This window comes from Limosilactobacillus oris DSM 4864 (genome assembly GCF_001434465.1).
GTDB classification, from domain to species: domain Bacteria; phylum Bacillota; class Bacilli; order Lactobacillales; family Lactobacillaceae; genus Limosilactobacillus; species Limosilactobacillus oris.
In genome coordinates this window covers 1-57283 of sequence record NZ_AZGE01000008.1, presented here as the reverse complement: position 1 = coordinate 57283, position 57283 = coordinate 1, and the positions used below count along the sequence as shown (strand labels likewise).

Genomic DNA, 57283 nt, shown 5'->3' with positions numbered 1-57283 from the left:
TCAGCAATTTTAGCCGCCTCATTGATTAACTTAAACGGCCGTTCTTGACTACCATTACCATCGAACGCTGCGTTAGCATCAACATAAATTTTCATCTACGACAGCTCCCATCATCGTGCAAAATTGATATATAATACTTGTAAACGCTTACGAATATTATTTTAGGAGCCACGCCATTAATTTTCTTGTAGTTATGTATTAATTATTGTAAATATGTAAGGGGCGATTGGGTGAATCTCTTAACGCAATATCTCGCAACAGCTAATTTCGCATATAGTATTCTTAATAATGGACAACTCATTAAAAAAGATAAGGATAATTTTTTAGCTGGTACTTTTAATCCATTACTATTTATTCATAATCATGTTCCACGAAGGTTAATCACTCTCTATAAATTAAAGGAGCATAACCTAACGCTAGTAGTTCTTAAATCAAAAGAAACCTATTACCTTTTAGGGCCGCTAATAGTCAAGTCAGTCGATAGCAAAGCACTTGCTACTCCTTTTCTATTAAGTAACGGCCATTTTAAACAATTCTCCCAGGACCAGTTAATTACTATCATCAACTTATGTATTAACTTACTCGGTGCCTATGTTCGCCCTCGCAAAATCAGGTCAAGGTGTTTTCATCCAACTGATGTTAATCTGAGTCTTAAAGGAACAGCGTTTGTTTCTCTTAATGAAAACGGGGCTCATGTCAATTATGCCTTTGAAAAACAAGTTAATGACGCTCTCTTGGATAATAACCCAGCAGGAATCCATACTGCTTTAAAGTTGCTCTATAATTCTGGAAGAATCGGCATTTTAAGTGACAAAGGGACTTTACGGAATCTAATTGACTTTGGCATTATTGTTATTTCAACTAACATCCGAATTGCTCTCCGGAACGGAATGAATTTTGAATTAGCATATGGGCTGAATGATTACTATGTCCGTAGGTTAGAACAGCAAACCAGTGTCCACGCAGTTATTAAGTGTATTGAAGACAACCTGATCGACCTAAGCCAACAAATTAATCATAACGTCACGGCAGGCCAGCCACCGATAATCGTCCGAGCTGTTCGAATAATCTCCTCCACTCCTCAACGTAACTTATCCGTCAACCAGCTAGCTAGTCAACTAAACACTTCGCCTAACTACTTTTCTGCTTTTTTCAAGAAACAAATGGGAGTTACTTTCACCCAATTTAAGATGCTGGTTAAAATTAATGCGGCAATCGTTTTACTAGAATCAACTAATATGAGTATTGCTGAAATTGCGAGCTACCTCAATTTTAATGACCAGGCTTACCTTTCTAATCAGTTTAAAAAATATACCTCTTATTCGCCTAACCAGGTTCGCAATAACCCCATCTTGGTAGACAATTGGAGTTTATACCTATCTCAATTCCACCCACCACTAATCATTTAAAGCCAAAAAAGCACCCCTAAGCTAATGGCTTAGGAATGCTGGTTAATTAATTTGGTTAAAGCGGCCGGTTAGACGTTCAGGGTCTTCCCGTACTCGTCGTTGATGGTGTCAACAACGTCCTTAGCGGCCATGTCGTCTTGGACAATTGCGTCGCCATCCCGCAGGGTGTACTTGACGGAGTCGTCCAAGTTGCTCAAATCGACATCGTTGCCTTTAGCATCAACAAAATTGAACTTCGAACTCTGGAAGTTCTGAAGGGCATCTTCATTAATTTCCATGATTATGCTTCCTTTCACTCTCTATTATAGTCGTTTTTCAGAAAGTGAACGGGTTAATTTAAACTTTTTTCCTAGCGGACAACCCTGATTGAAATCTTGGGGAACACCAGTATAATTGGTGATGAGGAGGGGAAGAAAATGTCATTAATGCAAAACACTTCTAACATTAAAAAGACGAGCCAATCCGTTTACTTGATTACCCTGGTCCGGCGGAGCGCCGACCGGCCAATGTACTTAGACCACATGGTTTATGATTCAGCTGCCGCGGGGCAAAAGTTTATGACCAACCTCGCCGCCGCGTTTGAACGGGCTGGCTACCGCTTAAACAAGAACGACGCTGACCACTACCAACTCGACAACGGTCTGGACAAGATCACGTTAACCGGTAGCACCCAGAGCGTCTTTGAAGATTAATCCCCAACAGTTACAAAGCACCGCAAATTGTGGCTTTTCCACGATTTGCGGTGCTTTACTATTTTAAATTCTAATGGTTGTGAGCCGGTGTCTCATCATAATTAGGCAACTGGAAGGAAGAAGCGTCCACGTCTTCTGGATTACCTTCCCGGCCCGGCTTCATCTTTACCAGACCGAGCTTAATTGCCCCGACCGGACAAACGAGGGCACAGAGCTGGCAACCAACACACTTGCTCTGGTCAAAGGTTGGAAGCCGCTTGTCGTCATCCCACCCCATCGCCTGGTGGGCACCATCCTGACAGGAGATGAAGCAGCGACCACAGCCGATACACTTATCCCAGTCAATCTTCGGGTAGACCTTGTAGTCCCGGTCCAGCTGGTTGGTCGGCACGATATTCTTGTTGGCAATTCCGACCAAGTCCTTGAGGTGGTCAACGTGCTGTTCGTCCATGTAGTGCATTAAGCCGTTAGTCAAATCGTCAATGATCCGGTAACCATACTGCATGATGGCGGTGGTTACCTGGAGGGTGGAAGCACCAAGGAGAATAAACTCAGCGGCATCTTCCCAGGTTTCAATGCCCCCAATCCCGGAAACTGGCAGCTGTTCCAGCCCGGCAGCAGACCGAATCTGTTGCAGGAAGCGGAGAGCAATTGGCTTAACCGACTTCCCTGACAGTCCAGAGACGGCGGACTTACCGTTGATATTTGGCAGGGCCACCTTGTTGTCCAGGTCAACGTCGGTGATCGACTTGACGGTGTTAATGGAGGAAATTCCGTCCGCACCACCGGCCAGGCAGGCCTTGACCACTGGAATCATCGTGGTAATGTTCGGCGTCATCTTGGCTAAGACGGGCAGGTCGGTCCCCCGCTTGACCGCCGCACAGTTGCTCTTGCATAATTCAGGGTTGGTCCCAACATCAGACCCCATCGTGTGGGAGGTCATCTGTGGGCAGGAGAAGTTCAGTTCAATCATATCGGCCCCAGCTGCGGTAACCAGCTTTGCCAGGTCCGTCCAGTCCTGTGGCGTTTCACCCATGATGGAAGCAATCAGAACCTTGTTTGGGTACTCCTTCTTTAAGCGCCGCATCGCGTCCAGGTCTTGCGCCAGCGGGTGCTCGGCCAGCTGTTCCATGTTCTTGAAGGCGATAAAGGGCGTATCTTCCTTAGTGAGCTGGGCAAAACGCGGCGAAACTTCATCGACAACGAAGTGGTCAGGAGAAAGGGTCTTGTAGACGATCCCGCCCCAGCCAGCGTCATAGGCGTTCTTACACATTTCGTAGCAGTTGCCAACTGGTGAAGATGACAAGCAGAACGGGTTTTCAAAGTGGACCCCTAAAAAGTCAATTGACAAGTCTTTCTTAATCATTGTCTTGTCCCCCTAACACACGATCGATTTCTTCGGCAACTTCTTTCCCCTTTTGTACGGCAACAACCACGGTCTTATCACCGTCAACAATATCCCCCGTAGCGAAGACCTTAGGATCCTTCGTGTGGAACCGGGCTTCCCGGAATGGAATTTCATTGTGCTGAATGTCAATGTCCAGGCCGTCTGCGTCTACCTTTTGGCCGACCGCCAGGATAATCTTGTCGGCGGTAATGGTCATCTCACTGTCAATCTCACGGTGCTTGAAGGTCACTTTGTTTTCCCGGACCGCGGTCGGCACGTAGCCGTCCACGATTGTCACGCCTTCTTGTTGGGCGCCGGCCAACTCCTTCTTAGAAGCCTTGAACTCCTTAAATTCCTCGTAAACCATGTCGGTGACGTGGTCGACACCCAGCTTCTTGAGGGTCGTCACAACGTCCATCGCTACGTCACCACCACCGATGACCAGTACGTTATCTGGCAAATCGTCCAGGTGGCCCTGGCTTTCCTTGGCGCGGGCCAGGAAGGAAATTGCAGACTCCGTACAGATATTATGTTCAAACATCGGAATCGTCTTGGCGGCGCTAGCACCGATCGCCACGATCACCGCGTTGTAGTGCGTCTTGAGGTAGTCCATCGAAACGTCCTTGCCGACAGTCATGTTGTATTTGATATTGGCACCGAGGTCAACAATCCGTTGAACTTCATAGTCTACGATCGCTTCCGGCAGCCGGTATTCAGGAATCCCGTAAGTCAGATAGCCGCCCGCCTTAGCGTTCTTTTCGTAAATATCGACCGCGTAGCCCTTTTGCCGCAGGGTCGTGGCTGCCTGTAAACCAGCTGGACCGCTCCCAATGATGGCAACATTCATCCCGTTATCCTTGCCGGCATGAAGAATCTGCATCTTTTCCTTGCGTTCCATGTCGGTAACGTAGCGTTGAATCCCGCCAATGTCAATCGGGTGGTCAATTTTGGCACGGGTACAAGCTTTTTCACAGTAGCGTTCCGTTGGGCAGACCCGGGCACAGATTGCACCGAGGGCGTTGTTTTCCCGAATCGTTTCCGCAGCCCCCTTGACGTTGCGGAAACGGACACTGCGGATAAACTTGGCCGGGTTGGTGTGTGCCGGACAGGCCTGGGAGCACGGTGCATCCTCACATAATAGGCACCGGGCCGCTTCCTGCATGACGGTGGTCATCGTGTAGCCTTTCGCTTCCGTTTCGTATTTTGAAGTCATTGCGATTGCCTCCTCTGGGTCGTAGCTTCAGCATTGAGAAGTATTGAACAAGCATTATACTTTTATGTTAGCGGTGTCATATATCAATTACAATAGCATAATATAAATTCATTTTTATCAGTAAATGACCCCAGTCGGCATATAATTTAAGAATACAAGAATATTCAATATTGGAATAACAAGAACACCCTAGGATTCCTCCTAGGGTGTCCTTGTCATTCTTAACTTATGCCGTAACGCTGCCAAGCACCGGCTTTTTCTTACTACTTGACCGCCTTGGCAACAGCTTGCTGGCCCAGTAAGTTGATGAAGTTGAATGGCCGGTCGAAGTTCGGTTGGAACAACATATCAACCATCGCCATGAAGTCAATCGTGTTATGGTTTTGAATCATCACGGAAACCGCGTTCGCGTACATGGAAATGTCCAACTTGCTCATAAATTGGGCACCCAAAATCTGGTTGTTGCTCCGGTCCCAGACCACCGTCCCGATCACCGTGGCGTTGGTCGGCATAAATTCCGGCCGGTAGTGATCCTCAAAGGTCACAGCATCGGCATCAAAGCCCGCGGCCTTGGCACTTTCCAGGGTCATCCCAGTCGAGGACATCGCGTTGTCGTACAGCTGCAGGCCCGAGGTCGACTGGGTTCCCATGTAAGTCATGGTATTGCCGTAGAGGTTGGTACCGGCAATGATTCCCTGCCGGACCGCATTGGTCGCCAACGGAACGTAAGCTTCCTGGTTCGTCGGGTTGTAGTGAACCGCGACCGAATCACCTGCACCATAGACGTCCGGGTCCGAAGTCTGCATATAAGCGTTGGTCTTGATTGAGCCGTCCGCGTTGAATTCAAGCTGGTCCTTGAAGAGGCTGGTATTCGGGCGGAAGCCAATGCAGAGGATGGCAATGTCGGCGTCGTAGCTCCCCCGATCGGTCTTAACCACGACTCCCTGGTCCGCTGGTTCAAACCCGGCAACCAGTTCGCCAAGGGCCAGCGTCACCTGGTGGTCTTCAAAGTCCTTGGTGACAATGTCGGTGTACTTGGCATCGTAGTACTTGCTGAGCAGGCGGTCGTTGCCGTCGATCAGGGTTACCTGCTTGCCCTGTTTGCTGTACGCTTCAACCAGTTCAACCCCGATGTAGCCGCCGCCAATCACGACCACCTTTTGTGCATTTTGTGCGACCTCAAAGAGCTTTTGGGCGTGGTTGTAGTTTTTGCAGAGGTAAACATTCGGATCGTCAATTCCTGGCAGGTTCGGAATTACCGGCCAGGAACCGGTCGTTACCATCAGCTTGTCATAGTGGTCCTCAGTTTCTTCACCGCTGACCAGGTCTTTAACTTGCAGGGTCTTCTTTTGCAGGTCCACCGCGGTAACTTCATGCTGCATGTGAACGGCTGCACCAAGCTGGGACAGGGCTTCCGGGCTTGAGTAGAACATATCATCAATGTTTTTAGCAACCCCGCCCAAGTAGGTTGCAATGCCGCACGAGAGAAAGGAAACGTTGTCGTTCTTCTCGTAGATGGTCACCTCGGCATCCGGGTGCTGGCTGAGTACTTGACTGGCAGTAATGGTTCCCGCATGGGTACAACCAATAATTACGATCTTCATAGTCATCCTCCTATATCGTTCGATAAGTGTTTACTTCTAACACACCGTAATTATAGCAACCTATTACCCGTTGTCCAGAAGAATTTGTGAATTGGGTAACTACTACTGCATATTTATCGATTGATAAACACCGGTATCTATGCGTGCAGCCCCCTTTTTATAAATTTGACGTTATTACTAATTTATAGTAAGTGTTGAGCCACCCAGTTACTTAAACAGCAGTTACGTAGAAACGGTGCTGGCATTTATAGGTCTTTCCCCGATTGCTTTCCCCCCGCTAATCGCCAATAATAGGGGGGGTATTAAATCAATCGATAGGAGTGACTCCATTGAAGCAAGCAGCCATTAATAAGGGCCAGCTATGGGGCGTCGAGTTAAACCTCATCTCACTACTCTTTAGCAGCATCAGCCCGGTCCTGAATAAATTTTCATTAACCAGCCTTAGTCCGGTCATCGGGGGGATCTTTACCAGTTGTTTTGCAGCGGGCTTTGTTCTCATCGTCGTCTTGCTGAGCCATCGGCAGGTTTCGCTAACCACACTTAAAAATCCGTGGCTGTGGCTGCTCGGGGGTACCAACGCCGTCGGAATTATCCTCCAATACATAGCGCTCTCCCTCCTCAGCCCGATTACAGTCACCTTAATCGCCCGGATGTACCTTGTCTACGTCTTTGTCCTTTCCTACCTCTTCTTAAAGGAACGCATCGAGGGCTGGGACTACCTGGCGATTATTCTTTGTATTCTCGGTTCATTCTTGATTTCCGGCGGCCGAATCCAACTGAGCGATAATGGCTGGGGAATTATCTGCGCTTTCATTTACCCGCTGATGTATGCCGCCAACAACATCACTGCCAAGCACCTGGTCAAGGACGCCCAGCCCAGCAACGTCTTGTTTTATAACCACCTGACGTCTGCACTGCTGCTGGTGGGCTACGCACTGGCCTGCGGAACTTCTTTTAAGAATATCTCCGGCCAGGCCGTCGCCTTTAACTTTGCCGGAGCCTTCTTTAACGGTTTCATGTCCCTCTTACTCTTCTACACTAGCCTGCGCTTTATTTCCGCGGGTAAGGCTAACATTGTCCGGGCATTTGGGCCGGTCATTGTAATCATCTACTCGGCTTTCTTCTTCCCAGTTCAAATCACACCATCTCTGATTAGTGGGGCCCTGCTGGTGATCGGCGCCAGCACCATCGTCACTTTTACCAAGACCCGTGAACGGGCATAGGTATAAAAGAGCGTAGGACAACTAACCTGTAGGAAGGATGGCTACGCCGTGTATCAATCCTATTTGACTTGTGAGCAAGCTACTGCGCCGTTGTATTACTAGCTTTAAAATAGCAAGGAGCTGGAACATCAATTCTTTTACTCAGTTAAAACACGAATAGCGCGATACACAAATGAGGCCTAAAGCTCGGCAAAACCGAACTCTAGGCCTCTATTTGTACTCTCTAAAGACTAGCCGCGCGTCGAAAAACGAAGTCGGTAACGACTTCTGTTTCGCTTCCTTTTTATTGCCAAAAAATTAATAAGAAGTGTTAACCCGCCGCCGGTAAACAATGTAACGGCGGAAAATATACTGCCATGGCAGGGTCAGCGCGTGAACCAACCGGGTGTACGGGAAGTAACCGAAGATGGCAAAGCCACACAGGATGTGGACCTTGTAAATCAACGGGACGTTGGCCATCAACTGCCATTGCGGGTGAAGCGTAAAGAGACTCCGCACCCACGGACCAATCGTCAGCCGGTAATTATAGTCGATAAAGCCACCAGTAATCGTACAAGACAGACCCAGCGCGATCGTAATCAATAGCGCCCAGTCAATGATAATGTCATTAAGGTCACTGGTCTTAAAAACCCGCATCACCGTCATCCGCCGGTAGGTCAGAATGGCAATCCCGATAAAAGCCAGCAGTCCGGCTGGGATCCCCATCATTAGTGAACCGTAGAGGTGGTACATATGCTCAGTAATACCAAAGAAAGCCGTCCAGCTCTGCGGTACCAGCATCCCCAGGCAGTGGCCAAAGAAGGCCAGAATAATTCCAACGTGGAAGGTAATACTGCCGATCATCAACTTCTTCTTTTCGAAAATTTCACTCGACTTTGCCGTAATCGAACAGTGGAAATACTTAAAACGGACAAAGTTACCAATGATAAAGGATGCCAACATAACATACGGGTACACAACCCATAAAAAGATTGACCAACCATTATGCATCTGTTCTCACCTCTGCTTTCACGCAGGAACCAATAATGTTCCGCGTCACTTGAATTAATTTAATATACGGATTATCACTGTCAGCTGCCGCGTTGGCGAGGAGGTTGTAAGTACCGTCCTCAATCACACTTAACGCTAGCTGCAGATCTACCCGGCGCGGATCGTCCAGGTAGTCGCCGCAGGCCAAAAAGTCTAATAGCAATGGCAAGTAGTCGGACAGCTCACTAGTTGCCTCCGCCACCCCAAACATCTCGTAGAGCATTTTGAGTTTGGCCAAGACCGTTCCCCGTTCGCGAGAATCGGTCATCTTATAATACGACATATACAAGGTGTAGCGCCGGTTCATTTCGAATAGTTGAGCATAGTTAGTCTGTTGCTCCAAATAAGTGGGCGCGGCCAACTGATCAAACAACCCGAGTAATTGCTTCCGGGTTGCTTGCGCCAGCGCCCGGTCTGCTGCCAGCTGCTGGCGGGTCGTTGCTGAAAAGGTATCCGTTGTCGGGTAGTCAACCAGCCGTGACAAGATAGCAAATGTCGGCCGTAATTGCGCTAGTCGCTTAAAATCAATCACGCCAAATCCCCCCGTAGAAGCTGTCGGCATAGATCTCATTAGTAGACTTGCCAGCTTCGGCCTTCTGGAACATACTCCGGTGCTGCGGTGCTAAGGCACAGCCTTCACATTCGTTGTAACCCAAGCCGCCCTGCTCACTCTGAGCGTTTTCCAACTCAGCCTTTTGGCTCCGCGGAATCACAAAACGGTCCTCGTAACGCGCAATCGCGAGCAGACGGTAAAGGGACGTTGCCCGGGCCGCGGTCAAACCAACCCGGGTCAGCTTACTAGTGTCAAAGTCCTTACCGCTGGTCTTGGCCCGCATGTACAACCGCATCATGGCTAACTTATACAAGGCACTCTTGACCACCGGCACGTTACCGCCAGTCAGGAGGTTTGCCAGGTACTGAACTGGAATCCGCATCTGGTCGATTCCAGGGAAGATCATGTCTGGGTCCTTGATCGAGTTGCGTCCTTCAAAGTAGGACATCACTGGTGATAGCGGTGGAATGTACCAAACCATTGGCATCGTCCGGTACTCTGGGTGCAACGGAAAGGCAATCTTTTCCTTCACCGCTAGCTTGTAAATCGGCGACTTCTGGGCTGCCGCAATCATTTCCTCTGAAATTCCGTCCTTAAGTGCCTGCTTGACCACCTCTGGGTCGTTCGGGTCCAGGAATAAGCCCAGCTGGGCTTCATAAAGTTTGCTTTCGTCCGGGGTTGACGCAGCTTGTTCAACCCGGTCGGCATCATACAGCATGGCACCGATGTAACGAATCCGGCCAACACAGGTTTCAGCACAGACGGTCGGCTGCCCCTCTTCAATCCGCGGGTAACAGAACGTGCACTTCTCCGCCTTATGGGTCTTCCAGTTAAAGTAGACCTTCTTGTATGGACAGCCGGTCATGCAGAATCGCCAGCCCCGGCACCGTTCTTGGTCTACCAAGACGATTCCATCTTCATCCCGCTTGTACATCGCGCCAGACGGACAAGAAGCCACACAGGGGGCGTTAAGACAGTGTTCACATAGCCGGGGCAGGTACATCATGAAGGCCTGTTCAAAGTTCTTCTTGATATCGCCCTCGATCTTTTGCATGTTCGGGTCCTGCTGAACATACTCTGTCGAACCGGCGAGGTCGTCGTCCCAGTTTGGGCCCGTCGTTAGTTCCATGTTTTCACCCGTAATTTGGGACTTTGGCCGCGCCACGGGCTGGTGCTTGCGTTCAGGGCCAAAAAGGGTCTTATAATCGTAAGTCCATGGTTCGTAGTAGTTGTCCATCTCGGGCATGTCATTGTTATAAAAGATCTTTCCCAGGGCGATCTTGTTGAGCTTGTTTCCAGCCCGCAATTGGAGCTTCCCTTTGGCATTGAGCGTCCAGCCCCCGTGGTACTGGTCTTCATCTTCCCAGCGCTTCGGGAAGCCGACCCCCGGCTTAGTTTCAACATTATTAAACCACATATACTCAGCCCCGGGCCGGTTCGTCCAGGTATTCTTACAAGTTACCGAGCAGGTATGGCAGCCGATACACTTATCAAGGTTCAGTACCATCCCAATTTGTGCTTTAATCTTCACTCCAGTTCACCTTCTTTAACTTTCGTACGTTGACGTAGAGGTCCCGCTGGTTTCCAGTCGGACCATAGTAGTTCCAAGCATAACTCAGCTGGCCGTAGCCGCCAACCATGTGCGTTGGTTTTACGTGAATCTGCGTTGGCGCGTTGTGCGAACCACCACGGTTACCAGTAATTGTAGAGAGTGGTTCGTAGATTTCATTATCCTGGGCATGGTACATGTACATCGAGCCCTTCGGCATCCGGTGAGAAACAACGGCCCGGGCAGTCACGACCCCGTTTCGGTTATAGACTTCCAACCAGTCGTTATCCTTCACCTTCAGCTGGTCGGCATCTTCTGGGCTGATCCATACGGTCGGGCCACCCCGGAAGAGCGTCAGCATCTCAAGATTGTCATAGTACATCGTGTGGATATTCCACTTCCCGTGCGGGGTCATGTACTTTAAGGTAATTTCATCCTTGACTGGCTTAACGTCGGTATCCTCAGGTGCCAATACAATCGGTGGCAGTGATGGCTTGTAGGTTGCTAGACCTTCGCCGAATTCACGGAAGACCTCGTGGTCAACGTAGAACTGTTCCCGGCCGGTCAAAGTCCGGGTTGGCACCTTCCGCTCCGTCATCAGGGAGAATGGCGTATACCGGTCGCCACCGTGCTTAGCCGAGGTCCCAATCGGAGTCGGGTAAGCTTCCTGCGGCTGGGCCGTAATCTTCTTAAACGACATCACGTCATCCGCGTGGCCCCGGCCAATATCGGTCAGGTGCTCACCAGTCTGGGCTTCTTTCTTTGCCCAGGCCCGGTCCGCCAGCTTACCATTGGAAGCCGTCGACAGCCGTAAGATCGCGTCGCAAACCTTCTCGTCTTCGTCCAGCAGCGGACAGCCGGCACCGATACCTTCTGCCGCCACCCCGTTGAGGTCCTTCAAGTAGTCGTACTGGTCCTGAACTTCGTAGCCGTAGTTATTAACGACATTTGGTCCCAGGGTAATAAACTTCTCATAAACCTTGCTGTAATCACGCGGGATCAGCGTTAATGACGGCATCGTCTTGCCAGGGATTGGTTCAACCTCCCCCTTCTTCCAGTCCCTGATTTTGCCAAGGGGCTGGGCGATCTCTCCTGGAGTATCATGACCGAGCGGAGCACTCTTCAAATCATAGTGCACTCCCGGCAGGTACTTTGCGGCCATCTCAGAGAAGGTCTTGGCCAGCAGCTTAAACTGCTGCCAGTCGGACTTGGACTCCCACATCGGACTGATGGCATCGTTGAATGGGTGAATAAACGGGTGCATATCCGTCGATGAGAGGTCCTTCTTCTCGTACCAGGTTGCCGCTGGCAAGACCACGTCAGAGTACATCGGGGTCGATACCATCCGAAAATCCATATCGACAACCAAGTCGAGCTTCCCGGTAGCGGCCTGGTCATGCCAAACCATTTCAGTTGGCTTGCGGCGTGAGTTTGGCTTCGCCAGTAGACCGTTTTCCGCACCCAGCAGGTGCTTCATAAAGTATTCAGCTCCCTTACCGGATGAGGCAAAGAGGTTGGACCGCCACAAGAAGAAGGCTTTAGGCTGGTTCTCGTTGGCATCTGGGTCCTCAGCTGCGAAATGCAAGCTTCCCTTCTTCAATTCTTCTACCAACTTCGGCGTAATTTTCGCCAGGTCAGTGGTCCCGTAATCCTTGGCAAAGGACAGCGGGTTCCGGTTAAATTGCGGGTAAGATGGCAGCCAGCCGAGCCGGATTGCCAACTGGTTGTAATCGGCATTATGGAGATAAGTATGCTTGCTCTTCCATACCGGGGACTTTTGGGCCTGGTTATCAATTTCCTCGTACCGCCATTGGTCAGTGGCAAAGTAGTACCAGGTTGTTCCCTGCATCTGCCGGGCACCGCCCTTTTCCCAGTCGTTGGCAAAGGTGATGTTAGCCCAGCCCTCTTGCGGCCGCAGTTTTTCCTGACCAACATAGTGGGCCCAGCCGCCACCGGTCTTACCAACACAGCCGCAGAGCATCAGCATGTTGATAATCGTCCGGTAGTTCATGTCAGCGTTAAACCAGTGGTTGACCCCGCCACCCATGATGACCATGCTGGCGCCATCATGGTCGGCAGCGTTTTGGGCAAATTCACGGGCAATCTGGATTACCTGGTCAGCCTTGACTCCGGAGCGTTTTTCTTGCCAGGCAGGGGTAAAGAAGCTGGTGGCGTCATGAGCATCCTTGGCAGCCAATTCATCATCGCCGGTCCGGTTAATCCCCATTTGGGCCATCATCAAATCATAAACGGTCGTAACGTCGTGTTCACTGCCGTCCGCATAGGTTAGTTTGCGCACCGGAATGTGCCGGATAACCACGGCATTACCCTCGTTACTAAAGGCGGGGAAGTCAATTACCGCCTGGGTAGTCGTAGCATCCTGGTCGTTAACGGACAGGGCCGGGTCAATTTCGTTTCCCTCCTGATCCTTCAATTCCAGGTTCCACTTTTCCTTAGCGTCATATTCCTGCCCCATGGTCCCGTTAGGCACAACAATCTTTTGCTGACGGGTATCGTAAACCACCGTCTTCCATTCGGGGTTCACCACCGTATCGTCATGTACCAGGTCGCTGATCCGGACAAAGCGGCCCGCGGTGAAGTGGTTGCTATTGGCGGCACTCGGCCCTAATTCAACCAGGAACGGCAGGTCAGTAAATTGCTTGGAATACTTGATGAAGTGGTCCACCGGGTGCTTTTGGTAAAACTCGTCTAAGATCACATAGGTCATCGCCTGGGCAACGGCCGAGTCGCTTCCCGGATGCGGGGCGAGCCAGTCATCAGCGAACTTAACGTTTTCCGCGTAGTCTGGGCTAACGGCAACTACCTTAGCCCCCTTATACCGGGCTTCCGTCATAAAATGCGCATCCGGTGTCCGGGTTAGCGGGACGTTGGACCCCCACATAATGATGTAGGAGCTGTTGTACCACTCTGCTGACTCCGGTACGTCCGTCTGCTCACCCCAAACCTGCGGTGAAGCCGGTGGCAGGTCGGCATACCAGTCATAGAAGCTCATCTGCTCCCCACCAAGGAGGGCAATAAAGCGGGCTCCGGCACTAAAGCTCATCATCGACATTGCTGGAATTGGCGTGAAGCCGCCGATCCGGTCGGGTCCGTACTTCTTAATCGTGTACAGGCAGGCAGCGGAAATCAGTTCTAAGGCCTCGTTTCGGTGAACCCGAATTAGGCCGCCGTGACCACGAACCGACTTGTATTCCTTAGCTTTCGCTGGGTCTTCAACGATGCTGGCCCAGGCAGCCAAGGGGTTATCGTGTTCCTTTTTGGCCGCCGTCCATAATTTCCACAGTCGTCCCCGGATATACGGGTACTTAATCCGCACCGGGCTGTACTCATACCAGGAGAAACTAGCACCCCGCGGGCATCCCCGTGGTTCATACCCCGGCATATTGGCGCCACACTCCGGATAATCAGTTGCCTGGTGCTCCCAGGTGATAATTCCTTGTTTAACGTAGACGTTCCAGGAACATGACCCCGTACAGTTAACCCCGTGGGTTGTCCGCACGACCTTATCATGTGCCCAGCGTTGCCGATAAAGCTTTTCCCAACGTCGGTTATTTTCCTCGAGTTGCGTAAAGGTTCCATTAAATTTCTCAACCTTATTAAAGAACCGCGACTTCATCGTTGTCTTACCTCCCTTACTAAATTGGGCCCTTCCACTTAGACTTTGAAAGTAAGCCTTTTCCCTAATGTAAAGACTATCATCAATCCTGCTATACTACGACTAGGGAATTACCTATATTTTTACTTAAATGAGGTGTTAATTAGACATGAACCGTTATGACCGTCAAGAACGGGTCCGCCAGATCGGTCCCGCCGGCCAAGCGAAGATCAGCCAGGCCACCATCCTCATCATGGGCCTGGGCGCACTGGGAAGCTATGCCGCCAGCCAGTTGGTCCGGGCAGGGGTCAAACGGCTGATCCTCGTCGATCCCGATGTCGTCACGGTCAGCAACTTGCAGCGGCAGGCGCTGTACACAACCTTCGACGCCGCCAAGAAGCGTTTCAAGGTCCTAGCAGCCAAAGAGCACCTGCAAACAATTAACCCTACGGTGGCGGTCACAGCAATCCCGGCGCCGCTCACCACCGACGTCATCCAAAAACAGTCCTTTGACCTCTGTCTCGACTGCCTCGACAATTACACCGCCCGTGACCTGCTAAACCGGTTGGCAATCGCCCAGCACTTTGATTACCTCTTTGCTAGCTGTGCTGGGACCTACGGCAACGTTATGGCCGTGTCGCCGCATAAACACCCGTGCCTTAACTGTCTCTTTCCCAACCTCGACCAGCTAAAGCAAGCCGATTGTGACGTCATCGGGGTCAACACGGCCCTCATCCCGGTGATCGCTGGGCTCCAGGTTTCACTCGCCCTCCACTATCTGGTGGACCGGGCAAGTATCGACTTCAGCCGTCTCTACACCATCGATAACTGGGCACTGACCTGGAACCGGTTTAAGATCAAAAAGCGGTCGGACTGCCCTACCTGCCATACCCCAACTGACCAGCTCTTCACCAAGCTCGAACAAGAGCAGCCGGAGTTGAAAATGCTCTGCGGAGAGGGCGCTTTTTACACGACCTTAACTGCCCCGGTCGACCTGGTCAGCTGGCAGGAGTGGTTGAAGCAGCGCTCTCTGCTGGTCGGTACCAGCCCGCTGTTCATCCATTTTCAGTGGCAGGACCATCCCGTCAGCCTCTTTAGGACGGGCCGGCTCATCATGTACCAACTCGCTACGCCAGAGGCCGCTAACCACTTATTAACCAGCATCAAACAAGTTGCGAACGAAGTCAGCAAGGGAGGTCAACCATGACAACCGCCGCTATTTTAACCATCAGTGACAGTCGCCAACTAGCCACCGACCGATCGGGAGACCTAATCGCCGACCGCCTAACCAGCCATCAATTCACCATTCTAAAGCGCATTCTGGTCAAAGATGACCTGGTCGATATCCAGGCCGCCTTTCTCCAACTTGAGCAAGCCGGGCCGGACATTATTATTACCAACGGGGGAACCGGAGTCGCCCAGCGGGACACCACAATTCCTGCGATCCGCCCCCTCCTGGTCAAGGTCATCCCCGGCTTTGGCGAATATTTCCGCCAGATTTCGCTGGCGGAAATCGGCACGCGGGCACTCGCCTCCCAAGCACTTGCTGGTTTTAACTACCGTAACCAGCTTACTTACTGCCTGCCAGGGTCGACGAATGCGTGCCAAACGGCGCTCGACCGCCTTATCATCCCCGAATATCAGCACCTTTTATTTGAAAGCAGCAACCAACGAAAGGAAGTTCACCACCATGCTCACTAGAAGAACACCAATTTCAGTTGCCCAGGCCCAGGCCAAAGTTGCCGCGGTCCCGCTAACGGCCGCAACTGAGGTCATCCCGACCGCCCGGGCCAACCACCGGGTCCTCGCCACCGCTGTCCTTGCTCCTTACGATTACCCCCACTTTCGCCGGGCCGGTATGGATGGGTACGCAATCTTAGCCAACGATGACCATAACTTCCCGAAGGAATTTACGGTCCGGGGCGAAATTCAAGCCGGCGCTACTTGGACGGCCCCTCTCCGGCCAGGTGACGCCGTCCGGATTATGACCGGCGCCTTTGTTCCTGACGATGCCGGCAAGGTTATCCGGATTGAAAAAACTCGCCCGGTTACGGGTCAGGAAAACAAGGTCCGAATTTTGACTAGTGAAAGCAAAACCAACATTACGGAAAAGGGGACTGACGTCAAGAAGGGCAACGTCATCCTAGATAAGGACCAGGAGCTTAATCCCGGTGGTCTTGCAGTTCTGACCGCATTCGGCATCGATCAGGTTACCGTCTACCAACGGCCCCGGATTGCCATCATCGCTACCGGGACTGAACTATTGGCGGCCGGTGCCCCGATCACACCCGGCAAGATTTACAACAGTAATGGTCTAATGCTTCAACGGCTGATTGAAGAAAACGGGGGGATCGTCGACTTTACAGTCCAGCTCCCTGATGACAAAAATCGCATTAAGCAGGTCCTCAACGAGCAAATTGCCAGTCATGACATCGTCATCACCGACGGCGGTGTTTCAGTTGGCGACTTTGACTACCTTGGCGATACTGCCCGCAACGCTGACCAGCTACTCTTTAACAAGATTAAACAGCGTCCTGGCAGCGTCACCACTGCCTTTATCCAGGATCACACCTTTGTAATGGCCCTCTCCGGGAACCCGGGCGCCTGCTTTACCGGTTTCTACTTATATGTGGAGCCTTTAATCCGCCGCTACCAGCATCAACTGAGCCGGGTTAAGAAGGTCCGGGCCACCTTGGCAGCACCTTATAATAAAACGAACGGTTTTGACCGCTACCTCCGGTGTACCTACCAGGAAAATAACGGTCACTACCGGGTCTATCCTAATGGGATTAACCGGTCCGGCTCGCTAGCTAATCTGCAAACAACCACCTGCCTGGCCTTAATTCCCCATAGCACCACCCCGATGGAAGTTGGAACGGAGACAGACGCATGGCTATTACCTTTCAAATAGTTGGTCACAAGAATAGTGGTAAAACCTTAGTTACTACTAAACTGATCAGCGCCCTCACCGCCCAGGGTTGGCGGGTAGCGGCAATCAAACATGATGCCCATACGGGAGCCATGGACGTTCCCGGAACAGACAGTGACCTAATGAGCAGGGCCGGGGCTCATCAGGTGGTCCTAGAGTCTAGCCAAGGGCTCTTTTATCACCAGCAAGCGCCAGTTCCCCCGCTCTCGTTCTTAGTCAACCGGCTTCGCCAGAAGAATGATCTTGTAGTCATCGAGGGCCATAAAGCCGCCAACTACTCAAAACTGGTAATGTTGGCGCCTGACGAAACGTTAAAAACGGTCCCCCAGGCTGGAGTCGTCGCAACAGCTAGCCTGACCCCCAATCCCGCTGCCGAATTGGTTGGTCTCGAGCAAACCGTCAACTGGTGTCTTGACTATCTAATTCGCCGTCAAGAGGAGGGGCCGCAACCATGATTGGAATCGTCCTTGCCGGCGGTCAGTCGCTCCGCTTTGGTCGTGACAAGGCTACCTGTCAGCTACCGGGACAAAAGTACAGTAACGTCCTGCTCGCGGTCAATAAGCTAAGCGCTTGTGAACAGATTATTGTTTGCGCTAACCGAGCCAACCAGGGTAAAATTAAGAGCCAACTGGGCAGCGGCATCACCATCGTTTGTGACCTCGCTGAGTATGCCAACCACGGTCCGCTGGCTGCCATTGCGACCGCCACCAGTTTAAGGACCGGCGATGTCGACTACCAAATGCTACCGGTTGACTACCCTAATCTCACCCCAGCGACGGTCAACCGAATTGCTGCCCAGCCGAACACCGTTGCAGCGACCGTAGGCCACGCCCACTACACCATCGCCCATTTCAGATGCAGTCACCGGCAAGTCGTTAACTGGCTGGCACACGGTGACTGGCGGCTGCGGCACTTCATCATTGATTGCTGCCACTGCCAACCGTTATTATTCCCTGACAGCCACGAATTTATTAATCTCAACTATGACCAAGGAGAGCATATTCCATGAAGAGTAAAGAGCAAATTACCGAGCCGGATTTTCAGAAACTAGTCGCCCTCGTCCTAAACGACCTTGCCCTGCGACGAACCATGCTGGAAAATCGGGAGCAAGAAGTTAACCAGCAGCTTAGCTCACTCGAACGGGACGCTGAACTGGAACAACTGGATGATCAAATTCAGCAGCTCCAACGCGACTACGACCACTACCGGCAGTTTCAAGATCCCGCTTTCAAGTTCAATAGTCAAAGGTACTTTCAAGGACCATCAATGGGGTTGCCCCAGCAACCGTGAGGAGGTTTCACTATGGTTACAGAAGAACCAAGTACGATTTATGACTATCAAAAACTAGTTAATCGTGTTTACCACCACAGCGACTTTGAATTTGTTGGAATTGCTCTCCAGGCGGAATTGTATCCCTACCCAATCAAATGGTGTTTTGTCGCAGTTAACCGCAATGAACGCTTTCGTAAGATAACGCTCCGTCGCGGCTTTGGAATTGCCGGGCTGGTTTTACGAACAGGGAAGCCATTTTATAGCAACGACCTGCCTAAATATACCCTTTCCAGTGCTATGTACACCCCGATCGCTGGGGCCGAAGCACTTACTGCTGCCGCTGCAATTCCCCTTTCATCTAGCACGATGGGGGTTGTGACGGGGGTCCTGCTTGCCGGCTACCGTGACGGCAAGCGACAGGTTAGCCAGGAATCTGTAAAACAACTGCAGGGCTTTATTCATTAGTTAATGTTAAAACGGAGCTGTCAGGCTAACTTAGAACAATCACTGGCACGGACCAGTGGATTGTCCGTAAGCAAATTATTTTGCTCCGTAGCACTAGCCCCTAGACCTCTGAGACGGGGCACACGATATTGTTAAAACATTCAGAACTAAAAGGAGGGCCTGCGGCAAAATATGGCTTTGTCACGGGCCCTCAACGCTTTCCTCTGACTGGCGGATCAATTGCGCTTTCACTACTATTATTATAAGATAAAACTTGAATGTTTAGGGGGAGGAGATTTTCATGCTCGAAAGCATTAACTGGATTCGAGACTATTTTGACCAGTCCCCGGATGCCGTGATGATTTTTCAAAACGACGGACTGGTTTTGAGCAACCGCTTGGCCCAGCACCTGACTAATCAAATTGGGCTTAGTCCTGACTACATTCTCCAAATTGCTAAAAATGCTTGGCAGCAGCACGGCCATAATGACTGCGCGAATTGCCAGATAAAAAGCCGGATGGACTTTGTGGCGGTCCCAATCTCGTCCCGGAACCCTCAAGGACAAAAAATCCATTTTTCACTCGTGTATAAACCACTCGAAAGCAAGAAGGGCGTCTTCGCCCTGATCTTAGAAAATCGCGAACAGCAGCAGCGGCTGACGAAAATTGAAGAGCAACGCCAGCTAAACCAGTATGTAAACCGAGCTCACGAACGGGAACGGCAACGGATTTCCCAGGACCTCCACGATAGCATCGCTCAGGGGGTCTACTCCGCCATTATGGGGGTCCGGCGCTTACACCATGAAGATCTATCCACCCTCCAACGTGCCCAAATCAGCCAGGCAGTCGAAATCCAATTGCAGGAAACCCTGGCAGCGATTAAGGGGATGGCCCTTGACATCCGGCCCTCGGTTCTCGACAGTTTCGGCTTGATTCCGGCTGTTAAGGCCCTCGCCAAACGGTTGCAGGAAAATTCTGGAGTTACGATTAACGTAATTGGCAACGCCAGTACCGACCAGCTGACGACTGACGTCGAGAACGTTCTTTACCGGATCTGCCAGGAAGCCATTAACAATGCTCTGCGGCACGCATCGCCAAACGAAATTAATGTGATTATCACGGACCACCCCCGCTTCATCCAGCTCGAGGTTCTTGACGACGGGCGGGGCTTTGACCCCCAGCAGCACGGCTTTAATGGACATTCCCTCGGCCTGATGAACATGAATGAACGGGTCGAGGCCCTTAACGGCGCCTTCAGTATTCATTCCAAGCCTAATGCTGGAACAACCATCACGGTGAAATTTCCTTACCAGCAAACAAATTAATTGGAGCGATAATTATGTATAAAGTATTAGTGGCGGATGACCATGCCATCGTCCGTTCGGGGATTTCTTACCTGGTCAACCAGCAACCCGGTTTTACGGTGGTCGACGGTACGGCTAGCGGTACTGACACCTACCTGCGAATCGAACAGGGCGGGATCGATATATTAATCATGGACCTCAGTATGCCTCCTGGCGAAAGCGGCCTAATCACGACCAAGCGGATTCATGATAAATTTCCCAAGGTTAAGATCATCATCCTGTCCATGCACGAGGAACAGGAGTACATCAACCGGGCCATGTCCAACGGTGCTATGTCATACATTTTGAAGAGCTCATCTGATGGTGAGATTCTCACCGCCCTCAAACACGTTGTCAACGGGGAAAACTATCTCGATGCTAACATTCTTATCAGCAAGTCCGACCTCAAACAGATCAACGCCAGTGGTGCCGACGTAAACTTAAAGGGATATAGCGTCCTCTCCAAGCGGGAAAAAGAAGTCTTCCCACTGGTGGCCCTCGGTTATTCCAACAGAGAGATTTCCGAAAAGCTCTTTATCTCCACGAAGACCGTTGAGGCCCATAAGGCCAACATCTCCCGCAAGCTCCACCTCCATAGCCGGGTTGAGCTGGTTCGGTATGCTATTCACCACCACCTAATTGATTTTTAAGGATTCGGGGATTCCAAATTAGCGGAATCCCCGATTTTATTTTGCTCAGCTCTTTTCTATAATAAAGGAGAAGACTATTTACTCGGAGGGGATTAATCATGGCAAGCAACCTTAGTCAAGACGATGAACTACGGGGAATCCTCAGTGACGTTGCCCGGGGGCGGTTCTCGACCCGGCGGCAAATCAACCCCCAGTCAAACCTCTTTCAAACGACGGCCTATGCGGTCCAAGAAGGCTTAATCATGGGGGCCAAGCTTGATACCTCATTTTCCACCAGCCTGGCAGGCATGGACCTGACTAGTGCCCGACTGACCAGTGCTGGCAAAGCAAAACTCGCTGCTCTGATGCAAACAACAAGTACAAAGGATCATTAATCATGAATGCTGAAGACAAACTCAATCGCGAATACAATAACCAGGCCATCTATACGTCAGGCTTTTACGCGGACCCAGAAGACGACCTTGCCAACCGCAAGAAGCTCTTTGACGCCCTCAAGTCACTAACCGCTAACCAGACTGATACCAGTCCGTTTTCCCTGCAAATCATGGCGACCAACAGTGAAATCAACATCATGCCGCTGGGCTTGCTGGATCTCAACGAACTGAAGGAATATGAACGGGACCAGCGGAGCAAGCATGGGCTTAACCACGCTGATGATAGTCTCCCACTAGTCGTTCAGTACGCGCCCCATACCGAGGATGGCCAGGTCGAAAAGCAGCTGGTGGGTACCGTCCAGGAGTTATTTGGTAATTTTAACCAGCAAATCGAACTAGTTTGGCAAACGGTGCACGGGTTTTTGCAAAAGAACTTCCAAACCCTGACTACCGTTTGCGCTGACCTCATCGCCGATAGCAAGGACGTCAATCGGCAGTATCAAGCTACTTTTGGCAAAATGGCCGCCAGCGAGCGGGAAGAGCAGCTGGGTTTCACTCTGGACGATAGTGAACTCGACCAGTTCTGTCAGTATATGGCCGATATGCACGAAGTCCAAGCCATTGTTTTATCCGCTGGGGCCTTTGCTAACCACGAACTGCTCGGTGACAACTCCTTTACGGAGATGATGAGTGACAATGTCCGCCGCAGCACCGTCTTTTGGGTTCTTGATAATACCTTTTACGAAATTTTCTACTACTTTTTACTCCGCTACCAGGCGCGGCACGAAAAACTCGCCAAGTACCTCAGCCACCAACGGCAAACGCTAATCGTTAATATGCGCAATGATGCCTTTCAGCGGGCCCAGCGGCTCACCGAAACATCACAGCTCAAGGTCGACTTTAATAAGTACCTGACCGACATCTTTATTCCGGTCGCCGAACAGTTAACTGCCGAAATTAACAAGTTTAAGGACTGATTTGATGATTGATGAACGTCTCACCGGCGGACTAGCTGTCATCGTCAGCCAACTACCGCCGTTAATTCAGCGCCTCCTGGACCCTAACAGCGACCAGGCAGCGCGACACACCCGCTATCAGCTGTTTGCGGCTCTTAGTCAATTCACAGCTGAAGACTTGACGGTCGACCAGGTTACGGCTGCTCAGCTTCCAGAACTGTTGTCGCTGGGGGCCAGCACCTGTCCGCCAGCTTTTTTACCCAACCAGCTTACCGTGGGGACAGTAGCCCAACAAAAAGCCGGGGCCTTTGCTGCCAGTTACTTAATGGGACAATTTGTTAACCGCCTCGGCAAGGTCGGCAATCCACCCCAGGTAGTCGAAGAGCTAACTGTTGACGGTGGCGATTTTATGATTGCCCAGTTGCAGCGGCTGCAATTCAACTACAACCAGCACTTCCAAGTTGCTGATTACCTGCTAGACGTCAAGTCTCGAGCAGGTTTGCTCGCAGCAATCACTGCTAAACAAGCGGCAGTACTCGCGAATCTGGGGCCCGACTTGGTCAGCCTGGCCGGGCAGATTGGTCAAACCATTGGTAGCGCGGGAACGATGGTGAACGAACTTGCCACCCTATTTAAGCAGCCTACAACATTGACCACCGCGATCCTGACCGGGCAGTATCCCTTACCCCTTCTCTTTGCTATTGAGGACCACCCTGCCTGGTTCAAGAGCTTCTTCGGTCAGGACCATCGGCCAACTCCGGCGGCCTTTGATCAAGCCTACCAATTTACCATGACGGCCCGGCCAAAGGCAGCAGAGATCATCACGGAAATGCTCAGCCAGGCCCGGCTCGACATTAAGGTCCTGCCCGCCGGCAATGGCCGCAAACAGCTATTGACCCTAGTTAACCAACTGGCGAAGGCGGTGCAGTAATAAATTTGGCGGTTTAATCCGCGCGGGTCAGTATGCCCCATTCAAAAAGAGACTGGTTGAATTTCTTCTTCCAGTCTCTTTTAATAATACTTATTTAACGATGTGCACATCGCCATGAATGTAGTGCTTCCACAGGGCGAACCAGCAGATGACCCCCGTCAAGACGAGCAGGCCAATCCCCAGTTCGTAGCTGCCCGTCCACTGGTAGATGTAACCAATTACCAGCGGCGGGAAAAAGCCACCCAGGCCACCCATAGCACCAACGAAACCAGTGACAGCACCGGTATTACCCTTGGAGATGTATGGAACCATCTTGAAAACAACCCCGTTACCAATTCCGGCGGACAGACCGATCAGGACGATTCCGGCGATGAAGAGGCCTTGACTGTGGAAGCTCAACATAATCCACAGTCCAAAAACAATGATTGCAATAAAGGTCCACTGTAAAAGGCTCATTGGCCGCTTCTTATCTGCTAAGTAGCCACCCACTGGCCACCAGTGTGCAGACAAAGGCAAAGAGGGCGGAATAAAGGCCCGCCGTGACCGGGTTAAACTTAAACATTCCCGTCAGGAAAGTAGGCGTCAAATTAGTAAAGGACACAAAGAGACCAAAGGTCAGGAAGTAGAAGAGGGACAGGTACCAGGTCCCGCTATCCTTCGCTACGGATAGCGCCCCCGCAATTGTCTTGCTCTTGTCAACCGGCATTTCCTTACAAAAGATGGCAAACAGGAGTCCAAAAATGATCGTCAGGATAATCAAAAAGTAGTATACAGCATCAAAACCAGCCGTCTTAGAAATGTATGGCAGGGTCATCGCCGCGACGGCATTCCCCATGTTCCCCATCGAAACGATTCCCAGCGCCAGTCCCTGCTGCTCAGCGGGGAACCATACAGAGGCATAGGAAACCCCTACGGCAAAGGAGGTCCCGGACATCCCGACCAGCAGGGCCGCAAACAGGAGCATCCCAAAGGAATGAACGTGGGGAATCATCAGTAGTGGAATGAGAATGAAGGCCATCAAAATCAGGTAAACCTTCTTCCCACCATAGCGGTCAGATAAAATCCCCACTGGGATCCGCATAATCGAACCCAGCAAGACCGGCGTCGCTAACAGAAGTGTCCGCTCAGCCACGGACAAATGAAACATCTGAGCCACTTGTGACGCCAACGGGGCAAAGTTTGACCAGGACATGAAACAAACAATCATTGCCAAGGTTGAAAGAATAAGTGCTGTATACGCATTGGCACGGCTGCCATGAGCAACATTTTTAACATTAGACATATAATCAGTCCTCCTCCAAAAGTAAACTTGCAAAACGGTTAGTGGTTAGCCGCCACTAACCGGCGGAATAATTGCAACTTCATCTGTGGGCGTCAACGTTACCGTCGCCGCATCCACAAATTCCTGGTTAACCGCCAGTCGCGAGTTATTCAGGGTCGGCCCAAGCGTCGGGTCCTGCTTGGCCACTTGATCAAAGAGGTCAGCCACCTTCACTGGTGAAGACACCCTGACCGTCACGGTCGGTCCTAACCGATCCTGGAGAAATGCGAATAATTTAACCGTTATTTCCATCAGTTTCCCCACCTTACCTTATCAGTATCGTACTCCTTTTTCCAAATTGGTACCGTCTGCTTTAAAGTATCAATCACGTACTGGCACCATTTAAACGCCTCCGCGCGGTGTGGGGCGGCCACCCCGACAAAGACGGCGATGTCAGTCAGTGCTAACTGACCAGTCCGGTGGACAACCACGACCCGGCCCCCCTGCGCTTCAATCGGCTGGGCAATCTTTTCTAATTGCCGTTCCGCCATCCCATGGTAGGCAGTGTAGTCAATTCGCTTTGTTTCAATACTGCCCGTCCATTGGCGAATCGTACCAACGAACATATCAATGCCGCCAAACTGGGGATCGACCAGTTTTTGGTACAAGGGCGCGACCTCAATCGGCGCATCGCTGATCCGTAAATAGTACAAACTCAATCACCCGCTTTCAACACTCCCATTATGCCAAAAAAACGGGCAACTTAGAATCGGTTAATTCCCTAATAATCGTCCCGGATTCCCGGTGCTATACTACAATAAGTAACGAAAGGATGAAGACGAATATGCGGGAATTAATATTATACTCAACCCTGTTTGGACATAACCTTGAACTCAGCCAACTAATTGCTGAGCACTGCCCGCAAATGACCCGATGCGGACTAGCTGAAACCAGTGCTGCCGCCTTGGCTAACTGCAACCGTCTGGTTCTCTGTCCGTGCACGTATGGCGACGGTTACTTAACACCGCTGGAAGAACAGTTTTTCCACCAGGTCCAGGGAATGCCCCTCCCGCACTTATCCTACTTGGTGGTCGGAGCCGGTGATCTGGATTATGGTCACGCCGCTTTTGCCCGAGCCGTCTTAATTTTTGACCGGGCCCTGCATGACCAGGGGGCCCGGCGGCTGGGAGCACCCATCAGAGTTGACTATGAAGAAACTGCCAGTGGAGCTCGGCAGGCGGTCGCCCAACTCAAGCGAGCAAGGAAGGAGCCCGAGCATGGCTAAGCGTTCACCACGGTTAATTTTACTCAGCACCATAATCCTGGTCCCCCTCCTAGCGGTAATTGCCCTCGGGTGTGGGCGGATCAGCCTTAGCCCGGTTGAAATCTGGACCGGTTTGACCCAACCGTCCCGCAACCCGGCGATTACCAATATTCTCTACACGATCCGGCTGCCCCGAATCTTCGGCGCTTTGCTAATCGGGGCCGGCCTAGCAGCGGCTGGGAGTGCCTTTCAAAGTGTCTTTCAAAATCCGCTCGTCTCCCCAGATATCCTCGGGGTCTCTTACGGGGCGGCAGTCGGTGCAGCAATCGCCATCCTGGCCGGCGGTGGGATCTGGCCGACTCAACTAGGGGCTTTTGCCGGCGGCATTATCGCCGTCGTCATCACCCTGTTTGTCGCCCGGATCCTGGGGCAGCGGGGAATGCTGATCCTGGTGCTTTCTGGAATCGTCATCTCCGGCTTCATGCAGGCCATCCTCGGGCTGTTAAAATACATTGCCGACCCCGACTCTCAGTTGCAAAGCATCGTCTACTGGCAGCTCGGCAGCCTTGCCAAGGTTGACCTGCCCAGCATTGCGGCCACTCTGCCAGCGCTACTGATTGGGGGTATTACCTTGGGCTTGCTCCGCTGGCACCTGACCGTCCTCTCGCTCGGCGACCACCTGGCAACCAGCACAGGACTCAACGTCCGGCTGGAGCGCCTGCTAGTCATCGTCGCGGGTACCCTGCTCACGGCGGCGACCGTCTGCCTTAGCGGGAACATCGGCTGGGTCGGCCTGGTTATCCCCCATATGGCCCGGCGGCTCGTTGGCACTGATGAACGGTATGCCCTGCCCCTCTCTGCACTAGTGGGAGCCCTCTTCTTACTCCTTATCGATACCCTAGCCCGAACCATCTCTGCTGGGGAAATTCCCCTTAGCATCCTCACCGGTTTTGTCGGCGCTCCCCTGTTTATTTACCTCCTCGTCAGAAAGAAGGCCCAGTATCCATGAACCTGCTCAGTGTTAACCAACTTAGTTTTGCCTATCCGGGCCAAGTCCCCATCTTTAAGCGTGTTTCGTTTAACATTCGGGCCGGCGAAATTTTAACCCTGCTCGGCCCGAATGGAGTGGGAAAATCAACCCTATTGCGTTGCCTGCTCGGCTTAGTCCCCCCTGCTAGCGGGAATATCACCCTCGCTTCAACACCCCTCGACCGGTTAAGCCGCCAGGAGATCGCCCACCACCTGGCCTATGTTCCTCAGGATTACCATGCCGCATCCACACTGTCCGTTCAGGACTACCTCTTAACTGCGCGGGCCGCCTACCTCAGGCCCTTTCAAACCCCTGGTCCCACGGAGATAGCCCTCGTCCAGCACTATCTCCAGCGTTTCCGGCTGGCTGACCTGGCCACGATCCCTTTTGTCAGCTTATCTGGTGGGCAACAACAACTGATTGCCATCATTCACGGACTTGTGCAGCAACCTCGGGTTCTGGTTCTAGACGAACCAATGGCGGCCCTCGACCTTGGCCGGCAGGCGGAGCTGATTACCCTCTTCAAAAAAATAGCGGCCAAGGGGATGGCAATTATCCTTACCACCCACCTCCCAGATCACGCCTTTATGCTTGGCGGGCAAGTCGGCCTCTTCACGAATGACCAGCAGGTTGTCGTCGGCAGTCAGGATGCCCTGCTGACCCAGGAAAAATTAACAGCTGTTTATCAGACGCCACTTAGCGTTGTCTACCTGCCAAAACTGGGCCGGTATTCTTGCCAGCTGGCCTTATCAACAAACAAAAGCACGGATTAGGAAAACCGGTGAAGGATTCTTAATCCGTGCTTTAATTAGGGCTTAATTTTCGCCCGCTAAAATCTGTTGGGCTTGGTGTTTCGATAATTGATAGTGGTAATAGCGGGCGTAGAAGTCCTGTGTCTGCTTAACCATGTCAATTCCCTTCATCTGGGCCGGGTGCAGCTTCTGCGCCGCCCACAACACCTGCAGTGCTTCTTCTGCACTGTAACGATCCCAAGGGAACGTACCTTGAGGATTCCCATAAACCCGGCCTTGCTTAACCGCCGTTAGCTGACGGAGCTGCGGGTCCCTCTTTAAAGCACGCCGGGCCGCCTGGTTAGAGCTGCTGCCAACAATGATCACGTCCGGATTAGCCTTGACTAGTTCTTCCGCCGTCACGGTAACCTGGTTGCCCCGCCTGGTGATCGCGTTCTGCCCGCCCGCGATCTTAATCCACTGGTCAACGATTGTGTGTCGGCCATCAACCTTTGTCAAGTCAGCAGAATTGACAAAGTGAACCACCGTTGGGCGCTGCTGGATCCCTTCTAAACGGCGGTTGACCAGCTTGATGTTGCTATCTAGTTCCTGGTTATACTGTCGAGCAAGTTGGGGTGCCCGGCCGCCAAGAATCGTGGCCGTTAGGGTTACGGACCGTTTCAGACCGGCAAAATCAGTGTACATTGCGTTCACGGTTGGCAGTTTAGCCTGTCGGGCCGTTTTAACCTGGGCCGGATCCGCGGCGATTACCACATCCGGCTTCGTCTTTAGCAGTTCCTCAACTTGAATCTGGTTACCAGCAAAGGGCGCCGTCACCTTTTTGATCCCCGGGTCAACGGTTGTAAACCAGGATTGTTTCTTAATTAATGGGGTTGTGGCCACCAGCTTTTTTTGCCCGTCTAATAGCAAAACGACCTGGTTATTGGCGTGCCACAGGTCAGCCAGCCGTCGGACATGGCGTGGAATACGAACCGTCTGCCCGTCCATATCCTTAACCGTCCGGGTCGAACTTGCCTTGACAGCGGGACTAGCCAGCAAAAGGGCGAGCGCTGCTAGCAGGACCCCCCAGCATCTTTTTTTCATCACATTCAACTCCTTCTCCTTTATCATACTATTTTGCGCGTTAAAAGATAATCAGGGTTTTCATCAATATCCCTAATTCTATTTGCCGCCGGTCTTTCTTATAATGGGGCTAGAATGGAGGACGATCATGAAACCACACCAGTATGACTTTAAGGAAGCAGCCTACCACCGTCTCAAACAGGATCAGGCTTTTCAAAACGTTTTTGATTTCCCCGACTTCGTTGAAATGCGGCCGGTCATCCGGGAGGCTGTCCAAACGATCGCCCGGCAAGGCGTTGACCACCCTGTACTGCCGGTCCAAGTAGAGCGGCTGACTATCGAACTTGAGCGCCAATTAGAACGGGAAACTCGTAAGTACCAATCCCAGGGTGGGGTCTATCCCAATCAAAAAAATGAATTGGGTAACTTGACCCGTCTTTATACCCGACTGCTCCAGGCAATCAGCCAGCGTCCTATCATTGACCAGGAAATCGAAGACATTATTTACGCCGTCAACCAGACCCGACTGAGCCTCAGCAAACTGCCGCCCCTGGTCGGGAGTGGAAAGCTGTACGAAGATGGCCACGACCGGGAATTAAGGCCGCATACCTTCTACTACCTGATTGCTCAGCACCTGGTCCGCCCCTACTTAATCGATCAGGCAGGTGCCATGGTTCCCCAAAACGTCAATAAGGAGGGCCGCCAACTAGTCGCCCGACTAACCGTCTATGCCTACCGGGACTGGGATGCCTACCTGACCCACCAGTACGATGAGCAGCATAACATTAAAAACCGGCGCGGATTGACCAGCCGGGAATATTACAACCAGCTTGAAACCAATGAGCTGAAATACGTCGACCACGCCTATGCCGACGTCCTTGCGGATTGCTTTACCGACTTCACCCACCTGGTTGTTCCCAACTACCTGGACCACGTCGACATTATGACGACCAACCTCGACGAACTGTTTAGCCATGCTCCCCTCCTCCGGATCAAGTTTGGGCAGCTCGTAGACCAGCACTTCCTAGTCGATGATCAGGGCCGCGAACACATCCTAGACGCCCCGGTCAAAGACATTCGTCAAAAGTACCAATACTACCGTGAACACTTTAGTTAGGAGAATGAAAAATGCATCCTGAAATCCGCCCCGAGATGAAACTGGGAATGAAGGAATTTGAAAATACCATGTTCATGCTGACAACTGCGCCGACCGAACTCAATATTGACCGCTTCGCTATCCAAGGCGACCTGTACCCCCAGCGGTTAGATGACGTGGCTTGGGCGCTGCCGGCCTACCTCGCAAGCGACTTCAGTCTCTTCTTCGTTTTTGCTCCCAATGTTGGCGGCCGTTGGGCCATTTCTTGTTCCCAGGCAACGGTCACTGCTGACCGGCAGGTAACCGCAATGAGTGAAACCGTACCGACGGGGATGGGATTAAACGCGGTCAACGAATTAAGTCCCAGCGGCGCGGTCGAACTAGTGGCCTACCTCAAAACGTTAGAGGTTAACCACCTGGGCTATTTTGACGAGCACATCGCTGAACACTTTCGGCCTTGAAACCGGCTTCCACAATGAACAAAAACTGCTTAAAAAATATCTGGCCTAACTAGCAAAGCCGGACGGTGAATCTGCAATTGATCCATCGTCCGGCTCTTCATATTAAGGCGTTCCATAGTTTCTTCCCAAACTCGCCTATTTTTAATTAACAGCGCCCTCCGGTAAACAATTGGCTGCCCCCATCGCTTACTGCCCTTCAAAGAACTGGTAAAGGTATTCCCGATAAGCAAAGGCCATGATCACATTGCGCAGCATTTGCTTTTGCTTGGTCTGCTCATGCCCCACCCGTTCTAACTGGTCCTGCTGGCCAAAGACGTACCGGGAAACGTTGCCCAGCTCCTCAGCAAAGTAATTATAGGCCACCCTGGTCTGGTAGCTTTCGCGCTGGATTTGAATCGCCTTGTACAAGTTGCTCTGCTCCAGGACGTTTTTTGCGACCACAATAAACAGCAGCTGGGCAATCTGCTCGCGCCGGTACAGTTTCTTCTGCGGCCGGGTCACCAACTGGTGCTTAACGTAATTGCTAACCATCGAGCTGGTGACCTTGACGCTCGGAAAGGGCGCCACGCATTTTTGCAGGTAGGTCACGACCTGGTTCAAGTAGAGCCCCATGTCTGGCAGCTCCTGGTACGGCGGCAGGTTAAATTTTTCATTGACTTCGTCTGCACTCATTCGGCTATTCCTCCTGGGTCCCATTTTACCGATTCGCCAGTTTCGGTGTCAACAGCGCTCTTAACGATAAGTTTTTTAAAAACCGTTGACAAGTTTCGCTAAAATGGCTATGCTGTTAAAAATAATTACCAATGGGAGATCAACAAGATGATAGTTAAAATTATTACGGACTCTGGTGCCAATTCGTTTGAACCGCTGATTGGCGGAGTTCCGCACCGCAGCGTTCCCCTGACCCTAATCGTCAACGGCCAGTCATGGTCAGACGACCCCCAATTAGACCTGGCCAACTTCCAGCAAGCGCTTAAAAACACCAAGACGGCCACATCCTCGGCCTGCCCAAGCGTGGGGGCCTGGCTCCAGTCCTTTGCCGGCGCAGACCAGGTATACGTCCTGACTATTACCAGTGCCCTGTCCGGCAGCTACAACTCCGCCGTGCAGGCCGCAAAGCTATACCTGGCGGACCACCCCGAAACCAAGATTCACGTCTTCGACACCAAGTCGGCCGGTCCCCAGGTCAGGCTGCTCGCTTCCCAGCTGGCAATTCTCATCAACCACCAGTACCCCTTTGACGAAATTATCCAGCTCATGAACCAGCAGATCCAGCAGACCGACCTGCTCTTCGTCCTCGCGGAACTCGACAACCTCGCCAATAACGGCCGGGTGAGTCCGGCAATTGCCAAGCTGACCCACCTGCTCAACCTCTATGTCTACGGCACCGCCAGTGATGTGGGGGCATTTAAGCTGCTCGGCAAACTGCGGGGCGGCAAACGAATGCTGCATAAGATCGTTACGGTCATGGAAAAGCAGGGCTACATCGGCGGCCGGGTCTTCATTGACCACGTTGACTGCCGGGAAAAAGCGGCGCGCTTAGCGAGTGCGATTAGCGCCCGCTACCCCAACGCCATCATTAACATCACAGCCTGCGGGGCCCTGTGTTCCTACTACGCGGAAAGCGGCGGTTTAATGATCGGCTTTGAAAAATAGTCCGGTAATACGCAAACGAGGAGGCTGGGAGAAAACGTTTTTTCTCACCAGCCTCTTGCTAGTTCTTAACTATTACTAAGATAACGTGGAAAACCTACAGGCTAACTTCGTGTCGTAACCACAAGGCTATTTGCCTACGAACGATCGCCGGCCCGTTCCGTGCCAACTATCGTTCTAGGTTAGCCACACGCCTTGTCGAGGAGGTTATTTCCCACTCTCTCGTTTCATTGATAACCGTCACGGACCAGCAAGGCGGTTAATTCCGGCCCTGGTCAGCCAGCCGAAAGACGTACTGGTACTTTCGCCCGTGGCTGTTCCAATACCAATCATAGCCGACCTCTTGAACCGCGGTACCCGGTTGGCCCTGGGTCAGCCAGCAGACTGAAATCGCCCGCTGGTTATCAGACGAACCACTAGCAATCACGATGTGGCGGCTCTCCCATGGATTATTGATGTGCCCCCAGATGACAATATCACCATACTGGGGGATGTACTCATTATCACCCTGGTAGATCAGCCGGTAGCCGTTCTGCAACAGGTACGGCGTAATGTTGCTCGTGGCGTAAACGTACGCGGGTGCCGTCGCCCCGGCCGCTTGCAGGGCGGCCGTCATCGAACCGGAACAATCCGCGGTCCCGTCACTGCCGTTGCGGGCGCCGCGCTGGGAATAGGTTAGCCTTCCTTCGTGTTCCACAAACCAGTTGATGATTCGGGCTGAGAACTGACCGTTCGTCATCCGGCCGTCCGCACCAAAGTAGACCCCATCTACCCACCGGTTTGTCACTGGCTGGCGGGTTGTCGGGTCAAAGTAGTAGGTGTTTCCCGCAAAGCGCTGAATCCCCCGTGGGTCGGCCACCGCCGCTGGAATATAGAACGGGGCGGCGTACCAGTCGGTATAGTGACCATTTCCGCCCTGGTCATCGCTGTAACGATGGATCAGCTGGATCGTTTGCCCATACATATTAGCCGGAATCGCAAACGACGCGGCAAAACCGGCCTGGTCATTTCCCAGGATTGCCGGGAAGCTGGCTGTGACGTCAGGGCGCGCAGTCAGGTCGGTCAGCCGCCAGCGCTTCAGCTCACTCCCGTTTTGCCCAAGTGCAATCAGGTACTGGTAGGGTTTGCCGGCGGTTTGGTCACTAATGTGCCAACCAGCAAGCTGCAATGTAGTCGGTGTAACAACCAGCTGATCGAGGTAGCCAGCACTGTTTGAATAAATCGGACTGGCTTGGTCAGAAGCGTTGCCGTTCCCCGCCGGGTCATCGGTAAAGCGGACCAGCACCTGCATTTGCTGGCCGACCTTGGCCGGGTCAAAGTGAACAACGGTGTTGAAGCCACTATTCAGGCTGTTAAAGGTCTGCGGGTAAAGGCGGGCAATATCAGGCCGGGCCGTTAAGGTCAGCTGACTCCGGCCAATCTCGCGGCCATCGCTAAGCACGATCACGTAGGCATATGGTCTTGCCGGTGCGCTGCTATCAACGGCCCAGCCAGCAAGCCGCAGGCCCGCAGCCGTCATTTGAAGCTGGTCAAAGTAAAAACTGCGCCGATTTGCTAGCGGCAAGCTGAGCCACTCATCGGTGTACTGGCCGTCCCCGCCGTTGCCGTTCGGGTCAGCCGACGTTGAATAGCGGCTGACTACTGAATACTGGTGCTGGGGGTCCAGGTGCCAGTTTGTCAAGTCAAAACTACCGCTAAAGCCAGACCGGGCCGCCGTCGCAATTGCCGGAAAGGCCCGGCCAACGTCGGGCCGTGCGACTGGCTGGCTCATCGTTACGGCCACCTGGCGGCCAGCCGTATTATCAAACAGGATCAGGTTGTGGTTGCTTTCAAAGCGGGTAATATCATTGGCGTGCCAACCGGTCACCTTGAGCTGGTGACCGTTGGACCAGTCAAAACCATCCAGGTGCGCCAGATTTTCCGTGGGGCCGGCAAGCGGTGGAAACCAGTAATCAACGTAGTCACTGTTGCCGTCCGCACTGCCGCTGTAACGGCTAATCAACTGCAGCTGATGGTTAAAATTGAGCCGGTTGGCCTGAAAGCCGGCCCGAAAGCCCGCGTTAGCCGCGTTGTTAATCAGTGGAAACGCGCGGGCAACGTCAGGACGCGAGGTTGGTAACTTCAATTCGCCCAACTTCCTGATTATTCGCGGTCCGGTCAAGCAGAATTAAGTAGTGGTGACCGCGGCCACTGGCCTGATTAGCGGCGTGCCAGCCGCTGGCCACCAGCTGGCCACCGACCACGCTGATGTTATCAAGGTTCGCAACGTTCTCCTGCCCCAGGCGGACTGGCGGAAACCAGTAGTCAACGTAGTCACTGTTGCCGTCCGCCGATGAGGTATAGCGGCTAATGATGGTTAACTCGGCACCGCAGCTCACCACCCCGGCCGGTAACGTCAACCGGTCGGCAAAGCCGGAATTCCCCGCATTAACGATTCCTGAAAAAGCCCGCGCAACGTCGGGACGAGCAACGTTATCGACCTTAATCCGCCCCAATTCACGGTTGTGGTCACTGGAATCCAGCACGATGAGGTAATGATTGGGCTTGTCCGCCGCCAGGTTGGTTGCGTGCCAGCCGGTAATGGTCAGCTGGTTAGCACTCAGCTGAACCTGATCCAAGTGCGCCGCGTTGCTTGAATCGATTTTAACGGGCGCAAACCAGTAGTCGACCGGGTTGCCGTTGCCCGCCAGATCATCGGTATAGCGGCTCACCACTTGGATGGCGTCACCATGCGCAATCGCGGCCGGGGTCAGCGCCAACTGGGCCTGAAAGCCCGCGGTAGCTGCTCCATATACATCGTGGACCCGTGCCACATCTGGGCGGGCAACGGGGGTCTGCACTTGAACCCGGCTGAGTTCCCGCTGGGCTGTTTGGTCATAGGCAATCAGCCAGTGGTTCGGCCGGTTCACCGCCGCGTTAGTTGCGTGCCAGCCGCTGACGTTCAGCTGACCCTGCTGGGTTAACTGAACCGAATCCAGGGCCGCGTAGTTGCCCTGATCCGCTTTATTATAACTGCTGTTTACAGTTTGCGGGGCAGGCTGGGCAACCACGCTAGTCTGCGTGGTCGCCTGCCAGGCCGACGTTACCGTGTCAGCAGAGGTCGTTGTGCTGCTCCCAATTTGAATTCCGAGCGCGAGGGCAAAGAGCGTTGCCGCGACCCAGAGTTTCCCCCGTTTATACATTTTTTTATGTTCCTTCACTTTATTCTCCCCCTTAACCAATGATCGACCGGGTTACCTGGGCCAACTGTTCAATTACCACCCGCGCGTTTGTCAGTGGCTTGCCTTCCGTGTAAATCGCAATCGTGTACTTGTTCGGAATGTAGCCAATGCTGCTGACGTTCCAGGCATATGGATTGTCGATATAGTTCCAGCCGTCCTTGATGTAGAAGTTGCTGCTGCCAGCAGAAATCCCCCAGTTTTGGGCTGGCGACACGGTATTCATCAGGTACTTAATGTAGTTGCGGGAACCGTCGTTCAGGTAGTCCGAGTGCGGCTTTAAGAAAATTTCGTTGAGTACTTTCAACTGGTCGGCGGCCGTCGTTACCGTCCAGCCCCAGTGCTCGCCGGTGTAGGAAGAGTTCATCCCCAACGCACGGAAGATGGCATTAATCCCGCCGTTACCGCCGAGGTAATTAGCAGTAATCGTTGAGGTGGCATTGTTGTCGCTATAACGAATCATCCGTTGCGCCAGGTCCTGCTGGTAGCCGTTGAGGTTGCCGCCGGTATTGTGCATCAGGAGCGATAAAATGCTGACCTTAACCGAGCTGGCCGTAATAAATTGGTGTCCCGGTGCGTTAGTCCACGAGATCACCTGACCCGTGGACGGCAGCTGAATGGCGATGTCGACCGGGGCACCAAAGTTATTGATAATTTGGCTCCAAGCCGCAACTAACCGCTGGGCGTAACTGTTGACATCCACTGGTCCCGACCAGTAGTCGGTATACTGACGGTTGCCGGCCGCATCGGTGCTATAGCGGTGAATAATCCGAACGACATGGTGCTGCATCTGGTCAGGGATTGTGAACCCGATCTGGAAACCAGAGTGGTCGCTATTGTAAATCGCCGGAAAGGCCCGGCCAACGTCAGCCCGCTCCCGGCTCGCATCGGGAACACTAACCCGGTACAATTCCTGCCCGCTTTGGGCATCGAGGAAGATGAGGTACTGGTACTTTTGGTTTACGGACGTGTTAGCAGCGTGCCAGCCGCTGACGTACATCCCGCTCCCATTGACATTGATCGTATCAAAGTTGCCGACGTTAGCAGCGTAGCCCTGGCTCCACTGGTCACTGGCGTTCCCGTTGCCAGCTTGATCGTCGGTAAAGCGCAGGATCACTTGCAGGTTGCCAGTCACCATTGCAGGGTCCAAATTAACCACGTCGTCAAAGCCGCTGTACAGGCTCCCGAAGGTCGTCCGGTAGAGTTTTTGAATATCGGGCCGCGCGCGGAGGGTCAGCTGTTTTCTGGCCACCTCCTTGCCATCGTTCATTACGATTGCGTAGGCGTATTGCCGGTCACTGTGTTTTGCGTCGACCATCCACCCGGCGACGTGGAGGCCGTCACTGGTCATCTTAATATTATCCAGCCAGGAAGCCCGCTGGTCGAGCGTCACCGGTGCAAACCAGTAGTCGGTATACTGACCGCCGCTACCATTTCCGGCACTGCTGGTGGAGTAGCGGCTCACCACTGAATAGCTGTGGCCCGCTGGCAGGGAAGCGGCCGCGAGGTCAAAGCTCCCGGTAAATCCAGCACGGGCGGCCGTCACAACGTTCGGTAGGCTTCTCGCCACGTCCGGACGGTTGGCGGTAACCGCGGTCGTAACGGTAACCTGACGCTGAGCGGTGTTATCAAAGAGGATTAGAAAGTGATTGTTTTCCAAGCGAGAAATATCATTGGCGTGCCAGCCGACCACTTTCAGCTGGTGCCCGTCGGATAGGTCAAAGCCATCCAGGTAGCCCTGGTTCGTTTCGTTGCCGCAAATCGGGTTAAACCAGTAGTCAACGTAGTCGCTGTTGCCATCCGCGCTGCCGCTGTACCGGCTAATCGCCTGCAGCTGGTGGCTGAAATTCATGTTTGTCGTGCTAAGCTGGACCGAAAATCCGGCCTGGCCCGCATTGCTGACCAACGGGTAGACCTTCGCAACGTCGGGCCGGGCAACTGCCGCGTTGACCTTAACCCGGCCAACCTCTTGCCCAGTCGTCCGGTCAAGCACGATTACCCAATGGTACGGCCGGCTAGCGGCCGCATTGGTTGCGTGCCAGCCGCTTAGCTGCAATTGCCCCTTAACAACACTGACCCCGTCAAGGCTGGCGGCGTTTTGTTGGCCCAAAGCAAGCGGGCTGAACCAGTAATCAAGGTAATCGCTATTGCCATCCGCACTGCCGGAGTAGCGGCTGATGACCGTCAGGGTATCCCCGCGGGCAATCACGTCGTTGGGCAAGGCAATTTGGGCGCGGAATCCGGACCGGTCCGCGTTCATAATCCCGGGATAGACCCGCCCTAAGTCTGGGCGTGCACAAGGCGCAACCTTGATTCGCGTAAGTTCCCGGTTATGGTCGCTGCTGTCGAGAACAATGATATAATGGTTGGCCTTGTTGGCCGCCTGATTGCTGGCGTGCCAGCCGGTTAGCGTTAACTGGCCATCGCTCAGCGTCACCTGATCCAGCCAGGCAACGTTTTGCCGGTCCAGCGCAAAGGGACTGAACCAGTAATCAACGTAGTCCTGGTTGCCGGCCGCATCGCGACTAAACCGGCTGATAATAGAAATCGAGTCGCCGCGGGCAATCGGGTCAGCGCCCAGGGTCAGCTGACCTTGGAAACCGGACTGCCCGGCATTATAAACATCGTGCACCCGGGCAACATCCGGGCGGCTAGCGGGCGTGGTAACCTGAACCCGGCTAAGCTCGGTGTGAGTCGTCTGGTCGTAAGCAATCAGCCAGTGGGTAGGCCGGTCAAGGGAGGCGTTCGTAGCGTGCCAGCCGCTAACTTCTACCCCCCCCCAGATTGTTCAGCTTTACACTATCTAGGTTTGCGTAGTTACCCTGGTCCTGGTGGTCATAACTAACAGCCGGGGCGGTTGGCTGATCAGTAGCGGACGTGCTTAGTTTGCTAGTGGTCGCCCCAGCAGGCGCCTGGTCCACGACGGCGGTCACCAGCGGCTGCTGAACGCCCGTATCGGCGGCAGCACTGTCGTTGTCAGCCGCGATTCCCCACGCCAGTGCCAGGATGGTCGCGGTTAACCACAATTTTCCCTTCTTAATATAGTTTTTTGTGCTCTTTAGTCATTTAGTAATCCCCCAATTTTAAATTTTCTCGTCAATTCTACTATACGAGCTTGGTTTGCGGCACCGTTTTCATTAATCTGCTGATTGTTTCAGTTAACGACCGAAAGCGGCCTCCCGAGGTTGACGTTAACCGTCTTCGGGAGGCCGCTTTGCAGGTCCTCTAATTTAAATTAGTAGTTTCAAGTCTGCCTAGCCCAACGTTGGAATGTCCAGCTCACTCAGCTGCTCAACGATGGCGTTCTTTTGCTCCTCGGTCAGGTCATCGAGGAAGGCCGTCCCAATAACGATATCCAATGGATCGACCCGGGCCGACTTGATTTCTGCCGTCACCGCAGGGGTTAATTGCTGGTGCCGCTGGACTTCATCAATTACCGATACTCGCTGGTCGCGCTCGGCCATCGTCAGGCCGCGGCGGACAAACAATCGCAGGCCCGGAACTAACTCCCGCAGTGCGGCCCGCCACTGCTCCCGGTCCGCCGGATTCGTCCAGGTATAGCCCTGAGCGGCCAGCTCCCGTTCCAAGGCTGCCTGGTTGTCGTCAAATGACTGAATAAACTGGTGATTAAACAGGCGGCGCACCCGGGAGGTCCACTGCAAAGCATCTGCTCGCGGCACGTGTGCGTTTTGTTCAAGGCTCTGCTGGTACTTCTGAACCGCCAGGACATCTTCCTGGTAGCCAGAAAGCCGGTACTTCAGCAGCTGGTCCTTATTCGGCAGATAAAAGGGCAGGCCCAGCTGGTCAGTCAGCAGGTTTTGCTGCAATTCCTGACGGTAAATCGCCGGATGGATAATTGATACATCGCCACCGACCTCGTCAATGATGAAGGCCGGGTCCTGGTCACCACGATGGGCCTCAAACCAGTCCGCCATGCGGTGGGGACCGGCCGGCAGCTGGGGATTCTGCTTCAGGATCATCCGGTAGGCCTGGTCGCAGGAAATCAGTCCGTAAAGGTTGGCAAAGGCCGCGCAGTAACTGGCAAGCAGCTGCTCCGTGTCCGCATCAAAAATGGGCAGGCTCAGCTGGTCCGGCCTGAAGAAATTAGCAAAGTCCAAATTGTCCAGAATGCTGCTCTCCTCCAGTTCCGGGTCCATGAGCTGGTAGGTCAGTGCTTCCTTATTTTCCTTCAGCTCCGCAGCGCTTAGCAGGCCCTGGTCATGGATATACTGGAAGAACTTCTTTAAGGCCGTCCGCACCTGGCGCATTTCATTAAAGGTCGCCCCGTGGGCCAGCGGTGTCTCCAAGTCAGTGGCGGTCGAGCCATAGATGGTCCCGAGCTGGTAGGCAACAATGCTGTTGAGGAAGAATTCCAGCCGCTCCTGGTGGCGGTGCATGGTCTTGGCGCTTAGCCCGTCTGGGTTGGCCGTAACGAAGGCATCAATTAACAGCTGGTTTAATTCACCAATCCGCGCCACGTTTTTTTCGTAATCCGTTTCGGGAATTTTACTGCGGTGGTCCTCAATGTAGCGGAGCTGGTTGGTCGCGTTTTGCAAGCGGCGGTCCGCACCCGCCGGCTGGGCGGCTGGCGTTGTGCTCTCTTGCCATGCCGGCAAATCGGTAAAGATCACCGTCTTGGTCAGGGAATTATCTTCAGTGACCGCACGCTTTAACTGCTGCGCCAGGCTCGCCAGTGTTTGCCGGTCCCGACTGCCAACCAGCGGCTTGTTATCCCGGATTGCCTGGGTTAGGTTGCCGACCACCCCGCGGTTGATCGTCCGGTTAATTTCCCATGGTCCCGCCTGCCTCAGGTACTGGCGAATCTGCTGGTTCGTCAACCCCAAGCGGTGGAGCTGGTTGCTTAGCTGCTCCTCAAAGAGCTCCTGCAGGCGCGGGTAGTCATGCGCATAAACGTTTGGCAGGACCACCAGCAGGTCCGCAGCATCATTAATGAAGGCAACCTGCCGGTGGTGCTGGACGGAAAAGTAGGTCACGTGCCAGGAATACAGCGGGTTGGCAAGGGCCGCGGCCTTAGCTGCCGCCGGATCCTTGACCGGTGGGTAATTGCGAAAGACCGACTGGGCCTTAGCGGTGACGTTAATATACATAAAGTGATGTTCCCCCTCATTTAATCGTACTGGTACCGTTTTCGTTTATACCAGAATAAAGCATTGGGCCGCTTTCGGCAAGCCGACGCTGGTGTCCATTTTCCCTAAAGCCCCACCAGGTACTGCCCGTCTTGGAGCAGGAATTCCTTAAATAGCGGGAAGGCAAACTTAACCTGGCCGAAACCAGCCGTGGTGATGATCTGACTATCGATTAACCGCCGCCGGTACACTCCAATGTAGCCAGGCTTTTTATCCAATACCCTACCCAGGTAGGTCGTAGAAACCGGATAGTCTGGCGCCTTCGCCATCGCAATGACAAACTGCTGGTCGACCGTCGACAGCTCTTCCAGCATCTTGCTATACGCGTTGCGGCTTAACTGCGCCTGGTATTCAGGCAGCACCTCATCAACCGTCTGCTCGGTAATGTGTTCGGCTGGTGCCCGCCAGAGCAGGAAGCCCAGCAGCTGAAAGGCATAGGCATAACCATCGGCCAGCAACGCAGCCCGCCGGACAGTTGCGGGCGCAATCTGCGGGTCCCGCTTGCTAAGCTCCCGCTGGTACTGGGCACGGATGTCAAAGTAATTTAACGGCAACAGGTCCACGCGGCCGCTCCGCAGGAGGAAGGTCAAAACATGGTTGTTTTGCAGCTCCTGAACATTCTTGGGGAGTCCGGTCATGATAATGCTGATCGGCAGGCCCTGACTAATCATTACCTGGTAAACCGATGCCAGCTCCACCATCCCCGGTGTATCCTGCGCCTCGTCAATCATTACCAACACGTGCTGGCCCTCCCGTTTGAGGATTTGCAGCATTTGCATCAATAAATACTGGTAGTTCGACGTCTGCCCGTTGCTGAGGTCAAATTTGACCCCAACTCCAGCAATATTAATATCGACACCAGCAATTCCGTTAAACAGCTTTTGCACCTTGCTCGTCGCCTGCTGGTAAAGCAGTTCCGTCAGCCGGCTCACCATGTTGTCACCAATGATGAGGTGAATTGCTAGCCAGTGCGGATCCTCCGCTAGACGATTACCAACCGCGTTCATAAAAACCGTTTTGCCGACCCCTCGCACCCCGTAAACCAGGGTGGTCCGGTAAGGAGTATTCATTGCTTTAATGTCACCAACGAGGGTTTCTAAGGTCTGCTCACGGTCCAATAGTACCGTTGGCTGCATCCCAAAACTCGGGTTAAAAGGATTGTTCATTCGGCCCGCCTCCGTTTTATATCCGTTTATATTTACCATTTCATTTTATATCTGTTTATATCTTCCCGCAAGTTTTATATCTCTTTAGATCTTCATTGAATAAAAAACGCCAGCAGATTGTTCCCGTCGTGTATCTTGACCTTTTTCCCGCTGCTTGGCATGATTATTCCGGGAGGTGAATAATGATGAAAATTGCCGTTAGCAGTGACAACCACCTGGACGTCAACCGGGTGCCCGTTGACACTGCCCTGGATTTACAGGCTGACTGGCTACGCCGACGGTCGGTTGACTACTACCTCTTTGCGGGGGACCTCTTCAACGACTACCTTAAGACCCGCGACTACTTTGCCCGCTTGCAAGCCCGGGTGCCGCAAACCAAAATCTACTACATCCTGGGCAACCACGACCTGCTCAACCACGTGACTGCCGACCAGGCTGAACACACCGCTGATCCACGCTACCTGCACAACCGCGCCGTGGACCTGCCCGGCAGCGACTGGCGCCTGATTGGCAACAACGGCTGGTATGACTACTCCTTCTCTTCTTATTACCAGCAGCCGGCCGCCGTGGAGGCCTGGAAGAAGGTCTACTGGCTCGACGGCTCGATCGACCAGCACGAAACCGACCAGGCACGAATGGACCGGGTCCTCCAGCAAACCAGGGTCCTGCTCGACCAAGCCCAGCGCGACCACAAGCGGGGCCTCTTTCTCACCCACTTCGTCCCCTGCCAGCACCTGCTTGCACCGAAGCCGGTGGGAATCAACAAGACGGCCCGGATGGAACGCTTCTACCAGATGATTAACGCCATGCTCGGCAGCAACCGCCTGGGCCGGCTTCTGGAAAGCTACCCCAACGTCAAAACGGTCTTCTACGGGCACGTCCACGGGGTTCATCCCCCGCTGACCCGCAACGGCCTGACCTACTTTAACCAGGCGGTCGGGGTCCATAAGAAGCGCCATGACGAGTGGCAGGCCCCCACCTTCGCCGCCCAGTGGAAACGAACGGTCCGGGTGATCGAGCTTTAGGACATTTTGCGACCCGGGATGTTTTCGACTATTATATATTTAGCAATTATCTGACGCAGGGGGAGTTTTGATGGATCTTAAAAACGCAATTCATGAATGCTGGAGCAAAATCGACGAGGGGCACGTGGCAACCTATATTCCCGCCCTCGCTAACGTCAACCCGTACCAGCTGGGGGTCTGCCTCTTTGACGTCACCACCGACCGCAAGGAACAGGCCGGAGCGTCCCAAGTCCGTTTCGCCATTGAAAGCGTGTCGAAGGTGATCGCACTGCTCTACGCGATTGACCAGCTGGGCCTGGAAGCGGTCAGCTCCCAAGTTGGGACCCGGCAGACCGGCTTCCCCTTTGACACCATCCTGAACATGGAAATCACGGGAGAAAGCCGCCCGCTTAACCCCTTTGTCAATAGCGGGGCGATCCTGATCTCCTCACTGATTGAAGGGCGGGACGGCCAGTCGCCATTCGAGCGGATTCTGGCCTTTAGCCGGGAAATCTGCAACGACCCGGGGATTACGCTGGACCATGAAATTTACCGTTCGGAGCTGGCCACCGGGGACCGTAACCGGTCGCTAGCCTACTACCTTAAGGCCCGGGGAAGCCTCAACAACGACGTCACGACCAGCCTCGACACCTACTTCCGCCAGTGCTCGATGATGGTCACCTGCGAAAGCCTCGCTAACCTGGGGGCCGTGCTGGCAAACGACGGGGTAGCCCCGTGGAATGGTGAACGGCTTATTTCAAGCCAGGCCGCAACCTATACCAAGTCGGTAATGATGACCACCGGTCTGTACACCGAATCGGGGACTTACTCGGTCCAAATCGGCGTGCCAACGAAGAGCGGTGTCGGTGGCGGCCTCGTTGCTGCGGCCCCGAGCCACTGTGGGATCGGCATTTTCAGCCCGGCCCTCAACCCGGTCGGCAACAGTGTCGCCGGCTTGGCCCTGCTGGAAATGATTAGCAGGGAACTGAAACTGGATATTTTTAAGTATTAAGAATAACTGAAAAGCCATTGGCAAACGGTTCGTACCGCCACCAATGGCTTTTTCTAGTTGCGATTAAATTAGGAATCTACCACAATTCTTTTCCCACGGCTCCCATAGACTGCCATCCCTTTAAATCTGTGGGCATCTGATATTTACCATGCCAATTCTCGAACAGCTCTTCAATGGTTGCCGGGACCTTCTCAGTTGGTTTTGCCATTATAATGCCTCCTGCCTATTTTTTCCGAATAAACAAACAGGCGACCGCGGCAACCAAGGCACTGATAACCAGGCCGAGGAAGGCCGCTGAGTAGGAACCGGCAAACTGGACGAGCCAGCCGATCAGCAGCGGCCCGATGAAGCCGCCCAGCTGGCCGCCAAAGTTGACAATCCCGATCGACGAGCCATAGGTCTGCTCGCTCAAGATCTGGGCGGTAAAGCTGAAAATCCCGGTAAAGGCCAGGGACTTCACAAAGTAAATCAGCACGTCAAAAATGACCACCGCGACCAGCGACGAGGACTTAAACAGGCCGAACATGAAGGCCAGGGTCAAAAAGGACGCAATGCTGATCATCCAGCGCTCCCGCCCCTTGAACCAGTGGACCATCACGAAGCCGGAAATCAGGGCGGCAATTCCGCCTGAAATCACCGGCAGCGGCACCAGCCAGGTCAGGTTCTTGAGGTTAATCCCCCGCGCCTGCAGGAAGTAGACCGGCATCCAGGTCTCCAGCCCCTTGGTGATGATGTTCAGCGCCAAGCCGATGACCACGAACACCCAGACCCGCGAGTCGATGTTGCGCCACTCGATCTTCGGCCGCTGGGCTCCGCTCGTCGCCGCCTGTTTGATCGGCCGTTCCACCAGGTAGTAGGCGACCAGCACAACCAGGCCGATCACGCCAAGCCAAACGAAGGCGTTTCGCCAGCCGGCACTGGCGATAATCGGCACGATCAGCAGGGGTGCCACTGCCGCCCCGGCGTAATTCGATGAAATCAAGGCCGAAGTGGCCTGCAACTTTTCACTCTTATCATAATTCTCAGAAATCCGCTTCAACGCGGCCGAAGGGTACGGCCCCTCCGCAATTCCAAATAGGAAACGAATGGCAATCAGGGCGACCAGCGACCAGGCCCAGCCAGTTACCATCGTCAATAGCGACCAGGCCAGCAGTGAAATGATAATCAGTCGTTTACTGCCAAAACGGTCGGTCAAGTAGCCGCCCGGAATCTGCATCAGCGTGTAGCCGAGGAAGAAGGCGCTGGCCGTGGTCCCTAGCGCGGCCGCCCCCACGTGAAAGTCCTTGCCGATGTAGGCCAGCGAAATGTTCATGACGGTCCGGTCGGCAAACAGCAACATGTAACCAAGGTACAGCAGCGCAAACGTCCCCCAGCGCTTGGCAACTGCGTGTTTATCTACGTTATTCAATTTGTAATCTCCACCTCATTGTAACTGGTATTTTCCAGTTCCCCATTATACACGGACTAACCGCGGCCGCAAGCTGACTAGGAGCGGTTCAGCCCCCACCGCCCTACTTAATATGGCTGCTCGTGAAGTGCTCAAAGTGGTCAGCAAACTCAGTTGGGATAAAGGGCTGCTGGTAGATGTACTTGAATAACGCTTGGTACTGTGCGTAAAGCTTCTGTTCCGCCTGGTTCGGCGCCGGTACGTAGTAGTGTTTGCCCACCAGGTCCTTTGGAAGGTACTCCTGCCGGGCAATCTTGTGCGGCAGGTCAAACATGTTCTGCATTACCCCCGCGCCCCGCAACTTGGCCGCTCCCTGGTAGTGGGAGTCCTGCAAATACTTCGGCATCGGGTGGTTGGTCGGGTGCTCGGCGTCCTTGGCCGCCTGGTAGTAAGCCTGCATGGCCGAATCAGACCGGGGTGCCACCGCCAGCAGGATGGTTGCCATCGCTACATGGGTCGAGGCCCGGGGCAGGCCGATTTCCAGGGCGGTATTCGCCAGGGTAATTACCTGGGTCGCCCGGGCCGGGTCCGCTAAGCCCACGTCCAGGGCCGCGGAGTCCTTGAGCCGCCGCACTACCGACTCCAGGTCCCCGGATTTCAGGATGACTGCCAGGTAGTAGAGGGCCGCGTCGGCATCAGAACCTTCGATCGAATCCTGAAAGGCTGACAGGTAATCGTAGTGCTTAGTTGCGTCCTTATCAAAGGCAAAGTGCTGGTTGCGGGCAAAGTCCTCGATCTCCTTCATTGTCAGTTCCTTCGGGTGCATCGCGTGCAGGGTGTCTAGGATATTCAGCGAAACCCGGACATCCCCGTTGCCGCTGTTGGCAATCGCGTGGGCCTGCTCTGCCGTCAGCGTGAAGCCCAGGTGTTCTGTGGCGGCCCGGACCAGCACCGGTTCAATTTCCTTGGCGCTGATCGGGTAAAACTCAAAGATTTGGCTGCGGGAACGAATGGCCGGCTGGATTGCCATGATCGGGTTTTCGGTTGTCGTCCCAACTAAGAGGATGTGCCCATTCTCCAGGTAGGGAAGCAGGTAGTCCTGGAGGGGCTTGGTCAGCCGGTGAATTTCATCGAGCAGGAGGACGAAACTCTCGTCCGGGTGGGCGTCAACGAGCTTTTGCAGCTGGCTTTTGTTTTGAATCGACGCGTTAAATTTTTCAAAGGGCAACTGGAGGGTCTGCGACATCACGTAGGCCAGGGTCGTCTTCCCCGAGCCCGGCGGTCCCCACAATAGCAGGCTGACCGACAGGTGTTCCGTAATAATCTGGTACAGTGGCCGTCCCGGGGCCAGCAGGTGCTCCTGACCGACCATCTGCTCTAGCGTTGTCGGCCGCATTAAGTCGGCCAATGGTTGCTTAAATGCCATCTTAACCTCCCCTTCCGATTCCGCAAAGCTTTATACTTACTAATAATAAGATAAGTTGCAGGCAATTGCCACTGATAACCCCCTGGTAATCCCCGTTATTTCATCGTTTCCCGTGTCAGCAGGTAGTGGCGGATGTTGCGAATGCACTTGTTAAACTCGACCCACTCGGCAAAAGTCATGTCGACATTCATCACCTGGTAGCGGTCGGGCGGCGTAATAATTGCCAACGTTTGCCCGCGATGAAGCAGGTGGTACCCGTCGCCCTCTTGTAACAACTGAAACTTCCGGCCCGCAAGCCATGCTGTTAACTCTTGATACGTTTCTGGATTCATTTTCTCACCTCCTCTTTATAATACAGCATCGCAATCCGCACACAAGCAAAGGAGGACAAAAGAAGGTGGTTGACGAAATCGCACGTTGATTTCATCAACCACCCTTATTATGGCTTTCTTATCTATTATCCGGGGCATTAACCGCGTTTCTTATTCAAGCCCGCCAGGCCAAACATTCCCAGCAGACTAGCGGCACCCAGGCCCGCCAGTGCGAGGCTGTCGTTACTACCAGTCTGTGGCAAGCGCTTAGCGGATGCGGCTACCTGGCCGTCCGCGTTCACAGCAACAGTGCTCCCGTTCCGTACCGCTTGACCATTAACAACCATCCAGCCAGCTAATACGTTGCCGTTGGCGTCAACTACCTGACCGTTGACAACCTTGGCGCCGGCTGGTAATTGGCCATTAGTCTGATTACCAGTTGTTGGCTGATTCTCATTATTGTGGTCATCAGTTGGCGTCTCGATGGAAACCACTGGTTGTTCAAGCGTACTGTCTTTATCGCCAATCGTGTAAGTAACACCATCCATGGCTAGCTTGTAGCCAGCAGGAACCTTAATTTGGTCGGTACTGATGACATCGCCCGGTTTGCCGGTGAAGGTTTGGCTACCAACTTCTTTGTTAATTTCCCTACCATCAGCTGCATAGCCAATAGTTTCAAAGTAGTGGACCGTCAAAGTATGGTTGGCTTCTGTCGGCGTCGTTGGATCAGTCGATGGCGTCTGCTTAGCAGCAACTACTAAGACACCCGGCACGTTGAAGGCCTTGGACTTGGTCCCATCTGGGAAGTCCAAGATAACCTCTTCATCATAAGTTCCAGCTGTTTGAGCATCTTTTTGAACCTTAGCAGGGTCTGCCCATTCCACCTTGGTACCTTCTGGGTAGACACCATTCGTTTGTGCCAGGACCATGAACATCGCGGCAGAGGCAGTACCGTTATCGGTATTCTTAATGTAGGCACCGGCGGCCAGCGTTGGGGCCGGAATGGTGGTGTCACCAGCAGTAACGTTAACCTTGACCACCAGACTCGGGTCGAGGTTCGTGTACTTTTCGTTGTCCGGCTGCGCTTGCGGCTTTTGGAGCTCTGCTAGCTGTTGATTATCCTGGGCTAGTTTGGCCTGGGCAGCCGCAAGCGTCTGGTTAGTCTTTTCGATGGCGCCCTTCAAGCCGGTAACCTGGCCCTGCAGGTCCGTTACCCGGCCCTTCGCATCACTGACCCGCTGAGCCGTCTTGGCGCTGGCACTGGCCTTCACCGCCACTAAGGATTGTTCAGCAGCCGCCAACTCTGCCTGGGCCTGGGTAAGCTGGTCATCAGCACCATTCTTGGACCGCTGAGCGTTCGTGACGTCGGTGTTCGCCTGGTCCAGCTTGTCCTGAGCCGCCTTAATTGCGGCGGTATTGTCCTGCTTAGTCTCCTTGATGACCGTCTTGTCAAACGGGTGGGCCGGGGTACCTACCAGCTCATCGACATCATCGTAGGTCGGGATAAAGTGAATCATCATCCCGTTCGTGGCGTCCCCACTGACCGACATTCCCAGGTAGGACTGCGTCGCTGGGTCGCTTTCATTATTCAGGTCCGTGTCATTCAATAAACCGAGCAGCGTCCGCGCGTGACCCCAGTCCGGCGTATCGTGGAAGATCATGTCATCAATGGCACTAAAGATGGCAGCCTTCAAGTCGTCCATGTTATTAATACTGGTATCAAGACCTTCAACCGCTTCCCGGAAGGCACGGGCATTGGCAACTTCTACTTTGTTTAAGCCCGGGTAGTCGTGCCCGCTGTAAACCTTGTCCGCATTATACTGGTCGGCCACCGCTTGCGCTAAGTCAACGGAACCCTGGCTGACAACGAACGGCTGGGCACCGATTTTTTCCCGCAGGGGGTTGAGCAGGTCGATAACGAACTGGCTGATTTCAATCCTTTGCTGGTTCGTCAGGTGGGCGGGATCAACCGCTTCCTGCTTGTCCTGCGCGCTATGAACGTACTTAAACTTCATGTAGTTTTGACCGGCCATGTTGTCCCACGCATCGCGGACATCCATATTGCCATCAGCCAGGGCGTCCTGGAGCTTGTGGTAGTTTTCCCGGGTGTAGCCATCAGGCAGCTGGAAGCCAGTTTGCTGGGTGCCGCCGCTCTGTGCCCGGCTCAGTTCATCACTAGCCTGCTGTTGCCGGGTTTGTGCGTCTGATAAGGCCGCAGCTGCCTGCTTAGCACCGTCCTGCGCCGTGGAAACCTTCTGCTGGGCCTTGTTAACGGCAGTCGTGGCGGCCTGAACGTCAGGGTCGTTTTGGGTTGCCTGATCCTGTTCAGCAAGGGCCTTTTGGTAGTCCGCCTGGGCAGTATCCAGCTGCTTTTGGGTGTCCGTCAGTTTCCCCTGCTGGGTTGCCAGCTGGGACTGGGCGTCATTAATCGTGGCCTGCTGCTGTTTGGCGTCGGACTGCAAGGCAGCGATTTGACTGTCCTTGTCACTTGCCTGCTGTCCGACCGGTTGACTGGTCGTATCCGCGTGGGCCGTCGTAGTAGTCATCGTAGCACCAGCAGCAACTGCCAGTACCGTTGCCGTCAGCCATAGCTTACCAGACTTGTACAGTTTCTTGTGTTCTTTCATTATTTTTCAATCCCCCAATATCAGATAGTGTCTTATTAACACCGCTTATTGTACAAGGAACTAAAAATCGATGATGCAGTCAACGGTCATATTTATCATTGAACGGATTTTTATAAAAAAGCGGCCGGAGCCAGGCTCTAGCCGATCTCTTACCACTGAATCGAAGAGTAGTTGTTCAAAATTTCCATTAGTTTGCGCATTTTGAGCCGCGAAACCGGCACTGTCAGTTCACTCGCGGCGAAACTCACCTCATGCTTTTTCACGTTCAGACTGCGGATATTGGCAACGTTGACCAGGTAGCTCCGGTGAACCCGGAAGAGCTCGTCAGCCTGTTCCTCCAGCTCACGCAGCGACATATTAATCGGAATCCGCTGGTTGTTAGTGGTATACATGAACGAAGCATGGGTATTATCCGGATTGCTCTGGAAGCAGAGGATGTCATTTACATAGACCTTCATGATTTCATAGTGGCTCCGCAGGGCAATTGTCCGCCCCCGGTGCGGCATTTCTAGTTTTTTCAAGACCTTCGTTAAGTCCCGGGCCAGACAAGCCGCGACCTTTTCAGGGTTTTTCACGATAAAATCGAGTGCTTCGACTTGGTACCGATAAGTTGTCGGCAGTAATTCGTCGTGGACCGTCAGGAAAATAATTGATGCAGCCAAATCATACTGACGGATCTTTTGGCTAAATTTCAGCCCGGCCTGATCATCACCACCGATTTCAAGATCTAAAATATAAACGTTGCGCAACGAAGGCTCCGGCAATGACTGGCTAATTTGTGCCAATGTTGAAAACAGGTGAATATTTAACTGGATTTTCAGCTGCTGCCCAACCTGACGAACGTAGTTATCAATCTGCGATAATTCAACCGGATTATCTTCTAAAATATAGACGTCTAACAATTCGTCGTTACCTCCTCCCACAAATAAGTCAATTAACCATAATAATATCAGACTATTCCTGCTTTAATCGGGGTTCGGATTTAACTTCTTATTTTTTTACAGCTCAATGAACTAAAACGTCAGTTGAATGCATTGTGCTGACGCTCAATGCAGTTTAAATTGACCACGGCAACCAGGACCCTAGGCAAGCAGCGGCCTGAAGTATTATCACTTAATAGACGAATTATAGTCATCTGTATGACTGTGAAGAAAAGACGACCAGCAGCTTAATTATCTCTTGGACTGCTTAACTATCCCTTTAGATCATCGGCAAACCACCCTCCCCAGTCGTAAAGCTGGTATAGTTAAACCATCGACAGAACACCGGCAAGACAGAAAGGAGTGAGACCGATGGCAGCATGGCAAAAATGGTGGGTCACCCTGCTATTCTTAATCCCGGCGCTAATCGCCGGCAGCGGGATCCTGCTATGGTACTTTCAAAGTGAAGCGGCGGCCCGGCTCGCCATAAACTGGCTGGCAACACCGGGAGGCCAGCTCACACTGGTAGTTTTCGCCATCTACCTCATCATCTTAGCAGTGGGGACAATCGCTACAGCCATTTTTCGACCAACTACGGTCAAGCAACTGACCATTGTTCGCGATGGTGCCTACCAGGTTAACATCGACCGGGGAGCAGTAGAGAAAAGTCTCCGCCTCTCACTGGCACCGTATGACCTATACAATGCCGCGGCGAGGGTTAAAATGCACCGGCGCCACCGGCAAGCTGACGTCACCATCACGGCGATGCTTTCCCAACGCAGTGACGCCCGGCACTTGCGGGCAAGTCTCCACCACACCATCGCTAACGACTTAAAGCAGCAGTTCAACATTGACCTGCGCAAGCTGCGGGTCAAGCTCACGCCATACGACCACCAGCAAAAGGTCGCCATTGTCTAGGAGGTGCATGATGAAACTCACGGGAATTTTCGCGGTGGCTGGTTTAATTATCAGTGTCAGCTGGGTCGCCTGGGGTTTTCTCCCAATGTTGGCAATCCTGCTCACCACCTTGTTTTTGGCCGCAATTGGCTACGCATTAGACATTCTAGGATACTCGCTCAACCACTTTACACGCAAACTACTGGACAAGTGCGGTAACTAACCGCGCCACAAGGAGGAACTACCATGCCTAACACTAACCAAAGTACGACCCCCACTGTTGACCAACAACTGACTTTCGACGATCAGGTGCTTGAGAAAATCGCGGGAATTACCGCTAGTCGCGTCGACGGCATTATCTCGCTGGACGGCAACGTGTTCAGCGAATTCGCCGATAAGGTAACGGCTGGCACGGATATTACCAAGGGAATCAAGGTTGACGCCGGCGAAAAGCAGGTCGCAATCAAAATGGACGCCACGATTGAATACGGCAAGGCGGCTCCCGAGATTTTCAAAACTACCTGCAAGGAGATTGCCAAGGCAGTCGAGCAGATGACTGGACTGCAATTGGTTAAGTTTGAGCTCCACATCAATGACGTCAAGACTAAGGCTGAGCTGAAGGACTCCCAGAAAGCCGGCAAGGTCGCTTAAATAATCAGCAGTATAACCCAAAATCCCGCCCGGAAGCAGCCCATTGGTCACTTCCGGGCAGGATTTTTTGATTTTAATATTGGGTCAGTGTTCGAAGCCGGTAGTAGCGAATATCGCTCTTGCCCGGATAACGGCAGGTCCCACTATCATTGTATTGGTCCAAGAACTTCATCCGGTCCCGCTCGCTCGAAACCAGCTTGACCGTGAGATGCCGAGGATGTTCAATCAGGGTCACGTTTTGTTGCGGACCGATTTGCTGGCTCAGGGAATACTTGGCAAGGGGACGACCATGCCGCTGCCGCCAAAGGTTATCATACCCTTGTTTCCCCGTGCCATAGTAGTAAGCGGTGCTTTTGAACACCCGCTGCTGGTGCCAGTAACTATGCCTGCCGCCGAAATAGTTGGCGTAGTTGCGGTTTCTCGTGCGCACATCGTAATATTCGTTAAGAACCGTTTGCCGGTGCTGATTCTGGTAGCTAAGCTGAATTTTCCGTACGGCCGACGCGTGGAAAATATAAGTGGAATTGTTTAGCACCCCCACCAGACTTAGGATTCCTACAATAATCAGCAGGGCCACCCCCAACTTAACAAACAACTTTTTGTTGCTCAGCCAACTTTGGGGTGACAATAATTTCAGTTTAGGTTTACCATTAATGGTTGGAAGTTGGGTCCCGCAATTAGGGCACCGTTTTCGGTCTAACGAACACAAGCGGCCACAGTGGGGACACCTGATCGTTAGCTTATACTGGAGCTGTGCCCCGCACAGGCGGCAAAATTCCGCCTGGCCTGGGTTGATTCCATTACACTTCGGACAAATCTTCACCGCGCCACCCGCTTCCGTAAATTATTTTTAGAAGGAACTCATGCAATTTTTCAATATTCCAGCACTGCTCCCACAGTTTTATCCGTCAATGTTGTACTGGTTTTTCAGTGCAATCATTTTTAACTTATTGTACGGCAGTGCCTACCTGCTGTTGTTCAGCCGCCTCAGTCATATCCACTTTCGCTGGTGGTACTTTATCATCGCGGGCTTCCTGTACGCCTTCGCCATCAGCCTGGTCGGCAACCTGCTGGCAATTGTTTTGATGCTTATCATCATCTACTATCTTATCATTCACCGGCGGATTTCGTTTAACATTATTGGAACCCAGTATATCTACGCCAATTTTATCCTACTGATTACTTTCGGTTGCGTTGGCTCGCTGATTACCACCCTGTACAACGTCGTGGTCAAAGTTCCCGACTACAACTTTGTTTACTATATCCTGGGAACCCCGAAAATCATTGTCTCCTTCCTGGTCGCGTACGGGATTATCGTCGCCACCGAGAAGCTCTTCGCCCGGTATACGGACGTCGTGGCAATCCAGTACCCCATCCTGGCCTGGATTATTAACCTCCTGATGCTGACCTTCCTCTTTTACATGTACCGGGTCAACGGTGGTGGCCACCCCGCTAAGCTCCCGGTAACGATTGCGGTCACGGTTGGTTACGGCGTCGTGGCCCTGCTAGCAATCAAGGCCTTTACCAACTACTACCACTACAAGGCACTGGCCGTCAGCTTGCAGGATGAAGTTGATAACCTCCAATACTACACCGGCCACATTGAGGAAATGTACGATGAACTGCGGCACTTCCGCCATGACTACAAGAATATTTTGTATAGCCTAACCGGCAGTCTGGAAAACAACGACGTGGCGGAAGCTAAGAAGGTGCTGAACCAGGTGATTACCCCGTCTGAAAAGACCGTCACCCAAAAGGAAAGTGTCCTGGGGCAATTGAAGAACGTCCTCAACCTGGACATCAAGAGCCTGCTCTATAATAAAGTCCTCAGCGCCTTGGAAGATAACTTAAAGGTCATGGTGGAAATCAGTGAACCGGTCAAGTTCACTAACACCGTGGCGCCACTGGACCTCATCCGGATTTTATCGAACTTAATGGACAACGCGATTAAGGCCGCCAAGCAGTCGAAGGATAAGAAGGTCAGCGTCGCCCTGTTCGTTAAGAACCACCAGCAGTGGATTGTGATTGGCAACTCCACCCGGGAAAAGGCACTGAACTTACAGCAGCTTTCTAATAACCACAGCAATCTGGAAAGCAGCCATGGTCTTGGCCTAAAGAATTTACAAATGATTTTGGCCCGTTATCCCCAGGTCCAGCATGAAGTCAGCTCCAACAACTACTGGCTAGAGCAAAGTATTATTATTCCGCAGAAGTAGTTGCTGCGGCCGCTTCACTATTATCTAAAAACAGGTCCCCAGTGCTCGGCAGCGCCGAACTCTGGAGACCTGTTTGCTTTTTTCTAACGGCTAGCGGTGGAGAAGTGCGGTAACTCCCCCTCCTCATCCCACCAATTTACTTGCCCGTGTTAACCACGGTAAACCGCTCCTGGTGGAACTGCGGTACGAGGATTTCCTTCACGATTACCTCCGCCATTGTCCCGGTGGTTACCTTCGATTCACCCTGACCATTGTAGAGTAATGTATCCTTACCAAGTTGATAGCTTGCCGCCGGCCCCGGCTCAAACGTTGCCGCTGGCGAAATCCCGACCCAGTCGACATCCGTGATCGTTTCCAGGTACTGGAGCTCCTTTAACTGCTGGCGCGGCGTATTGATCCAGCTGGAGGAAGCCGGTATTTTTTCAAGGTCATCTACGAAGAGGTGTTCGTCCTCCCCAGTTTGCAGGCTCCCCGCACCCAAGATGAAAATTAGCCGAATCTTGTTTTTACGGGCCAAATTAATCAGCTTTTCGGCCAGCTTGAGGTGCCGGTCCGCGTCTGCCGGATTGGTTCCGAAAGCATCGATAATTACGTCAAACCGTGACAGGAGGCTATCCGTCATCGCGAAAATGTCGCCGCTGAGGAGCTGGGCGTCATCCCCTAGGACCTCCTTCGCCTTCTTCTCGTGGCGGACAATTCCGATCGGGTTCAGGTCCTGTGTCGCGGCCGCCAGTTTATAGATCGTGCGCCCGGCCATGCCCGAAGCACCAATTATTCCAACTTTGATCATTAAACATCACTCCTCATTAATATAATTATTGTTATATAAATTTTATCATCTAAAGGCTTGATTTCAAAAGAAAAGGCCTTAGTAATTGGGCGGCCGCCGAGCCGGAACGCAAAAAAGGAGCGTGACGATAAAAGGACTTTTGGCACAGCCCCATATTCATTACACAATTAGATAAGATTGGGGCATTCCGCACAATCCCCTTTAGGGTTGACACTTTAAATAATAAAAGTGCCAATTCTAGGGGGTATTTTTCGTTTCCAGTTATTCCACAACAGAAAAATTGAGATTACTAAGTAGTTATCAGGATTCAGATTATTCATTACGTAATACTTTTCTGGACGATTGAGCTTATCTAAGTCATTATTTAATTGCTTTTGGTAGTTGGCCAGTCGGGTGTCATGACCAGCTAAGAATTGATTGTTTTGGGCAATTGTATCCTTGAGCTGACTAATTTCTTCGTCTGACTGATGAAGTAATGATCACCTGACCTTCATGTTGCTTAGCCATTTCCCGGATAGGATGCAAGCAAATAGCGTAATCACCACGCATATTAGTATTCATTAACCGATCGTAGTCCGCCATTGAACTATCAAGAAAATCTTGAACCAGACCAATCCCAGTATTAGCAATTAAAATGTCGATTTTACCGAATTTCTCTTTTGCTAGCTTGACCGTCTCAATTAAAGTTTGCTCGTCAGTAATATCTCCAGCGTAATAATACGCTTGAATATTATACTTCATGCATTCTCTGCAAATAGCAACTAGTTTGTCCGCTGAACGAGCCGTCAATACAAGATTGACCCCTTCACAGGCAAGAGCTAGTGCAGTTGCTTTACCAATTCCAGAAGATGCTCCGGTAATAATTGCTGATTTGTTTTTGATTGATTGTAACATTCTAAAACCTTCTTAAGCTTATTAATTATCCTGTGTTCGATTGCCAAGCTCCCAAAATGCCAGTGCAGAAGCGGCAGCAACGTTCAGAGAATCGACTCCTACAGCCATCGGAATCTTAATTGTAAAATCGCTCTGGGTAATTGTCTGTTCTTCTAAACCGGGGCCCTCTGATCCAAGGATAATGGCCAACTTGTCTAATTTAGCCAACCGTGGATCATCAATCCTAATAGTATTATGACGCAGTGCCATGGCAGCCGTTTGATAACCAAAACGATGCAGAAGGTCAATTCCTTCCATGTGCCAGGTTTTAGCATCGATATAGGTCCAGGGAATTTGGAAGACAGTCCCCATTGAGACCCGCGAAGAACGCCGGTAAAGAGGATCAGCAGAGTCACTGGTTACAATGACCCCATCAATGCCAAGCGCTGCTGCTGAACGAAAGATCGCCCCAATATTAGCGGGATTAACCACTCGTTCCAGAATTGCGATCCGTGGATGAGGATTCGAAATCGACTTAAACAAAGAAGCAAGATTTGGACGCTGCACACGATACATTGCAGCAAGCGCACCTCGCAAAAGATTATAGCCGGCTAGTTGACGAATTTGCTGATCATTAATAACGTAAATTGGTGTCTGTCCTAAGCCTTCTGTCTGATTCATAGTCATTTCATGATCGAGGTCAGCCAAATCACGGTCTAAAACTTTTTCTTCTACTAAAAGGGAAGCCGGCTGATAACCTGCGCGAAGAGCTCGTTCAATTACCTTGGGACTTTCTGCAATAAATAACCCGTCTTGCGTACCCTTGGCATGAAAGAGCTGGGCCTCCGTTAGTCGTACGTACGGGTCTAGATCAGGACTTGCTAAGTCTGTAATAAAATTTAAGTTGTGCATACTAAATTTACCCTTTGGTTTGAATATGGAATTTCACTTTTTCATTCGTTTTCAAATAATTTGATTCTCTATTTAACATTCTATACTAAATTTTACATCAATAAGTTGTTAACTCTTTTCGCCGATATAATACTTTTAAATTAAAAAGAGGTGTTATAAAATGCATTACTTAGAACTTGCTTTAGCAATTATTATGGAATTGATTGGGACTAATCTGATGAAATTATCTAATGGTTTTACCCATCTTTGTTTCTCACTAGGGACTTTAATTTCATATGGTTTATGCTTCTTTTTTCTATCTTTGTCATTAAAAGACATCAAGCTCAATATTGCTTATGCGACTTGGGGTGGCGCTGGGATTGTTTTAGCCGCTTTAGTTTCACTCTTCCTATTTCATGAGCAAACTTCGGGGTTACAAATTTTTGGAATCATTTTGATCGTCATCGGAGTCGTCATTACCACCCTTGCAGATGGTCATTAATATCTATTATTAGGATTAGTCAAAGTACTAGGCTTTATTATTTAGAGACCTGGTACTTTTTATTATCATTAGTACTGGGCTTGGCAAAATTTTGACCAGGTACTAATGATTCAAGGCAATAAAAAAGACAGGTATCAAAGACAATTCTACACTCTAGCATATATAACTTTAAGCAGAGTAAAGCACCTCAAAACTAAGTATCTTAACACATTTTAACACGCGACCAGAATTGATATAGCAACGTTTCTAGTGTTTCACTTAGGCAAAAATATTCACCGCCTGGCAAAACGTGTTAAGAGTGTGTTAAAACACCTACCAAAAGGACCACAAAAAAGCCTGTATCAGCAACATTAAACGCTGTTAATACAGGCCTTTCACTGTTATGAAATGCTGACTAGAGGATTCGAACCTCCGACCTCATCATTACTAATGACGTGCTCTGCCAACTGAGCTAAGTCAGCATCAAGCGTGGCAACGTCCTATCCTCGCAGGG

Annotated in this window: 57 protein-coding genes, 1 tRNA gene and 2 pseudogenes (1 of these 60 cut by a window edge); 28 read left to right on the top strand and 32 right to left on the bottom strand. The window is 52.3% G+C overall.

Annotated elements, in window-relative coordinates; translation table 11 throughout:
- Nucleotides 1-95, bottom strand: the beginning of a protein-coding gene (locus tag FC49_RS04925) for a right-handed parallel beta-helix repeat-containing protein (RefSeq protein ID WP_056984424.1). Its footprint begins 1918 nt before the window's first position; 95 of the gene's 2013 nt are visible here — the first part of the coding sequence; its start codon is at nt 93-95; its stop codon lies off the left edge, out of view.
- A gap of 135 nt (nt 96-230) precedes the next feature.
- Between FC49_RS04925 and FC49_RS04920 the strand changes: the two genes are divergently transcribed.
- Nucleotides 231-1409 (top strand): helix-turn-helix domain-containing protein, encoded by a 1179-nt coding sequence (locus FC49_RS04920; protein WP_056984423.1) that lies wholly within the window; start codon nt 231-233, stop codon nt 1407-1409.
- Between the two features lie 68 nt (nt 1410-1477).
- Here the strand turns inward: FC49_RS04920 and FC49_RS04915 are convergent, their stop codons facing one another.
- On the bottom strand, nt 1478-1687 hold the full coding sequence (locus FC49_RS04915; RefSeq protein ID WP_003715384.1) for a hypothetical protein: 210 nt from the start codon (nt 1685-1687) through the stop codon (nt 1478-1480).
- Between the two features lie 138 nt (nt 1688-1825).
- Here FC49_RS04915 and FC49_RS04910 point away from each other — a divergent pair, with 138 nt between their 5' ends.
- Nucleotides 1826-2101 (top strand): hypothetical protein, encoded by a 276-nt coding sequence (locus FC49_RS04910; protein ID WP_003715429.1) that lies wholly within the window; start codon nt 1826-1828, stop codon nt 2099-2101.
- A gap of 70 nt (nt 2102-2171) precedes the next feature.
- On the opposite strand, the gene preA is transcribed toward FC49_RS04910, so the two are convergent.
- From preA to FC49_RS04895, 3 genes are all read right to left on the bottom strand, one after another.
- A complete protein-coding gene (gene preA / locus FC49_RS04905) occupies nt 2172-3467 on the bottom strand; it encodes an NAD-dependent dihydropyrimidine dehydrogenase subunit PreA (protein WP_056984422.1) in 1296 nt (431 codons plus the stop codon).
- Complete coding sequence (locus tag FC49_RS04900) at nt 3460-4701, bottom strand: FAD-dependent oxidoreductase (protein ID WP_056984421.1); 1242 nt, start codon at nt 4699-4701, stop codon at nt 3460-3462. The genes preA and FC49_RS04900 overlap by 8 nt, the downstream gene beginning before the upstream one ends.
- 263 nt (nt 4702-4964) lie before the next feature.
- Nucleotides 4965-6305 (bottom strand): FAD-dependent oxidoreductase, encoded by a 1341-nt coding sequence (locus tag FC49_RS04895; protein WP_040458986.1) that lies wholly within the window; start codon nt 6303-6305, stop codon nt 4965-4967.
- A 329-nt stretch (nt 6306-6634) separates the two neighbouring features.
- Here FC49_RS04895 and FC49_RS04890 point away from each other — a divergent pair, with 329 nt between their 5' ends.
- On the top strand, nt 6635-7528 hold the full coding sequence (locus FC49_RS04890) for a DMT family transporter (protein WP_056984420.1): 894 nt from the start codon (nt 6635-6637) through the stop codon (nt 7526-7528).
- 297 nt (nt 7529-7825) lie between these two features.
- Here the strand turns inward: FC49_RS04890 and narI are convergent, their stop codons facing one another.
- The 4 genes from narI to FC49_RS04870 are packed head-to-tail and all read right to left on the bottom strand — an operon-like array spanning nt 7826 to nt 14296.
- Nucleotides 7826-8518, bottom strand: a complete 693-nt coding sequence (gene narI, locus FC49_RS04885) for a respiratory nitrate reductase subunit gamma (protein ID WP_056984419.1) — start codon at nt 8516-8518, stop codon at nt 7826-7828.
- Nucleotides 8511-9089 (bottom strand): nitrate reductase molybdenum cofactor assembly chaperone, encoded by a 579-nt coding sequence (narJ, locus tag FC49_RS04880; RefSeq protein WP_056984418.1) that lies wholly within the window; start codon nt 9087-9089, stop codon nt 8511-8513. The genes narI and narJ overlap by 8 nt, the downstream gene beginning before the upstream one ends.
- The gene (gene narH / locus FC49_RS04875; RefSeq protein WP_003711383.1) at nt 9082-10641 is read right to left on the bottom strand and encodes a nitrate reductase subunit beta; all 1560 of its coding nucleotides are present in this window, start codon (nt 10639-10641) and stop codon (nt 9082-9084) included. Before narH ends, narJ begins: the two co-directional genes overlap by 8 nt.
- Complete coding sequence (locus tag FC49_RS04870) at nt 10631-14296, bottom strand: nitrate reductase subunit alpha (protein ID WP_056984417.1); 3666 nt, start codon at nt 14294-14296, stop codon at nt 10631-10633. The genes narH and FC49_RS04870 overlap by 11 nt, the downstream gene beginning before the upstream one ends.
- A 148-nt stretch (nt 14297-14444) precedes the next feature.
- On the opposite strand from FC49_RS04870, the gene FC49_RS04865 reads away from it, so the two are divergent.
- From FC49_RS04865 to FC49_RS04810, 12 genes are all read left to right on the top strand, one after another.
- Nucleotides 14445-15482 carry a HesA/MoeB/ThiF family protein gene (locus tag FC49_RS04865; protein WP_056984416.1) on the top strand — a complete coding sequence of 346 codons (1038 nt, stop codon included), beginning with the start codon at nt 14445-14447 and terminating at the stop codon, nt 15480-15482.
- Entirely contained in the window at nt 15479-15976 is a 498-nt protein-coding gene (locus FC49_RS04860; RefSeq protein ID WP_003711385.1) for a MogA/MoaB family molybdenum cofactor biosynthesis protein, read from the top strand. The genes FC49_RS04865 and FC49_RS04860 overlap by 4 nt, the downstream gene beginning before the upstream one ends.
- Nucleotides 15966-17186: a molybdopterin molybdotransferase MoeA gene (locus tag FC49_RS04855; protein WP_056984415.1), complete on the top strand. Its 1221-nt coding sequence runs from the start codon at nt 15966-15968 to the stop codon at nt 17184-17186. Before FC49_RS04860 ends, FC49_RS04855 begins: the two co-directional genes overlap by 11 nt.
- Nucleotides 17165-17659: a molybdopterin-guanine dinucleotide biosynthesis protein B gene (mobB, locus tag FC49_RS04850; protein ID WP_056984414.1), complete on the top strand. Its 495-nt coding sequence runs from the start codon at nt 17165-17167 to the stop codon at nt 17657-17659. The genes FC49_RS04855 and mobB overlap by 22 nt, the downstream gene beginning before the upstream one ends.
- On the top strand, nt 17656-18213 hold the full coding sequence (locus tag FC49_RS04845) for a molybdenum cofactor guanylyltransferase (protein ID WP_056984413.1): 558 nt from the start codon (nt 17656-17658) through the stop codon (nt 18211-18213). Before mobB ends, FC49_RS04845 begins: the two co-directional genes overlap by 4 nt.
- The gene (locus FC49_RS04840; RefSeq protein ID WP_003711331.1) at nt 18210-18494 is read left to right on the top strand and encodes a hypothetical protein; all 285 of its coding nucleotides are present in this window, start codon (nt 18210-18212) and stop codon (nt 18492-18494) included. The genes FC49_RS04845 and FC49_RS04840 overlap by 4 nt, the downstream gene beginning before the upstream one ends.
- Nucleotides 18495-18506: 12 nt before the next feature.
- Nucleotides 18507-18941, top strand: a complete 435-nt coding sequence (locus FC49_RS04835; RefSeq protein WP_056984412.1) for a GAF domain-containing protein — start codon at nt 18507-18509, stop codon at nt 18939-18941.
- A 280-nt stretch (nt 18942-19221) separates the two neighbouring features.
- Nucleotides 19222-20244, top strand: a complete 1023-nt coding sequence (locus FC49_RS04830; RefSeq protein ID WP_007124524.1) for a sensor histidine kinase — start codon at nt 19222-19224, stop codon at nt 20242-20244.
- Between the two features lie 14 nt (nt 20245-20258).
- Nucleotides 20259-20912, top strand: coding sequence for a response regulator (locus tag FC49_RS04825; RefSeq protein WP_056984411.1), 654 nt, complete (start codon nt 20259-20261; stop codon nt 20910-20912).
- 98 nt (nt 20913-21010) lie between these two features.
- Nucleotides 21011-21286 (top strand): hypothetical protein, encoded by a 276-nt coding sequence (locus FC49_RS04820; protein ID WP_003711312.1) that lies wholly within the window; start codon nt 21011-21013, stop codon nt 21284-21286.
- Nucleotides 21287-21288: 2 nt separating this feature from the next.
- Entirely contained in the window at nt 21289-22263 is a 975-nt protein-coding gene (locus FC49_RS04815; RefSeq protein ID WP_056984410.1) for a hypothetical protein, read from the top strand.
- 4 nt (nt 22264-22267) lie between these two features.
- Nucleotides 22268-23173, top strand: coding sequence for a hypothetical protein (locus tag FC49_RS04810; protein WP_003711349.1), 906 nt, complete (start codon nt 22268-22270; stop codon nt 23171-23173).
- 90 nt (nt 23174-23263) lie between these two features.
- Here the strand turns inward: FC49_RS04810 and FC49_RS04805 are convergent.
- The 3 genes and pseudogenes from FC49_RS04805 to FC49_RS04795 form a co-directional block, all read right to left on the bottom strand.
- Nucleotides 23264-24455, bottom strand: a pseudogene (locus FC49_RS04805) (nitrate/nitrite transporter).
- Nucleotides 24456-24500: 45 nt separating this feature from the next.
- Nucleotides 24501-24746, bottom strand: coding sequence for a MoaD/ThiS family protein (locus FC49_RS04800; protein ID WP_003711342.1), 246 nt, complete (start codon nt 24744-24746; stop codon nt 24501-24503).
- Nucleotides 24746-25147, bottom strand: coding sequence for a molybdenum cofactor biosynthesis protein MoaE (locus tag FC49_RS04795; RefSeq protein WP_003711384.1), 402 nt, complete (start codon nt 25145-25147; stop codon nt 24746-24748). Before FC49_RS04795 ends, FC49_RS04800 begins: the two co-directional genes overlap by 1 nt.
- Before the next feature lie 131 nt (nt 25148-25278).
- Between FC49_RS04795 and FC49_RS04790 the strand changes: the two genes are divergently transcribed.
- The 3 genes from FC49_RS04790 to FC49_RS04780 are packed head-to-tail and all read left to right on the top strand — an operon-like array spanning nt 25279 to nt 27501.
- Complete coding sequence (locus FC49_RS04790) at nt 25279-25719, top strand: flavodoxin family protein (protein ID WP_056984409.1); 441 nt, start codon at nt 25279-25281, stop codon at nt 25717-25719.
- The gene (locus FC49_RS04785) at nt 25712-26707 is read left to right on the top strand and encodes a FecCD family ABC transporter permease (RefSeq protein ID WP_003711321.1); all 996 of its coding nucleotides are present in this window, start codon (nt 25712-25714) and stop codon (nt 26705-26707) included. Before FC49_RS04790 ends, FC49_RS04785 begins: the two co-directional genes overlap by 8 nt.
- Nucleotides 26704-27501 (top strand): ABC transporter ATP-binding protein, encoded by a 798-nt coding sequence (locus FC49_RS04780; protein WP_003711374.1) that lies wholly within the window; start codon nt 26704-26706, stop codon nt 27499-27501. The genes FC49_RS04785 and FC49_RS04780 overlap by 4 nt, the downstream gene beginning before the upstream one ends.
- A gap of 42 nt (nt 27502-27543) precedes the next feature.
- Here FC49_RS04780 and FC49_RS04775 read toward each other — a convergent pair whose 3' ends face one another.
- A complete protein-coding gene (locus FC49_RS04775; RefSeq protein WP_056984408.1) occupies nt 27544-28563 on the bottom strand; it encodes an ABC transporter substrate-binding protein in 1020 nt (339 codons plus the stop codon).
- 127 nt (nt 28564-28690) lie between these two features.
- On the opposite strand from FC49_RS04775, the gene FC49_RS04770 reads away from it, so the two are divergent.
- Nucleotides 28691-29659 carry a hypothetical protein gene (locus tag FC49_RS04770; RefSeq protein WP_003711368.1) on the top strand — a complete coding sequence of 323 codons (969 nt, stop codon included), beginning with the start codon at nt 28691-28693 and terminating at the stop codon, nt 29657-29659.
- Between the two features lie 11 nt (nt 29660-29670).
- Nucleotides 29671-30099 carry a hypothetical protein gene (locus FC49_RS04765; protein WP_003711326.1) on the top strand — a complete coding sequence of 143 codons (429 nt, stop codon included), beginning with the start codon at nt 29671-29673 and terminating at the stop codon, nt 30097-30099.
- Between the two features lie 186 nt (nt 30100-30285).
- On the opposite strand, the gene FC49_RS04760 is transcribed toward FC49_RS04765, so the two are convergent.
- Complete coding sequence (locus tag FC49_RS04760) at nt 30286-30771, bottom strand: DUF1836 domain-containing protein (protein ID WP_003711362.1); 486 nt, start codon at nt 30769-30771, stop codon at nt 30286-30288.
- A gap of 147 nt (nt 30772-30918) precedes the next feature.
- Between FC49_RS04760 and FC49_RS04755 the strand changes: the two genes are divergently transcribed.
- On the top strand, nt 30919-31755 hold the full coding sequence (locus FC49_RS04755) for a DegV family protein (RefSeq protein WP_003711353.1): 837 nt from the start codon (nt 30919-30921) through the stop codon (nt 31753-31755).
- A gap of 256 nt (nt 31756-32011) precedes the next feature.
- On the opposite strand, the gene FC49_RS10150 is transcribed toward FC49_RS04755, so the two are convergent.
- The 6 genes from FC49_RS10150 to FC49_RS04730 form a co-directional block, all read right to left on the bottom strand.
- Nucleotides 32012-33877, bottom strand: coding sequence for a peptidoglycan amidohydrolase family protein (locus FC49_RS10150; protein WP_235804869.1), 1866 nt, complete (start codon nt 33875-33877; stop codon nt 32012-32014).
- Nucleotides 33852-34952 carry a KxYKxGKxW signal peptide domain-containing protein gene (locus tag FC49_RS10145; RefSeq protein WP_235804868.1) on the bottom strand — a complete coding sequence of 367 codons (1101 nt, stop codon included), beginning with the start codon at nt 34950-34952 and terminating at the stop codon, nt 33852-33854. Before FC49_RS10145 ends, FC49_RS10150 begins: the two co-directional genes overlap by 26 nt.
- Nucleotides 34953-34965: 13 nt before the next feature.
- Nucleotides 34966-37602: a serine hydrolase gene (locus FC49_RS04745; protein ID WP_056984407.1), complete on the bottom strand. Its 2637-nt coding sequence runs from the start codon at nt 37600-37602 to the stop codon at nt 34966-34968.
- A 130-nt stretch (nt 37603-37732) separates the two neighbouring features.
- Nucleotides 37733-37996, bottom strand: coding sequence for a hypothetical protein (locus FC49_RS04740; RefSeq protein ID WP_003715465.1), 264 nt, complete (start codon nt 37994-37996; stop codon nt 37733-37735).
- A gap of 228 nt (nt 37997-38224) precedes the next feature.
- Nucleotides 38225-40078 (bottom strand): DUF6933 domain-containing protein, encoded by a 1854-nt coding sequence (locus FC49_RS04735; protein WP_056984406.1) that lies wholly within the window; start codon nt 40076-40078, stop codon nt 38225-38227.
- Between the two features lie 104 nt (nt 40079-40182).
- Nucleotides 40183-41283: an AAA family ATPase gene (locus FC49_RS04730; protein WP_056984405.1), complete on the bottom strand. Its 1101-nt coding sequence runs from the start codon at nt 41281-41283 to the stop codon at nt 40183-40185.
- A gap of 185 nt (nt 41284-41468) precedes the next feature.
- Here FC49_RS04730 and FC49_RS04725 point away from each other — a divergent pair, with 185 nt between their 5' ends.
- Nucleotides 41469-42308 carry a metallophosphoesterase gene (locus tag FC49_RS04725; protein ID WP_056984404.1) on the top strand — a complete coding sequence of 280 codons (840 nt, stop codon included), beginning with the start codon at nt 41469-41471 and terminating at the stop codon, nt 42306-42308.
- A 70-nt stretch (nt 42309-42378) separates the two neighbouring features.
- The gene (gene glsA, locus FC49_RS04720; RefSeq protein WP_056984403.1) at nt 42379-43299 is read left to right on the top strand and encodes a glutaminase A; all 921 of its coding nucleotides are present in this window, start codon (nt 42379-42381) and stop codon (nt 43297-43299) included.
- A gap of 76 nt (nt 43300-43375) precedes the next feature.
- Here the strand turns inward: glsA and FC49_RS10305 are convergent, their stop codons facing one another.
- The 6 genes from FC49_RS10305 to FC49_RS04695 all read right to left on the bottom strand — a co-directional run bounded on the left by FC49_RS10305 (nt 43376) and on the right by FC49_RS04695 (nt 49952).
- The gene (locus FC49_RS10305) at nt 43376-43507 is read right to left on the bottom strand and encodes a hypothetical protein (protein WP_268871637.1); all 132 of its coding nucleotides are present in this window, start codon (nt 43505-43507) and stop codon (nt 43376-43378) included.
- Between the two features lie 15 nt (nt 43508-43522).
- Complete coding sequence (locus FC49_RS04715; RefSeq protein ID WP_235804870.1) at nt 43523-44638, bottom strand: MFS transporter; 1116 nt, start codon at nt 44636-44638, stop codon at nt 43523-43525.
- Between the two features lie 172 nt (nt 44639-44810).
- On the bottom strand, nt 44811-46112 hold the full coding sequence (locus FC49_RS04710) for a replication-associated recombination protein A (RefSeq protein ID WP_056984401.1): 1302 nt from the start codon (nt 46110-46112) through the stop codon (nt 44811-44813).
- A 95-nt stretch (nt 46113-46207) separates the two neighbouring features.
- Nucleotides 46208-46444 carry a hypothetical protein gene (locus FC49_RS04705; protein ID WP_003711387.1) on the bottom strand — a complete coding sequence of 79 codons (237 nt, stop codon included), beginning with the start codon at nt 46442-46444 and terminating at the stop codon, nt 46208-46210.
- 137 nt (nt 46445-46581) lie between these two features.
- Entirely contained in the window at nt 46582-49050 is a 2469-nt protein-coding gene (locus FC49_RS04700; RefSeq protein WP_056984400.1) for an SEC10/PgrA surface exclusion domain-containing protein, read from the bottom strand.
- Nucleotides 49051-49199: 149 nt separating this feature from the next.
- Nucleotides 49200-49952, bottom strand: coding sequence for a LytR/AlgR family response regulator transcription factor (locus FC49_RS04695; RefSeq protein WP_003715412.1), 753 nt, complete (start codon nt 49950-49952; stop codon nt 49200-49202).
- A gap of 390 nt (nt 49953-50342) precedes the next feature.
- On the opposite strand from FC49_RS04695, the gene amaP reads away from it, so the two are divergent.
- The 3 genes from amaP to FC49_RS04680 are packed head-to-tail and all read left to right on the top strand — an operon-like array spanning nt 50343 to nt 51518.
- Nucleotides 50343-50888 (top strand): alkaline shock response membrane anchor protein AmaP, encoded by a 546-nt coding sequence (gene amaP / locus FC49_RS04690; protein ID WP_003711310.1) that lies wholly within the window; start codon nt 50343-50345, stop codon nt 50886-50888.
- A gap of 7 nt (nt 50889-50895) precedes the next feature.
- Nucleotides 50896-51090 carry a hypothetical protein gene (locus tag FC49_RS04685; RefSeq protein ID WP_235804867.1) on the top strand — a complete coding sequence of 65 codons (195 nt, stop codon included), beginning with the start codon at nt 50896-50898 and terminating at the stop codon, nt 51088-51090.
- Between the two features lie 23 nt (nt 51091-51113).
- Complete coding sequence (locus tag FC49_RS04680) at nt 51114-51518, top strand: Asp23/Gls24 family envelope stress response protein (RefSeq protein ID WP_003715367.1); 405 nt, start codon at nt 51114-51116, stop codon at nt 51516-51518.
- 73 nt (nt 51519-51591) lie between these two features.
- On the opposite strand, the gene FC49_RS04675 is transcribed toward FC49_RS04680, so the two are convergent.
- Nucleotides 51592-52113 carry a hypothetical protein gene (locus tag FC49_RS04675; protein WP_225349546.1) on the bottom strand — a complete coding sequence of 174 codons (522 nt, stop codon included), beginning with the start codon at nt 52111-52113 and terminating at the stop codon, nt 51592-51594.
- Between the two features lie 87 nt (nt 52114-52200).
- Nucleotides 52201-52341: pseudogene (locus FC49_RS10140) on the bottom strand (double zinc ribbon domain-containing protein); the annotation flags it as partial.
- 40 nt (nt 52342-52381) lie between these two features.
- On the opposite strand from FC49_RS10140, the gene FC49_RS04670 reads away from it, so the two are divergent.
- Nucleotides 52382-53734, top strand: coding sequence for a sensor histidine kinase (locus tag FC49_RS04670; RefSeq protein WP_003711337.1), 1353 nt, complete (start codon nt 52382-52384; stop codon nt 53732-53734).
- A 136-nt stretch (nt 53735-53870) separates the two neighbouring features.
- Here FC49_RS04670 and FC49_RS04665 read toward each other — a convergent pair whose 3' ends face one another.
- The 3 genes from FC49_RS04665 to FC49_RS04655 form a co-directional block, all read right to left on the bottom strand.
- Entirely contained in the window at nt 53871-54524 is a 654-nt protein-coding gene (locus tag FC49_RS04665; RefSeq protein ID WP_003711332.1) for an NAD(P)-dependent oxidoreductase, read from the bottom strand.
- 447 nt (nt 54525-54971) lie between these two features.
- The gene (locus tag FC49_RS04660) at nt 54972-55418 is read right to left on the bottom strand and encodes an SDR family NAD(P)-dependent oxidoreductase (protein ID WP_082603557.1); all 447 of its coding nucleotides are present in this window, start codon (nt 55416-55418) and stop codon (nt 54972-54974) included.
- 21 nt (nt 55419-55439) lie between these two features.
- Nucleotides 55440-56309, bottom strand: coding sequence for a TrmH family RNA methyltransferase (locus FC49_RS04655; RefSeq protein ID WP_056984399.1), 870 nt, complete (start codon nt 56307-56309; stop codon nt 55440-55442).
- 160 nt (nt 56310-56469) lie between these two features.
- Here FC49_RS04655 and FC49_RS04650 point away from each other — a divergent pair, with 160 nt between their 5' ends.
- Complete coding sequence (locus FC49_RS04650) at nt 56470-56790, top strand: DMT family transporter (protein ID WP_003711358.1); 321 nt, start codon at nt 56470-56472, stop codon at nt 56788-56790.
- A gap of 388 nt (nt 56791-57178) precedes the next feature.
- Here FC49_RS04650 and FC49_RS04645 read toward each other — a convergent pair.
- Nucleotides 57179-57251: transfer RNA gene (locus FC49_RS04645), tRNA-Thr, on the bottom strand.
- Between the last annotated feature and the right edge of the window lie 32 nt (nt 57252-57283).

Bases quoted from the DNA above. Each gene is read 5' to 3' on its own strand.
- FC49_RS04915 (WP_003715384.1), bottom strand. From the start codon at position 1,687: ATGGAAATTAATGAAGATGCCCTTCAGAACTTCCAGAGTTCGAAGTTC.
- FC49_RS04910 (WP_003715429.1), top strand. From the start codon at position 1,826: ATGTCATTAATGCAAAACACTTCTAACATTAAAAAGACGAGCCAATCC.
- preA (WP_056984422.1), bottom strand. From the start codon at position 3,467: ATGATTAAGAAAGACTTGTCAATTGACTTTTTAGGGGTCCACTTTGAA.
- FC49_RS04900 (WP_056984421.1), bottom strand. From the start codon at position 4,701: ATGACTTCAAAATACGAAACGGAAGCGAAAGGCTACACGATGACCACC.
- FC49_RS04895 (WP_040458986.1), bottom strand. From the start codon at position 6,305: ATGAAGATCGTAATTATTGGTTGTACCCATGCGGGAACCATTACTGCC.
- narI (WP_056984419.1), bottom strand. From the start codon at position 8,518: ATGCATAATGGTTGGTCAATCTTTTTATGGGTTGTGTACCCGTATGTT.
- FC49_RS04870 (WP_056984417.1), bottom strand. From the start codon at position 14,296: ATGAAGTCGCGGTTCTTTAATAAGGTTGAGAAATTTAATGGAACCTTT.
- FC49_RS04865 (WP_056984416.1), top strand. From the start codon at position 14,445: ATGAACCGTTATGACCGTCAAGAACGGGTCCGCCAGATCGGTCCCGCC.
- FC49_RS04860 (WP_003711385.1), top strand. From the start codon at position 15,479: ATGACAACCGCCGCTATTTTAACCATCAGTGACAGTCGCCAACTAGCC.
- FC49_RS04855 (WP_056984415.1), top strand. From the start codon at position 15,966: ATGCTCACTAGAAGAACACCAATTTCAGTTGCCCAGGCCCAGGCCAAA.
- mobB (WP_056984414.1), top strand. From the start codon at position 17,165: ATGGCTATTACCTTTCAAATAGTTGGTCACAAGAATAGTGGTAAAACC.
- FC49_RS04845 (WP_056984413.1), top strand. From the start codon at position 17,656: ATGATTGGAATCGTCCTTGCCGGCGGTCAGTCGCTCCGCTTTGGTCGT.
- FC49_RS04840 (WP_003711331.1), top strand. From the start codon at position 18,210: ATGAAGAGTAAAGAGCAAATTACCGAGCCGGATTTTCAGAAACTAGTC.
- FC49_RS04835 (WP_056984412.1), top strand. From the start codon at position 18,507: ATGGTTACAGAAGAACCAAGTACGATTTATGACTATCAAAAACTAGTT.
- FC49_RS04830 (WP_007124524.1), top strand. From the start codon at position 19,222: ATGCTCGAAAGCATTAACTGGATTCGAGACTATTTTGACCAGTCCCCG.
- FC49_RS04825 (WP_056984411.1), top strand. From the start codon at position 20,259: ATGTATAAAGTATTAGTGGCGGATGACCATGCCATCGTCCGTTCGGGG.
- FC49_RS04820 (WP_003711312.1), top strand. From the start codon at position 21,011: ATGGCAAGCAACCTTAGTCAAGACGATGAACTACGGGGAATCCTCAGT.
- FC49_RS04815 (WP_056984410.1), top strand. From the start codon at position 21,289: ATGAATGCTGAAGACAAACTCAATCGCGAATACAATAACCAGGCCATC.
- FC49_RS04810 (WP_003711349.1), top strand. From the start codon at position 22,268: ATGATTGATGAACGTCTCACCGGCGGACTAGCTGTCATCGTCAGCCAA.
- FC49_RS04800 (WP_003711342.1), bottom strand. From the start codon at position 24,746: ATGGAAATAACGGTTAAATTATTCGCATTTCTCCAGGATCGGTTAGGA.
- FC49_RS04790 (WP_056984409.1), top strand. From the start codon at position 25,279: ATGCGGGAATTAATATTATACTCAACCCTGTTTGGACATAACCTTGAA.
- FC49_RS04785 (WP_003711321.1), top strand. From the start codon at position 25,712: ATGGCTAAGCGTTCACCACGGTTAATTTTACTCAGCACCATAATCCTG.
- FC49_RS04780 (WP_003711374.1), top strand. From the start codon at position 26,704: ATGAACCTGCTCAGTGTTAACCAACTTAGTTTTGCCTATCCGGGCCAA.
- FC49_RS04775 (WP_056984408.1), bottom strand. From the start codon at position 28,563: ATGAAAAAAAGATGCTGGGGGGTCCTGCTAGCAGCGCTCGCCCTTTTG.
- FC49_RS04770 (WP_003711368.1), top strand. From the start codon at position 28,691: ATGAAACCACACCAGTATGACTTTAAGGAAGCAGCCTACCACCGTCTC.
- FC49_RS04765 (WP_003711326.1), top strand. From the start codon at position 29,671: ATGCATCCTGAAATCCGCCCCGAGATGAAACTGGGAATGAAGGAATTT.
- FC49_RS04760 (WP_003711362.1), bottom strand. From the start codon at position 30,771: ATGAGTGCAGACGAAGTCAATGAAAAATTTAACCTGCCGCCGTACCAG.
- FC49_RS04755 (WP_003711353.1), top strand. From the start codon at position 30,919: ATGATAGTTAAAATTATTACGGACTCTGGTGCCAATTCGTTTGAACCG.
- FC49_RS04735 (WP_056984406.1), bottom strand. From the start codon at position 40,078: ATGTATATTAACGTCACCGCTAAGGCCCAGTCGGTCTTTCGCAATTAC.
- FC49_RS04730 (WP_056984405.1), bottom strand. From the start codon at position 41,283: ATGAACAATCCTTTTAACCCGAGTTTTGGGATGCAGCCAACGGTACTA.
- FC49_RS04725 (WP_056984404.1), top strand. From the start codon at position 41,469: ATGAAAATTGCCGTTAGCAGTGACAACCACCTGGACGTCAACCGGGTG.
- glsA (WP_056984403.1), top strand. From the start codon at position 42,379: ATGGATCTTAAAAACGCAATTCATGAATGCTGGAGCAAAATCGACGAG.
- FC49_RS10305 (WP_268871637.1), bottom strand. From the start codon at position 43,507: ATGGCAAAACCAACTGAGAAGGTCCCGGCAACCATTGAAGAGCTGTTC.
- FC49_RS04715 (WP_235804870.1), bottom strand. From the start codon at position 44,638: ATGTTGCTGTTTGCCGACCGGACCGTCATGAACATTTCGCTGGCCTAC.
- FC49_RS04710 (WP_056984401.1), bottom strand. From the start codon at position 46,112: ATGGCATTTAAGCAACCATTGGCCGACTTAATGCGGCCGACAACGCTA.
- FC49_RS04705 (WP_003711387.1), bottom strand. From the start codon at position 46,444: ATGAATCCAGAAACGTATCAAGAGTTAACAGCATGGCTTGCGGGCCGG.
- FC49_RS04700 (WP_056984400.1), bottom strand. From the start codon at position 49,050: ATGAAAGAACACAAGAAACTGTACAAGTCTGGTAAGCTATGGCTGACG.
- amaP (WP_003711310.1), top strand. From the start codon at position 50,343: ATGGCAGCATGGCAAAAATGGTGGGTCACCCTGCTATTCTTAATCCCG.
- FC49_RS04685 (WP_235804867.1), top strand. From the start codon at position 50,896: ATGATGAAACTCACGGGAATTTTCGCGGTGGCTGGTTTAATTATCAGT.
- FC49_RS04680 (WP_003715367.1), top strand. From the start codon at position 51,114: ATGCCTAACACTAACCAAAGTACGACCCCCACTGTTGACCAACAACTG.
- FC49_RS04670 (WP_003711337.1), top strand. From the start codon at position 52,382: ATGCAATTTTTCAATATTCCAGCACTGCTCCCACAGTTTTATCCGTCA.
- FC49_RS04665 (WP_003711332.1), bottom strand. From the start codon at position 54,524: ATGATCAAAGTTGGAATAATTGGTGCTTCGGGCATGGCCGGGCGCACG.
- FC49_RS04660 (WP_082603557.1), bottom strand. From the start codon at position 55,418: ATGTTACAATCAATCAAAAACAAATCAGCAATTATTACCGGAGCATCT.
- FC49_RS04655 (WP_056984399.1), bottom strand. From the start codon at position 56,309: ATGCACAACTTAAATTTTATTACAGACTTAGCAAGTCCTGATCTAGAC.
- FC49_RS04650 (WP_003711358.1), top strand. From the start codon at position 56,470: ATGCATTACTTAGAACTTGCTTTAGCAATTATTATGGAATTGATTGGG.